The sequence below is a fragment of the Campylobacter sp. RM12654 genome (assembly GCF_020137585.1).
Classification (GTDB): Bacteria; Campylobacterota; Campylobacteria; order Campylobacterales; family Campylobacteraceae; genus Campylobacter_E.
The window spans coordinates 1-56,623 of sequence record NZ_JACGAR010000002.1; the positions used below are offsets into that span (position 1 = coordinate 1).

Here is a 56,623-nt window from a genome sequence, read left to right on the forward strand (position 1 = left end):
TAGTTTTAAAGATAGCTTCGGCTATCTTTAAAAACGCATTAAAGATTATTGCGTTAATGAATGGAGTTTTTAAGGTGCTTGTCGCCTTAAAAACGACTAAATTATTACAATAGTTTTAAAGATTATTTGTAATAACAAAAAAGGTGCTATCCTTAGCACCTTTTTTATAAAAATCAAATAAAATCAAAAAACTAGCATAAAAAATATTTATGATTGTTTTAAATTACTACCTTATTAAAAATATTTATCATTTTCTACTTTTTAATTTTGATTTAGATTTAAGATATTGCATAATTTTTATAGTTACTTTAATATTTCGTTTGCGGGGGATAATAACGCTTATGCTTTGCTTTTTGATATGAATAGACTTTTTGAAGATTATGTAGCTTTTATGCTTAAAAAACACAATCCAAATATAAAAATAAGTGCTCAATTATTAAAAAAACACTTAATAAAAGATGGTCAAAATGAGCGTTGTTTAATGCGACCTGATATTTTAATTGAGCTTAAAGATAAAACAATCATCGCTGATACAAAGTATAAAATCATAAATAAGTTAAGTGATATTAGCCAAGCTGATTTATATCAATTATTTGCCTATGCAATAGCTTTTAAAGTTAGTGAAGTTTGGCTTATATATCCACTTTTTGATGGTAGTTTAGGGTATAAAACACTAGAATATAACTTAGATTGCTTTAATACTAAGATAAAATTACAAATTCTTTTTGCTCCTTTAGGTTGATATTTTAGTTGCATTGTGATTTGTTATAATCTAGGTTTTATGAATTTAAAATATGATTAGATATAAATAAAAAGCTTAATTATTAAGATAATAAATTGCAAGTTTAAAGATAGCTTTTACTATCTTTAAACATAGTTTCAAATTAAATTCCTAGATTTTCTAATGTTTTTTGAGCGTTTAGGAGTTGGGTTTTTACTGCGTTTTCTGATGTCCCACCATAAGAATTTCTTAAATCAACGCAAGTTTTTAAATCAATTGCTTTATAAATATCATCTTCAATTAAATCACACTCAAGCCTTAATTCATCTAAGCTTAATTCATCTAATTTAAGTTTTTTTGAGATTGCATAGCTTACTAATTTTCCCGTAATTTCGTGAGCTTTTCTAAATGGCACACCTTTTTTAGCTAAATAATCAGCCAAATCAGTAGCATTTGAATATCCATTAGCAGCTGCTCTTAGCATATTTTCTTTAATTGGTTTCATTTTTGCAATTAGTTTTGTAATTATTATTAGACTATCTTTTATGGTATCTTGAGTATCATAAACACTTGCTTTATCTTCGCTCATATCGGTATTATAAGCTAGTGGCAAACCTTTCATAATAGTTAGCATTGAGATTAGATTGCCATAAATTCTACCTGTTTTGCCACGCATTTTTTCGCATACATCGGGATTTTTTTTCTGTGGCATTATGCTTGAACCCGTGCAAAAATCATCACTTAGCTCAATGAATTTATAATCATTTGAATTAAAAATAATTAGCTCTTCACAAAGGCGTGAAAGATGGCTAAAACAAATTGCACTAACACTACAAAACTCAAGCATATAATCTCTATTGCTAACACTATCAATACTATTTTCACTTGGCTTTGCAAAGCCAAGTTCATTTGCGCTAAAAAATCTATCTATATTAAAAGTAGTCCCTGCAAGTGCAGCCGAGCCTAACGGACATTCATTTAATGAGTTGTATAGATTTAAAAATCTATCATAATCTCTTTTAAACATCCAAAAATACGCCATTATCCAATGCGAATATAAAATCGGTTGAGCGGTTTGAAGATGGGTAAAGCCTGGCATAATTAAGTCTAAATTTATCTTAGCTTGGTTTAAAATCTCTTGCATTAATTCTTTTAAATTAGTTTTAATTCCTAATACAAATTCTTTCATTTGTAATATTCCATCTAGTGCGGTTTGGTCGTTTCTACTTCTTGCAGTGTGAAGTTTGCCAGCACTTGCACCTATTAAAATACTAAGTCTTTTTTCAATAGCCATATGAATATCTTCATCGCTTATATTAAACTCAAATTTATTTTCTATAAATTCGTTTTGAATAATTTCTAAGCCTTTTAAAATCTCTGCTAATTCTTGAGAGTTTATGATTTTTTGACGCTCAAGCATTTTTGCGTGTGCTATGCTTCCTTTTATATCTATTAAAGCAAGTCTGTTTTCAAGTGGCAAAGTCGCTGTGTAATTTTCTACTAATTTATCCGTAGCTTGGCTAAATCTACCGCCCCATAATTTTTTCATACTATTCTCCTAATAAAATTCCTTCTTTAAGCCCATAAGCTGAAATGATAAATTCAAAATCATCAAATAAAGTATCAATAAAATAAGCCCCGCAAAGCACTGCAAAATCTCTATTAACTCCTAGCATTAAATCTCTTTTTTCGGCATTATTTGTATTAATAAAATCAATTAACTTATATAATTCATCTTTATTTACAATGCTATTATGAAACTCTAAATCATCAATATCTTTATAAGCAATATTTTTTGCAATACTTTTTGCAAATATTCCCGTTTTTGATGCTAGAACAATTGGTCTTGGATAGCTTTTAAGCTCGTTTTTATAAGGGTTTAAAAGTGTATATGCGTAGTCTTTAATATCTAAGTTTTTTTCTTTTACGCTTTTATAAAAAGATAAAAGTCCTATATCAAGTAATAATTTTTTATCATTACTTGTAATTTCTGTTGAATACCCACCAACATCTACTAAAGTAAAATCACCTTGAATTGAAATTCCAACCCCTAATCTAGTAAGCCTTGCTTCTTCGTTTTGGCTTAATATTTTTAATTTAAAGCCGTATTTTTGATAAAGCATATTAGCTATTAAATCAGCATTTTTACTTTTTCTAAAAATTGCAGTAGCAACTACTTTTGCCTTGCTTAAATCATAATTTAGCTCATCAAGTGCATTGATTAAGACCTTAATTCCTTCATCATTTATACACTCGTTTTCATAAAATAGTCCTAAGTTTAAGACCTTTTCGTAGTTTTTTAAAACCTTATCAAATACAGCTATTTTAAGAGTATTTGAGCCTATATCAATTGCTAAATTCATTTAAAGTTGCCTTTATTAGCTTTAATAATTTTTCATTATCAATATCTTTTAAAACCTTTACTAGGCTTAACTTGCTTAAATCAATGCCTATATTCATATTAAGATTTTTATCATATCTTAAGCTTTTGCCCCTTGCTTCGCCACAAGTTTCTATATCTACATAATATTCATCGCTTTTACAAATGCTAGAATCTAGCAAGTATGCAATTATTAAAGCATCGTGTATCCAAGTGCCAATGCTATTTCTTGTAAGCTCTGCATAACTTATCCAAGGCTTAATACTTGTATATAAAAAATCACATAATTTATTATTAATTGCTTTTATTTCTTCTAAATCTTTATGGGTTAGGCTAGTTTGCATTGTGATATTGTAAGGTGCTAGAGTGATTTTTGCTCCACTTCTTAGCACAATCCTAGCAGCTTCTGGGTCAAAACCAAAATTAGTATCTTTAGGGTATTTACTCATATCAAATACCCCGCCCATAATTAAAATCTCTTTTACATTTTTTGCAAACTCATTATCTAAAATACAAGCTTGAGCTATGTTTGTAAGTGGTCCAATAGCACAAACAATAAGCTCATTTTTATAAACTCTTGCTAATTCGCATAATTTATAAACAGCGTTTAATTTAGCGTTTTTATAAAGTTTAATAGGTGTAAAATCTTGCCATAAGTGTTCTAATTTAAAATTATAAACACTCTCATCAAGTCTTTTTCTCCACGGCGTTTCATCTTCTAATAAAGCCTTACTTGAGCCTAAAAACACAGGAATTTTAATCCCTAATTTAGAAATTAAATTCCTTGCGACTGCATAAGCTTTGTGATTTATCACATTTCCGCTTAGAGTTGTTATTGCTTTTAAATCAATCTTTTTACTAGCAATTGCAAGTGCTAGGGCTAAGCCATCATCAGTATTAGCCCCACAAATACCATTGCCTATATCAGTGTCAATTACGATTTTCATATAGCATCTTCAATAAGATTTAAATCTCTACCCCTAGTTTCAGGAGCAAAAAATGTAGTAACAAATCCAATTCCTGCCATAAATATAAAATAAGCAGCGATTAAATACCAATTATGAGTTAGATTTATAAAATAAGTCGCTAAAAATGGTGCAGTTCCACCTGATAAAATGCCACCGATTTCTTTAGCTAGTGCCATTTTTGTATAACGATTTTTGCACCCAAACATTTCAACTCCGTAAGCTGCTTGAACTCCAAAAATCCCTAAAGATGCAAGACACATTCCTACGACAATTACACAAATTACTATTATTTCATTTTTGCTATCAAGTAACATAAATGCAGGAACTGCATAAATCATTAATAATAAGCAAAATATCCTATACATAATGCGACGACCAAATTTATCGCTTAGCCATCCAGATAATGGAATAACTAAAAATCCTAAAAATGAAGCTATTAAAACCCCTGTTGTAGCTATTTGTTTGTCTAATAATAAAATAGTATAAACATAACCTACTAAAAAGCTTTGAGCTATATAAGATGGGGCGTTTTCTCCCATTCTAAGACCTAGCATAATAAAAAATGATTTGTTTTTTTGCCAAAAAGTTTTGTTTTCGGTTTTGTGAGTTTTTAAATTTTGTTCTCGTTGTTTTTGCATTTTTTCTTTTTGTTTTGCAAATACAGGTGTTTCTCCTACAAAGCGTCTTAGATACAAGGCAAATGCAGCTATTAAAAAGCTAAATATAAATGGCAATCTCCAGCCCCATTCTAAAAAGTCTTTATCATCTAAAAATCCAAGTAAAAACCAAATTCCACTAGCAATTAAAGTCCCACTATTAGAGCCTAGTGCAATGATTGATGATACTAAACCACGATTTTTGCTAGGTGCATATTCACCCAACATAATAGCTCCACCGCTAAGTTCAGCTCCTGCTCCAAAACCTTGTAAAAATCTTAAAATTACTAATAATAAAGGTGCTAAAATGCCTATGCTATTATAAGATGGGATAAATCCTATTAAAGTAGTCGCTGCACCCATTAAAAATATAGTTATCATCATAACTTCTTTACGACCATATTTATCTCCTAATCTACCAAAAAAGAAAGCTCCAATAGGTCTAGCAATAAAGCCAACTCCATAGGTTGCAAAACTAAGCATTAGAGCGATTATGGGAGTTTGCTCTGGGTAAAAAACTTTACCAAAAACGGTTGCAGCTGCAAGGCCGTATAAAACAAAATCAGCATATTCCATAGCAGTTCCTAGCCAACAGCTAATGATTGCGTTTTTAAAGGATTTTTTGCCTTCTTTTGTCTTTAAAATATCATCTTGAATTTGATTCATTAAATCTCCTAAAATAAATAATAAAGTAAGCTTAAGAAAAATGCCGAAATTAAAGCACTAGCAGGTAAGGTTATCATCCACGCTAAGCCTATTGGCTTCATCATTTTCCAATTTGCGTTTTTGTTAAATACTCCAATTCCTAATACTGCACCTATTAGAATATGAGTTGAGCTGATTGGAATTCCTAGTTGAGTTGCTAGAAGTATTACAATAGCTGAAGCAAACTCGGCACTAAAACCTGTGGTAGGCTTGATTTTTGCTAGACTTTTGCCAACGGTTTTAATAACGCTTTTGCCTAAAAACCAAAGCCCAGCAACTAGTGAAATGCCAAATACTAACATTACAATAGTAGGCACTGCTGAAGTTGGATTTATTGTATTTGTGTGTAAAATATCTAAAATCGCAGCAAATGGTCCAACTGCGTTTGAAATATCGTTTGCTCCGTGAGAAAAGGCAAATGTGCAAGCTGTAAATATTTGAAACCATGAAAAAATACGATTTACTGCTTTTTTTGGCTCGCCTTTTTTCATAATATTAATAATTCCTACACAAATTATATAAGCACTAATACAAATTAATAAGATGATTAATCCTATACTAAAATGACTAAGTCCTGTATCAACATTATTTAAGGCTTTAAAAAATAACATAGATGAAATTACAAAAGCTATTAAAGTAGCTAAAACAGGTATGCGTTTGCTTAAAAATCCTGCTACATCAACTGCTTTTTCTTTTTTTGTAAATTCTTTTAATTTATTTGCGTATTCGCCTTTTTCGTTAAGCAAAATGCCGTAAAGCTCACTATATTGCTTAGATTTTTCGCTTTGCATAAATTCATCTATGTATTGTTTTTTATACTCTGCTTTATCTTTTTTGATTTGCTTTAAAATATTTTCTTTTTCTTTAGTAGGAACTACAATGAATTTATAAACTAATGAATAAACAAAATAACTCAAAACCCCACCTAATACAGGAGATATAAACCAACTAGCAACAATGGTTCCTATCCCACCCCAGCTAACTTGAGTAGCGTTATTTTCGGCTATGAAACCTAAAGCTAGTGCAGCACCTAAAATTCCGCCTACTATTGAATGAGTTGAACTAACTGGTAAAGATTTATAAGTAGCTATAAAAATCCAAACACTAGCAGCACACAAAGCACTCATCATAACATAAGCAAAGTGCATAGGTTCTATGTTTTCTTTAACGCTTACAATACCACTTCTAATAGTAGCAGTTACTTCAGCACCAGCAAAAAATGCTCCGCTAAATTCAAATATAGCAGCTATTATTAAAGCTTGTTTTATGCTAAGAGTTTTTGCTCCAACACTCGTTCCAAAAGCATTTGCAACATCGTTTGCACCTATATTGAATGCTAAAAATATTCCAAAAATTGCAGCAATTGTGAAGAATATATAATAATTTGTGGTGCTATAACCCCAAAACAAAAAGCCAACACAAACGATAGCAAAAAGTATCGTTATAATAATGTTTTCTCTTGCCATTACCTTTCCTTTTTAAAAAATTGGGCTAATTATAGACTAAAAAAAATTGTTAAGATTTCTACAATGTAAAATCTTTGTAAAATATGCTAAGATACGCAAAATTAAAAGGAGTGTTGATGAAAAAGTTTTTAGTATTGGCATTTTGTGTTAGTGCTTGTTTTGCTAATAATCAAGTAATTTGTAACAATGCAAATGATTGTTATAACATAGGAATTGCTAAGGCAAAAGAAATGCAAATAGCAGAATCTATTAAGTATTTAGAAAAGTCTTGTGAGCTTAATTATATGTCAGCTTGTATGGAATTAGGAACTGCTTATATTTATAGTGCTAAAAGTAAGGAAGAATTTACTAAAGGGATTAATTATTATATGTTAGCTTGTAATAATAATGAGCCTATATCGTGCCATAATATAGCGTATATGTTAGAGCAAAGCCAAAATCCTGCATTAATGAATGAAATAAAGAGTTATTATGAAAAATCTTGTAATTTAAGATATTTAAATGCTTGCACTAATTTAGGAAATATTTATTATACGAAAGAAAACAATAAAGAAAGAGCGAAAATGCTTTATGAAAAAGCTTGTAATTTAGGAGAGGCTATAGCTTGCAATAACTTAGGTAACTTTTATTATTATACCAATAAAAGCTTGGCTAAGGAATATGTAAGAAAAGCTTGTGATTTAGGCTATCAAGTAGCGTGTGAATATAAAATAGATTAAATTATAAAAAGTGCAAAATTAATTTTTCTAGCTAATTCCTTTTATTTTTGATAGTATGAAAATAAAAGGAATTTAAATTGGTAAGATTTTTTAATAAAGTTGATTTTTTTATTTTCGTATTGAGTGTAATTTTTTACGCTTATTGTATTTTTGTATTTAAGTATTTAACCACTTTTTCAGCCTTAGATATAACTGCTAATTCTATATTTATTATATTTGCAAATGCTTATTATTTTTATTTGTATTTAAAAGATGAATTGTTGCTTGATTCGTTTTTTGTATTTATTGGCTCTTCTTTTATTTTAGTAATCTTAATATATGGCTGCATTATTTTATGAAGTATTGGAGTTGGAATTTAAATTATCATATTATTTAATATTTATTATGATAATTAATTTAAATATAAGTTTGTTTTAATAATATTTATCATTCTCATAAAAAAGGATAAAAATGAATATTAAAACAACAATTTCTTTAAGTTTAGTTGCTGTTTGTGCCAATGCACTTAGTTTAGAACAATCAATAAAAAATGTAGATTTAGATGGGTTTTTAAGGTATCGCTATGATACTACTAGAGTTAAGGATATTGCTTTAACTCAACCAGCACACAAAATTAGATTAGATTATAAATTAAGCCTAAATTTAGCTGATAATTACAAGGCTAATGCGGTGTTTAGATATGATACAAAATCTTTTAGTTATTCAAATAATGCTTATATTAAAACTAATGATAATTTTCATTTAAAAGAAGCGAATTTAACTTATACTAATTTTAATACAAGCTTTAGTTTTGGTAGATTAAAAGTGCCTAGTATGTTTAATGATGGGGTTTTGGTTACTTCGTTTTTGATTGATAATCATTCTTTAGATAATACAAATATAAATGCGTATTTTGTAGATAATTTTGATTTGAGTGAAAGTAGTTTGATAAACGAAAAAGCAATAAATCAAATATCTTATAAAATACCACTGAAAGCTACAAATCTGCCAAAGAATTTAAAATCACAAATCTATAATCAAAACCTTTATGGGCTAAATATTAATTATCATAATGATTTAATAAATCTTACTTTAGGTGCTGATTATCTTAATGATTTTGCTATTTTCTATGGAGTGGATTTGAAAAGTTATTTAGGAGATAAGAAGAGTTATCATTATTCTTTTAATTCTCAACTAACTAGCACATCATTAAAGCAAAATTACAAAACTTCTCTAAATGCAAGTAATTCTATATTTTATGGCGTTGAAATTCTAGTCGGATTTAAGAATTTTGATTTTGAGTTAGGCTATATAAATTATGGTAAAAAGGATAAAGCAAGTTTTGTAACTTGGCATGATAAAGGATTGCTTTTGCATTCGGGAAAAACGATAATAGATGGATTTTATGGTGGAATAGGTAAAAGAGAATATTTGTATTCAAATATATCTTATAAATATGATAATTTTAATTTTTTATTTAGCATAATTGATGGTGGGGTAAAGCTTGATTTAGCTAAATATAAGCAAATAGAATTAATGCCAAAAATTGTTTATAAATATTCTAAGAAATTAAAATTTAGCGCATTTTATGATTATGCGATTACTAAAACCGATATGAAAAATATTAAAACTTATAAAACTAGATTAGAAGCTAAATACTCGTTTTAACTATATTAAGAATTTAATTTAGGAATTTAAAATAAATATATAGTTTTAAATTCCATTTTTCAATTAGTTTTTATCTAAATTATAATTTAAGATTTAATGTTTTCTTTGATAGCTGCTTTGATAACTTCTACAAATTCTCTACTATCTAAATAATAGTTAGGATAGGCTTTCCTTAGTGTTTTAATTTTGTCTGATGATACAAGCACTACATCAGTATTGTTTGCATTTTTTGATTTTTGTTCTAAAAAATCATAATATTCTTTAGCTTTTTCAAAATCTGATTTTTTATATCCAGTAATCCTTAAACGCTTTGTATTCATATCAAGGTCTATTACAAAATAATAATGTATCTTTTTTTGAAATTCTTCAATGTTTTTGCTAGATACTAAAAGTCCAGAAAGCATTGCTAATATGTTGTATTTTTTATCTAGTTCTAAAATCTTTTGGCATATTTCTTGTTGTGTAAATTTATTATAATTTTCGTGAATTTTTGTTTGTTCTATCATACAAAACAAAGCACTTGATAATCTAAAAAATTCTTTATATTGTTCTTCCCCTTCACCTTGCTTGATTTTTGATTTACTAGTTATTCCTAAAACCTCCACTGCTGTAGCCCAAAAATGCTGCAATTGTGTTCTAAGTTGTAATTCTAAGGCTCTTTTTGTCGTATCTTGATATTCATAAATCTGATGGATTGAGCGGTATCCATCATCTTTTGGTTTATCGATATAATCACTAGTTCGTAAAAGTTTAAATTTTTTTATACCCTTAAGATATGTTTGTTCCATAATTTGCTGAAAAGTTTTAGTATTGTCAAGATTGGTAAATACTATCCTAAGTCCTGCAATATCTTGCATTCTATCAAGCTTCATATCTGGAAATCTTTTTAACTTGTATTCAACAGAATTTAGCCTTTTTAATCTTCTTGCTACTACTATAGGGGTAATTTTATTTGTTTTTAGTTTTCTATTAATTGATGTTGCAAAGCTTGACATTATTTGAGCGTGAACACTTCTCCAAAAAGACACTATCTCATAGTCGTTTTCAGTGGCAATACCTATTCTTATATTATCTCCAGCTTTTCTTACTTGTTGTTTGGTTGCAATTATATCGTTTTCGCCCATTTTTACTCCTATTATTGTAATTTTTAATATCAAAATCAATGCTTTTTCGTAGTGTAGTATATCAAAAAGTAATTTAGTTAATATTAGAATCAAACAACATAACGAAATTTAAGACTATTTTGTGGATTTCATTATAGCTTGATTGTAAAAATTAAATAAGAATAAATAATAAATTGTAGGAATTTAAAATAAGAAATTTATTTTAAAATTCCTAATTTAAATTCTTAATACACCACATTACTTCCACCAACAGGAATGTAAATAATATCACTTTTTGAAATATCTGTAAAATTATTATTTGTTTTTGAAATTCTTCCTGTTAGAATTTGTTTTAAAGATTCTAAGCCTAATAATTTATTGCATAATTCACTTCTAGTTTTTAGTTTTTTTACCACTATAAAATAATCATCAGTAGTAACTTCTAAACAATCAGTATTTTTAATAGTAAAATACTTATCATCTTTTAGACTTTGAGAAGTCATATCCTTTAAATTACTGCTAAAATTTGTTTGGGTTGTATAATAAGAGCCTAAATCACTAATTAAAATAGCAAGGTTTTGAGATGATTTTACTATTTCAGCATCATCTCTTGTAGCATTTAGTTTAGGAATTGCAACTGCTGCTAATACACCTAATATTACAATAACAAATATAAGTTCTATCATTGTGAATGCTGTTTTCATAATGCCCTACTAAAATTACCAATTTACAGAACTAGAACCTACTTTTATATAAATACTACCACCATCAAAAGCAGTTGCTTGATTTTGTAGAGCTTTATCAGAATAAGCATCTCCATATAATCTTAATTCATTAATTTTAGATATTAATTGCTTGCATATTTCTTTAGAATCATCTTGTTTTCTAAGCAGAATATAATTAGTCTTTGTTACACCTGCTTTATTTCTTCCTTCTGCTTCTATATAAAGACAATTTTTAGCATCTTTAATACCAAAATAACCTGCTGGATATGTTTTTAAATCATTACCACTTACCGGATTTAAAGCAACATTTGTCATATTAGCAATACCACCGGTAAAATCTCCTTTAGCGGTATAGTAACTAGTCAAATCTACCACAAGAGTAGAAAAATCATTTAATGCTTTTGATAACTCAGCATCATCTCTCGTAGCATTTAGTTTAGGTATCGCGACTGCTGCTAAGATACCTAGAATAACTATTACGAAGATTAGTTCTATCATTGTAAAAGCTTTTTTCATCTTTGTCCTTTAAAATTTAAAAAAAGCTAAGCTTGGATTTTACCAAACTTAGCTTTGTAATATTCATCAAATAAAGTGAAATTAGAAAGAAATATTTCCGCCACCTAGTCTAATTTCATATGCACTTGTAAAATCTGGAACATCTGTATTTCCTGTAATTGCTTTAACACTTGAAATAGCATAAAAATTTGTACAAATAGTTTGTGCTGAATCAGTACCTTTTCCTATTTTTAGCGTGCTATCTTTTGCTTCAAATTTTATACACTTCTTATCTTTAATTTTAAGTTCACCAGTAGCTCCTGCGCCTGCTGCAGCTGCTGTAGTTCCTCCATCTAAACCTACATTTGTCATATCAGATAATTTTGTTGCAAATGAACCTTTAGCTGTATAATATGATGAAATATCACTAATAACTGTTGAGAAGTTGCTAGCTGCTTTTGCAAGTTCAGCATCATCTCTTGTAGCATTTAGTTTTGGAATTGCAACTGCTGCTAAAATTCCTAAAATTACGATTACGAAAATCAACTCAATCATTGTAAAGCCCTTTTTCATGGCTATCTCCTTAAAAAATAATTTCACTTTATTTACACAAAAGTTGATTTTCTAATTAAAATTTCATATCGAATTTAGCTAGTTAAACTAGCTAATATTTTGACAATTTTTAATATTTTGAAGATTTATAAGCTTATTTGTCTTTATAATGAGAGCCACATTGCGCGATTAGGATTTTCCCATCTGCGATTTTATATACAATCCTATTTTTTTTATCAATTCTTCTACTATAATAACCAGCTAAATCACCGCTTAATCTCTCTGGTTTTCCTATCCCTAAATAGCCGTTTCTATCAATGTCTTTTATTAATTCTATAATCCTTTTTAGCACTTGTTTATCGTTTTCTTGCCAATACAAAAAATCTTCCCAAGCATCATTAGACCAGCATTTAATCATTTAAAACATCTTTTGTAATGTATTCACCTTTTTCCAATTCAGCGATAGATTTTTTTAATCTATCAATATTTTTTTTAGAATAAAATGGATCGACTTTTAGCTCAAATGGTAAGCCATTATTAATAATTACTTGTTTGTAAAATGCAAGTGTAGCACTACTTAAAGTAAGTCCTAATTCATTAAATATATTTTCAACTGCGATTTTGTCTTCTTCACTTATTCTTATTGAAATATTTTTCATTTTCACTCCTTTTTTAAGTAATTATATGTAATAAATATTATATTATCAATACAATATAATACATATTATATAAAAAGGATAAAAAATGTTAAAATTATTAAGATTTCTATGCAAAATTGCTTTTAAGCCATTATTTAAACTATTCAAAAACCAAAAAGAATTAAGCCTAAAATATTTTTGCCTTTATTCATTTGAGTTTAAAAAATCATCTTTAAAGCCAAGCACAATTGAAAACAAAAAATATCTTCATAAAATGCTTTTTGAAATATTAAAAGATATAAAAATCAAAGAATTTACAAAATTAAAAGCTTATGAATTGATAAAAACTTTACAAGAAAAATCATTAAAATATAGCACTATAAAACAACTCATATCATACGCAAATGAAGGTATAAATTTAGCTTTAGAACTAGGAATAATCACTCAAAATCCATTAAAAAATATCAAATTCCTAAAACCTACAAAAGCCATTAAACCAAACAAAACCATCAAACAACTTCACATAAAAAAGCTATTAAATAAAGCCAAAGGAGAGCTTAAAACATTTTTATATTTTGCTTTTTACACAGGAGCAAGAGCTAGTGAAATATTAGCAATCACCAAAAAAGATATAAATTATAAGCAAAACTTAATAAGCATTACCAAAAACGCCACAAGATACGGCATAACCACTCCAAAAAATGGAAAATCAAGGATAATCCCGCTATCAAACGCACTTAAAAAAGAATTAGAAAATATTAATTTTTCTCATTTTAGTTTAGATTATTTTGCTATTTATTATCAGTTTAATAAATTAAAAAAATCTCTGAATTTAAAAATAGGTAGCCTACACTCTACAAGGCACACTTTTGCGTCAAACTGCATACATTTAAAGCTTGATTTACCAATCATCGCAAAGCATTTAGGACACAACGATATAACAATGTTAAGTAGGGTTTATTCACACGAAATTTATTCTAAAAGTGAGTATGCCAAACTTAAAAATTTGTCATATTTTAAGTAAAATTTAAGAATAATATAAATAAAATACACCAACGCTTTTGATTTACATTTGTGTAAATAAAGTGAAATTATTTTTTAAGGAGATAGCCATGAAAAAGGGCTTTACAATGATTGAGTTGATTTTCGTAATCGTAATTTTAGGAATTTTAGCAGCAGTTGCAATTCCAAAACTAAATGCTACAAGAGATGACGCTGAACAAGCAAAACTTGCTACAAATATAACTACAATTATGGGTGATTTTGCGTCTTATTATACAGCTAAAGGAAGTTTTTATACTACTGGAACAACAAAAGTTGCTATGAATGCTTTAACAAATGTTCCTTTAGATTCTAGTGGAAAACTGCAAGTAAAAACTAAAGATTGTTTAACTTTTGCGGTTGAAGATGGAACTAAGATTAAAATTACTCCTGCAGCAGTAGCTTCTATGGATCCTGTATGTAAAAAAGTTTTAGCTCAAGATGGTATAAGAGCAGCTTTAACCAATGCTAGTGGAACACAAGTGGTTACAGCAGTAGCAAGTAAAATGGCTTCTACAGTGGCTACAAGTGGTGTTTCTTTTGATTACGCTTCAAGTGGTGTATCATTCTAATAAAAATATTTAACTATAAGCCTAGTTAGTATTCATTACTAGCTAGGCTTTTTTAAATTCTAAAGGAGAAATAATGCCAGATGAAAAGAAAAGACAATTGAAAAAAGCTTGGCAAAATAATTACCCTATATATAAAACTAATAAAATAGAAGTGATTTGTTCTCCTGATTACGAGAAAAATGATGATATAGGTGTTTTTTGGAAAGACCACAAAGAAACAAAAGCATTTCCATTAACCTTTAATACAATCACCCCTATTCGTTTAAGTAAAGAATTATCTCTTGCTTTATTAGTCGGATTAAAGACATTAAAAAATGATTTAAAGATTGAAATTAGCGATGAAGAGTTAAACACCTTAATTCAAAAATATGAAGAAAAAACACAAATAAAGGTAGAAAAATGAAAAATATTAAAATCAAAACTTTAGCAAAAGCTTGGGGAGATGAGAAAAAAATATCTATCCTTTATGAAGATTGCAGAATGAGAGTAATTTGTTCTAACTATCATAGATATGGCATAGAAAATGCAATAGGAATTCATTGGAAAGAAGTAATAGATGAAAACGGAGATATGATACACAATGCTTATCCTGTTCAAGGAAGTGCTCATTGTCCTTTGCATTTAAATAATAATCTAGCTTTAATTTTGCTTGAAGGCTTAAAATCAAATACAAAAAATAAATTAAAACTTATAGAAGATTTAATAGAATTTTATAAAAACAAACAGAAAGGATAAAGATGAAAAAAGCTTTTACAATGATAGAACTAATCTTCGTAATAGTTATTCTAGGTATCTTAGCAGCAGTCGCGATACCTAAACTAAATGCTACGAGAGATGATGCTGAATTAGCTAAAGCAAATACAAATCTTACAACACTTATGAGTGATATTCACAGCTATTATACTTCTAAAGGCGATATTCCTGCTTCAGGTTTTAATTTACAAAGCTTAACTGGAGTTGAACTATGGAATAATAAAACAACGCCTGCACAGCCAATTAATGCTGCATGGTTTCCTGTTAAAGATGTAAAACTATGTTTATTTGTAGAAGTTAAGAAGAATACAAAACAAGAAAACTATATAGCTTTACATAGGGGAGCTTCTGCTGATGTAACTGGGACAATATGTGAAAAATTTTTAGACCAAGCTGAAGCTTCAGGCATTGTAGGACAAGGTTATAGCGATAGTAATTTTACAACACCAAAAAACACTTTAGATACTTCAAATACATTCCTTAGACTAGGTGGAAGTGGAGTATTATGGTAAAACAAGCCTTCACTATGATAGAGCTTATATTTGTTATTGTAATATTAGGAGCTTTAGCAGCAGTTGCAATTCCTAAACTAAATGCTACAAGAGATGATGCTGAAATAGTTAAAGCTAATCAAAATATTACATTATTAATAGGAGATTTAGCTAGTTATTACACAGCTCATAATGAGTTTGCTAAAGATATTAAAACAATGACAAATGTTGCTTTAGATAGTGGAGTTTATAAAGTTAAAAATAAGCCTTGTTTAGAAATAAGCCTTGATGATTATTATGTAGTAATAAAAAAATCAAAAGGTCAAGATAAGGTATGCGATATAGTATTAAATGACCCTAAAATAATATCAAACCTAACAGGAAGAATTTCAAAAACAAATAATAATTTTACAGATATTTCAAAAAGTGATGTTATTTACATTCCTGTTGGTGGAAGTAATGTGGTATATTAAGAATTTAAAGTGATTTAAATTCTTGGCTTTAATACAAGATAGTTTAAGGATAAATATGTTTTATAAAACTACTTGCGTTTATTTTGTATTTTTAAGTCTTTGCCTTGCTTTTAGGCTTATATTTTTAGCTATTTATAATGAATTTTCTCTAAGTGTATTTTATATAGGACTACGCTTTGATATGGCTTGGTGCAGTGTATTAGCTACTTTATATCTAATAGCTAGTTTTAGTAAAAACTTTTTAATTAGAATTTATTATGATATAGCTTGTTTTTTATTGCTTGTTAGTGAATTAGTATTTATGATATTTTTTAAGATTTATCGTAAAAATATAGATGATGTAATATTGCTTTTATTTGTTGAAGAGCCACTTAAATTGTTTAAAACTGCAATTAAATCAAGTTATGGTATAGTGCCCGCATTTATAATTTTTATAATACTTTTTATTATTCTTATAAAAATCCATGAAAAAATATTAAAGAATAATAAAAAATATTTCGCTATCCCTTTGGGAATAATTTTAATTTTTAGTTTAAATTATCAGCAATTTTATTCTCCAATAGAGCAAGTAAAATTTAAAAACAATATCTTACAAACTAGTGCTTATGGACATATTCAAGGCTTAATGAATTATATAAAAATAAAAACTTATAAAAATACTTTTAAAAGTTTTAATATAGGAGAGCCACGAGACACAGCCTGTGAAGTCTTAAAAGCTTGTGATAAAGAGATTGATTTATATAAGTATTTAGAGCATACTAAAGAAGATGAATTGCAGATAAAACCTAAAAAGATTTATTATATTATTCATGAAAGTTTGTCAGATTGGGTTTTTGAAACAAGATTTGCTGAACTTTTTAGTGATTTGCATGATTTTATCAAAAAAGATAATGTAGCATATATAAAAGCTTTGCATAATGCAGAAAATACAAGAGAAAGCTTTTGGATTCAAATTCTTAACACTTATTATGATAATTATTTGGATTTTGAACCAAATATACAAAGTTATAAAATAAAAACAAATATCGTGGATAATTTTAAAGCTTTAGGGTTTCATACAAACTTTTTTAAAGGCACTGAATATAATTGGTCTGGGAGCGTTTATTTGTTTGATTTATTAGGCGCTAATACTTATGATGAAAATAATATAAAAGCTTCAAAAGATTTTCGTAATGCTTGGGGTTTTGATGATGATGTAGTATTTGATTTTTTAGATACAAAGGCTGATGAAAAATCTTTAAATATTATGATAACAGTTAGCAATCATCCACCATTTGATTTAAATTTTTTAAAACATAGCGATATAAAAATTCCATTTGATAAAATTGAAAAATTAAGCAAAAAATATAAAAGCGAATTAGCAACATTATATTGGAGCCAAAAGATAATGATTGATTGGGTTAAAAATACTGCTAAAAAAGAGCCTAATAGTCTTTTTATTATCACAGGAGATCACTATGGAAGATACAATATAGATGATAGTGATGATTTAGCTACAACTCACACTATACCTGTAATTATGTATTACCCACAAGCTAAGATTTATCCAACTTGCAAGATAACAAATCAATTAGATATTATGCCAAGTATAATAAATCTAATAGCACCTAAAGATTTTAGATACTATAGTTTTGGAAATGCTTGTTTTTCTTTGAAAAAAGAAGAAATAAAAGATGAATTAAAAATAGGTAAAGATATTGCTTATAAAAATAATTCTTTTATGGCTTTAAGTAATTTAGAAACTAAACTTAGGGCTTTATCTTGGTATTTAATCTATAATGGAAACATTATTAAGTAATGTATAAAATAAAATCAAGATTTATAGACAATAAAAGAATTTAAATAGTATTTATTTAAATTCTTTTTAATAATCTTTGGTAAAACTATGTTTTTATCAAAGATTTTATAAAATAAAAAATCTCATTTATAAGCTTTAAGGACTAATATGAAAGATTATTCGCATACTTTATTTGATGTTTTAAGCGAGAGTGATTATGCTAAAAAATTAGCTAAATTTGATGATTTTTACGATGATTTTTTAAGCAATAACCTAGCTTATAATGAATACGAGCCTTTAGTTTTAGAAGAGCCAAGTTATGCAAAAAGCCTTGAGATTATTCACCCAACAAGGATTAAAAGACCAAAAGAACTAAGTTCTGATAATGCTTTAGCAAAGACCTTACACCAAATAGCTCATATTGAATATTCAGCAATTGACCTTGCGTTAGATGCTGCTTATAGATTTTATCATACCGGTGGGCTTTTGTTTGCGAGTGATTTTTTAGAAATAGCTAAAGAAGAATGCTTACACTTTAGTCTATTAAACGACGCTTTAAATGAGCTAGGATATAAATACGGAGATTTTGGGGTGCATACTAATTTATTTGACGCTATGAGAGCTACTAATTCTAGTTTTAAGGTTAGAATGGGGGTCGTGCATAGGCATTTAGAAGCTTGTGGGCTTGATGCTAATCCTTTTGTGGTTAAAAAAATAAGCAGCACAAAACACCAAATAAAATCAAAATTATTAGAAGTTTTAAAAATCATCTTGCACGATGAAATAAGCCATGTAAATAAAGGCGATAGATGGTATAAAAACGCAGGTGGGACAAATGAGAATTTTTGTGATTTACTCTTAGAATACAAACACCTAATAAGACCTATTAAAAATATGAATGAAAACGCTAGAATTATGGCTGGATATACCCAAGATGAATTAGATGAAATAAAAAAGAATTTTAATTAATATGCTAGAGAAAATATCAAATCAAATATCAATTTTAAAAGACTTAGAACTAATTTATAATAATACTAAAATTAATTTTGCAAAAGGCTTTGAATTCGCCTTAGATTACGATGAATTATTAGCAAAATTAAATGATTATAATTTAGAAGAATTAGAGCAAATCTCAATTAATTTAGAATATTTGCAAAAAAATTATATAAATGAAATATTGTTTTTAGAAAATGCACTTAAGGATAAATAATGTTAATTTATGGATTAGATTATATAAAAAATCAATTTACAGCTTTAGAATTTGAATTAGGACTTAGTGTAAATAATGTAAGTTGTGTAAAATTTAGCGAAGAAATATTAGCAAAGCCAAATATTAAAAGAGCTATATTTTGCGATACTTTAAGTGAAGTTTTGCAATCAAATGCAGCACTTTGTGAATACATTATCCCAAATGCTAAAATCTTAAAAGACAGCGTATTTTTAGCAGAAAAATATTTATTTGATAGTAAGATTTTATCTTTTATAAAAGATACTAGCGATATTGAAAAAGCCGCTTTAATAGGCGTTGATGCGGTGCTTTTTTGCGATTTTAAAGACTGCAAGGATTATTATATTTAATCTAGGAATTTCCTAGATTAATTAGCAAAAATTCTAATCCCGACATCAATTACTACAAGTATTATCAATATACTTAATAAAGTAATTAATGCTGCGTTAGACTTGGGTTTTATCTCGCTTTTGGCTTTTTCAATTTTCTTTAATTTATCATTTAATTGATATTCAAATTTATTTTGCTCTTCGCTTAATTTTTTAATTTGTTCTTTTAACTCTTGATTTCTAGTTTTAAGCAAACTTGAAAGCTCGTTTTCTAATTCGTTGATAGTATTTGCATCAACTTTTATTAATTCTTTACTTGTTTTATCCATTTTAATCTCCTTTAATGTTTTTATTAAATTCTAAACAATGAAAATTATCGCTAAAGCCAAAAAATAGATATTTAATGGCATTTGCGTATTTAATATCGCTAAATTCATCTACTCCAAATTCCATCAAAGCTCTTGATTGTTTTTTAAAGCTATGTTTTAGATTAAGTTTATCAAAATAAAAGCACAATTCATCATAATTTACATTCCAAGTAATATCACAATTTGCAAATAATTCTTCTAAATTAGCGTTAAATGGGTCAATTAATTGATGATTTTTAAATATTCTTAAACTAAACTCATCATTTAAATATGTAGAAAAATAATCAAATGTTAAAAAATAAAATTCCTTACACTTCTTATCTAAAGCACTTAAAAAATCATATATCATAGGAGAAAATTCCAAGCGTTTTTCAAGTTTATCTTGTAAATATTCATAACTATTTTTATGCTCTTTAAAGATTATTTTGCCATTTTCAACGAAGCCAAATTTATGATTATCATAAAGCTCACAAGCAAAAGCGTCAAATAATTCATTTGCGATAAAAAAGGCATTATCACTACTAAAATCATCAAAATAATAATGTTTAAATTCCACATTCAAATTCTTTTTTTGTAAAGCCCTTAGATTGTCGTGTGGCTCTATGATTTTCACATTAATTTGCTTATAAATTTCAGGGCGTTTATCTTTTAAATATGTTAAAAAATCTTTTAATAAATACCCTTCATTTGCACCGATTTCTACTATATCAATAGGTAGTTTTAAAATCTTTTCATCAACTAAAAAAATAAATCTTTTAGCACACAAAAAGCCAAAAAGCTCTCCAACACTAACAGCTGTATAAAAATCCCCATCTTTACCAACTTTTACACCTTTTTTATAATACTCTTTACTCCAAGTATCAAAATATTTGCTAAAAATCAATTAAAAGCCTTTGCGTTGAATTTATTTACAAAATCAAGTGGGTCAACACTAACGCCTTTTATAGCAATTCCAAAATGAAGATGAGGTCCACTAACCCTGCCCGTATCTCCACTAAGTCCTATAATATCTGATTGTTTTACAAAATCACCCACTTTTACATTAATCTTGCTTAAATGATAATATTGCGAATAAACGCCGTATCCATGATCAATCACAACGCTACCACCTGAATAGTATCTATCTTTTGCAATAACTACTACTCCATCATTACTAGCTGGAATGCTAACTCCAATTGCTGCTCTAAAATCAGTGCCTGAATGATAACTCTTAAGAGTGTTTTCAAACACCCTAGCACTTCCAAAAGGGCTTGTAATAACACTATCTAAAGGGATTATAAAAGGCTTATTAATATATACTTTTTCGGTGCTTTTTGCATAGATTTTCACTGCTTCATCGTATTCTTTAGCAATTCTTTCTTGTAGCTTTTTGTTTGGCTTAATAATTGATGGCTTTGCAAGTTTAATTTGCTCTTTTTTATATTCTCCTTCAAGCACTTTAAGGCTATATTCTTGATTGTCTAAAGTAATATTTAAAGTTTTACCACTTGAGCGATAATTTGGGGCTAAAATTAATAAGGTTTTATTATTTATCGGATATTTTGTGTAAGTGATTTCACTTTTACTAATTATTGGATTTTGAATGCTAATATCAACTTTACCATTTATTAGATTATTTGATAGCAAAAATGTTGTAAAAAATGAGATAAAAAATAATTTTTTCATAAAATTCCTTAGTAATTTAATATAGAAAAGATTAGCAAAATAGCATAAATATTGAGTTTTTGCCACTTTTTGATTATCATTATCTTATATATTTTATTTTATTTTAAGTTTTAGGGACTACAATCATTTTTGAAAACGAAAGGATTTTTAATGGATAAAGCTAAGGTTTTAAGTGAAGTTTTAGAATACATTACAATCACTCATCACACAAGTGGTAGATTAAGACTTGATATATCTAGCAAGATAAGAGAATTAAAAGACTTAGAAAGCTACGACATTGATGAAGTTTTTAATCTAAAAGGGATTAATGAAGTTAAAGTTAATAAAATCTTAGGCAAGGTTACTATTTTATATGATGATAAAATCATATCAAAACAAAGCCTTGATAATTTAATCAATGCAAAAAACATTGATGAGATTAACCTAGCTTTAAAGGAGCTTAACATTGCTTGAGCTAAGATTTGAAAACCAAGAGTTTTTGCAAGAACTAGAAAACAGCGATATAAGAAGAGCTTTTGAGCTAGATTTAACTAGCATAAAATTATATGAGTATTATGCTAATTGCTTTAATGATGGTATTTTAAAAGATATTTTAAATGCAAAAAAGCAATTAAATCAATTATTAATTAGCGATAATAATGCTTTATTGGTTGAGTGTAGTTTAAATGATGCTTATTTGCTACTTTTAGCAAAAGAATTTGAAATCGTTCAAGCTTATAAAATAGCGGCTAATGTTTGCAAAGATGAAAAGCTAAAAGACCTTATTTTTAGACTTTGGGCTAGTTCGGTTAATGAGTATCAGGTGGCTTTAAGAAAAAGCCTTGCGACTAATGAATTTAATGTAGATTCTTTAGTTAGTAATTTTTTAAAAGATATTTTAAAATAAAGGAAGATTATCATGCCAATTCCATTCATATTAGGTGCAGCATTAGGCGTAGCTGCAGTAACAATTTATAATAAAAAAGATAGTATTAAAAAAAGTATAAGTGAGTTTAATTCTCAAGATTTTGCAAAAAGTGCAGGAAAAATGACAGAAAATGCAATTTTAAAAATCTCAAAACTTAAACCTTGTTGCAAATGCGAGAAAGAAGTAGCTAAAAAAAGCTCTAAGAAGTAAAAATTATGCTTACATCAAATAGAGTTCCGAGTGATCATTTATTAAGCTCTAGTCTTAATAATTTTTTTACAACTCAAGATTTAAAAGCAAGTTTAAAGGTAGGAGTTACTAGCTATTTTGCAATTAAAACAAGCAATGATATAGCTAGGAAAGATTATAAAAACGCAATAGTTTCTGGAATTAGTGGAATTTTAATTAATCAATTTTTAGGAGAAAATAAAATGACAAATAATAATAATCCATATTTAAACAACAATCAAAATTACAATGTTAATCAAGGATATAACAATCAAAATTATTCTTATAATCCATATTTAAATAATGTTTCAAACAATAATTTAAATAATACTGCAAACAACAATCAAAATACAGGCTTTTTAAGTTCGCTAACAACTCAAGGAACAGGGCTTTTTGGTTCTCCTTTAGTAAAAGGAATTTTAATTGGTGCTGCGGTTACTTATTTATTAAGCAATAAAGATGCAAAAGATACTTTAGCAAAAGGTGTTGCAAAAATTCAAAGTTTTGCTAGTGCTGCTATTGAAGAATTTAAAGAGCAAGTAGAAGATGCAAAAGCTTCAATGCAAGAATAATTGTAAGGTTATTCATCACTCTAAAAATCGTCTTAGAATTAGGCTAAATACGCTTAATAATCTAAGCGATAATCATTTATTAGTAAGTGAGTTTAATCTTAATTTTTCTGGTGTTTTTGTAAGTGTTAATAATGCTTCAAAAAGCTTAGTTTTTACAAGTTCAAAAGAAATTGATAATAATTTAGCTCAAAAAATATTAGATTTTTTTAGCACTTATGAAATTAAGCAATTAAAAAAAGCAAAAGAAACTCCAAGTAAGGCTATGATTTATTCATCTATTTTAGCTTTAGCAAATAGCTATAAAACAAGCCCTATTTATGATGGTTTTGTTTCTAGTGCAACTGCATTGCCTTTATTAAAAGAAGGAACTTTAGAACTTATTGAAAATGGCTTAACTTCAAAAGTATTAGAAGCAGCAGCGGTAGGAGTTTCTTTATATAGAAAAGATTATAAAGCAGCAAATAGCACTAATTTAATGCTAAATATTGGCGAATATATTGAAGAAAGCGTAGTGGCAAAAAGTGATGATTTGATAAAAGAACTAGCAAAACCACAAATAACTCACGCTTGGGTAGAGGTTAATCAAGAGCTTGTTAAAAAAAGTGCAAAAGATTTGGTAGTAGGGGATATTGTAGTGGTATCTCAAGGAGATAATATAGCGGTTGATGGTTATATTGTTGATGGGATTGCTAGTATTAATCAAGTTTCTATGACAGGAGAAGCCCAAGCAGTTACTAAAAGTCGTGGAGATAGGGTTTTAAGTGGAACCGTGGTAGTTGAAGGTCGTATTAAAATATGGGCTGAAAGCGTTGGAGAAAATACATCAACGGCTAAGATTTTACATTATATGAAAGATTGCTTAGAAGAAAAATCAAAAATAGGGCAAAAAGCTTATAAATTAGCAGATAGTTTAGTGCCTGTTACTTTAGGACTTGCTGGACTTGCATATTTATATAAAGGAAGTGCAGCGATGGCTAGTGTGCTTCAGGCTGATTATTCTTGTGCTTTAAAACTAGCAACTCCTGTGGCATTTAAAAGTGCTATTTCTTATGCAGGAAGAAGACAGATATTGCTTAAAGGTAGCACTGCTTTAGAGAATTTAAGCTCGGTTGATACTTTTGTATTTGATAAAACAGGCACATTAACTTATGGGGACTTAAAAGTTGAAAGCGTTCATGTATTTAGTCCAAAATATGATGAAAAAACCTTACTAAATCTTAGTGCAAGTGCTGAAGAGCATTATTTTCACCCTGTTGCGGAAGCTATAGTAAAGGCTGCTAAAGAGCGTGGATTTTCTCATATTAATCACGGAGAAGTGGAGTTTATAGTAGCACACGGCGTTAAAACTAGCATTGATAATGAAGAAGTAATAATTGGCTCAAGGCACTTTTTAGAAGATGATGAAGGTGTTGATTTTTCTAGGGCTAATGCAAATATTAAAGAACTTTTAGATAAAGGCTTAACTCTTTTATATGTAGCAAAATCTAAAGAATTATTAGGCGTAATTGCTATGAAAGATGAAATTAGAAGCAATGCTAAAGAAGTCTTAGCAAAGCTTAAGCAAAACGGCGTAAAAGAATTAGTAATGCTAACAGGCGATATTGAAAGTAGGGCTTTAGAAGTTGCAAAAGAACTTGGAATTGATAAGGTTTACGCAGAGCTTTTACCACAAGATAAAGCAAATATTTTAGCTAGTTTAAAAGCTCAAGGCAAAAAAGTAGCCTTTATAGGCGATGGTATAAATGACGCTCCGTCGTTAGTTCAGGCTGATGTTGGAATTTCTATGCAAAAAGGTGCTGATTTAGCAAAAGCTAGTGCTGATATTGGATTACTAAGAGATGATTTTGCTTGTATTTTAGAAGCAAAAGTTATAGCTAATGAAACTATGAAAAAAATTGATAAAAACTTTAGCACAACGGTATGGGTTAATTCATTCATATTAGGTGCTGCAACACTTGGTTTATTAAGCCCAGCAGCTACTGCATTTGCTCATAATGGCACAACTATTGGCTTATTGGCTAATGCTATAAAACATAAGCAATTATTTTAAATTATATTAGGAATTTGATTTTAAATTCCTAATTTTTCTTTTTAATTATTCTTTAAAATTTAAATCTTTTAATTTTTATAAAACATTAAAATAATTATGTGTAAAATTGGCATTTTAAAGGAGTTAAAATGAAAAACAAATATGTTTGGATTGTTGTAGCGATTTGCTTTTTGCTTTTTGCAAATGTTGTTGGATTTTTGGATTTAGCCATAGTTTTAGCAGCTATATTTTTAGGTGTTAGACTTGGTGGAATTGCGATTGGCTATACTGGTGGGATTGGAGTTATTTTATTAGGTATTTTGTGTGGTATAAAACCAGGCGAAATTCCAACTTCGGTAATTTTAATCATTATGTCAGTAATTGCAGCAATTTCGGCTATGCAATTAGCAGGCGGGCTTGATTATTTGGTGCATATTGCTGAAAAAATACTTAGGAAAAATCCTAAAAAAATCAATTATTTAGCTCCTAGTATTACTTATTTTTTAACTATTTTAGCAGGGACAGGGCATACTGCGTTTTCTATGATACCAGTAATTGTTGAGGTTGCAAAAGAGCAAAATATTAAGCCAAAAGCTCCACTTAGCCTTGCAGTTGTATCAAGTCAAATAGCAATTACTGCAAGTCCTGTTAGTGCAGCTGTTGTTTATCTTAGTGGTGTGCTTGAGCCTTTTGGGTATTCTTATTTAACATTATTAAGCATTTGGATAGGTAGCACTTATTTAGCTTGTATGCTTAGTGCGTTTTTGGTAACTAAGTTTTCAAATCTTGATTTAAGTTCTGATGAGTATTATCAAGAATTACTTAAAAAAGGCGAAATAGCAAAAAAACAAAGCACTCAAAAAGAGATTATAAAAGGTGCTAAGACTAGCGTTGCGATTTTTGTTATCGGTGTTTTAGCTGTTGTTTGTTATGCGACTTATATTTCAGGCTTAAAAGCTGATGAGATAATTATTCCAAGAGATAGTGCTATTATGTGTGTAATGCTTAGCATTGCTACTTTTATTGTATTAAGCACTAAAATCAATACTTCAAAAATCATTGAAACAAGTGTATTTAAGAGCGGTATGAATGCTTGTGTTTGTGTTTTAGGTGTTGCGTGGCTAGGAGATACTTATGTAAGCGCTCATAGTAATGAAATAAAAGAATTTGCTAAAGGCTTAGTAGAACAATATCAATTCTTATTAGCTTTTGCCTTTTTCTTTGCTAGTATGCTTTTATATTCTCAAGCAGCAACTGCTAAAGCAATAGTTCCATCAGTAATTGTTGCACTTGCATTAAATGAAAACCCAGAAAACGCAAAAATAATCATCGCTTCTTTTGCAGCAGTTTCAGCACTCTTTGTGTTACCAACTTACCCAACATTACTTGGTGCGGTTGGAATGGATGATACAAAAACTACTAGGATAGGAAAGTATGTATTTAACCATTCTTTCTTTATTCCAGGCGTTTTAATGATTGCTTTAAGCGTTGCTTTAGGATTTTTATTTGTAAAATTTATTTAAAAAAAACTTGAAATTATCATTATTTTTTGTATAAAATGTATCCTTTTTCAAAAAAGGATACATTATGAAACGACTTACTTGGAGTAATAGACTTACATATATTTTGACCGTTGCAGGTGCTACTATTGGATTTGGAGCTACTTGGAGATTTCCTTATATGGTAGGAGAAAATGGTGGTGGTGCTTATGTTTTATTATTTATAATAGCTATGTTTTTAGTCGGTGTTCCTATTATCTTAGTAGAAAATATAATAGGCAGAAGAATGCATAAAAATAGCGTTGATTGTTTTAGTAAAAAATGGCAATTTGTTGGGTATTTAGGGCTATTTGGAAGCTATGCGATTATGGCTTATTATATGGTTTTAGGTGCTTGGGTAATTAGCTATATTGTTAATATTATTATGTCTATGTTTAATTTAGGCGGGCTTGATTTAACTTCAGTAATTACAGCAGAGCAAACTAGTTTACATTATCAAAAAAATATAGAAAATGACCCTTTAATGATAGGAATTTATACATTTATTTTTGTATTTATTAATTGGATTATTTTAAGGCGTGGAGTTATTGATGGAATTGAGCGTTCTGTTAAGTATCTAATGCCGCTTTTGTTTTTATGTCTTATTGCTATGGTTATTAGAAATGTTACTTTAGATGGGGCAATTGAAGGGATTAAGTTTTATTTATATCCTGATTTTAGCAAGATTACACCTAATATATTTTTATATGTTATAGGACAAGTATTTTTTGCTTTATCGCTTGGATTTGGGGTTATGATTACATTATCAAGTTACCTTGATAAAGGCGAGGATTTATTAAAAACAGCAATTATTACAGGTATTGTAAATACTCTTGTAGCGGTTTTAGCAGGATTTATGATATTTCCTTCTTTATTTTCTTTTGGATTAAGTCCTGATGCTGGTCCATCATTAGTATTTAAAACCTTACCAATAGTGTTTTCTCATATGCATTTTGGGGATTTCTTTGCTATAGTGTTTTTTGTTTTATTATTAACAGCTGCACTTACTACGAGTTTGCCTATTTATCAAGTAATTATTTCTGTATTAGAAGAAAAATTTAAAATCTCAAAAAATACAGCGATTAATTTAGTTTTAGGTGGAATTTTTATATTAGGAAATATTCCTGCTTTATTAAGTTATGGAGTGCTTGATAATGTTTTAATTTATGGGAGAAATATTTTTGATACATTTGATTTTATTAGTGGAAATATTTTATTTGTAATTACAGCTTTACTTTGTGTAATTTATGTTGCTTTTGTTTTAGGTAAAGATGAAGCTTTAAGAGAAATTAGCAATAATTATGAACTTAAAAATCCACTTTATAAAGCTTGGTTTTATTATATAAAATATTTTATTCCTATTGTAATTATTGTAATTTTTATAAGTGGTTTTGAGAATTTAAAATCATATATTTTGGGATTTTTTAATTAAGTATTTTACGATTTAGCATTAGCTAAATCGTAAGCATAAATTATTTTTTGTTTTCTACTTTTTCTTTTTTGTTGTGTTTTGATTTTTTAGCTTCTTTACTTTTTTTATTTTTCTTAGCTTCTTTTTTTGCCTTTTTAATTTCTTCTTTTGTTTGTTTTACTTCTTCTTTAACTACTTCTTTTTTTTCTTCTACTTTATCGCTAACTTGTTTTACCACTTCTTCTTTAGCTTTTACTTCTTCTACTACCTTTTGCTCACTTTTTTCTAATATTTTTTCAGCTTTTGCGCCATTGATGCATTCAGCACTTTTGCAATCTAAAACATCAACTGCAGGAATTTCAGCAGCACATAAATTAAGGCCTATAAAGGCAACTAATGACAAACATACTTTTTTCATTTTTATCTCCTTTTAAAAAAGTCGCGAAATTGTAGGAGCGAATTATTAAAAATGGTTAATAAGAATAAATTATTTTTATCAACATTAATTCTAATTGATAATAATGAAAAAAATAATAAGTATCATTTAGATTTTATTTATTTATAACTCATACAATAATGAGTAAAATTATTATAAAGGTTATCTTGTGAAAAAAATATTTTTGCTTATTTTTGCTATTTGTATATCTTTAATAGCTAGAGATGATGTTGATTATTTCAAGGAAAAAGATTTAATTATAGAAAAGCTAAATAAAGGTTTAGAAGCCTATAAAAAAGGTGATGCAAAAACTGCAAGACAACTTGCAAGTGAAGCTTATTTTCAACATTTTGAAAATATGGAAGGTCCTATTGGAAGAAATATTGGTAGAAAAGGCTATTTGATGGAGAGAAAATTTACCAATCTTCGTGGTTATTATGGGCGTGGAGAAAATATAGGCAAAATTGAAGCTTTAATAGATGGTTTGATATTTGATTTAGAAGAAGTAACGCCAGTTATACAAAATGGCTTTAAAATAGTTGCAGTAGCCTCTGATCCAAATTATGATAAAGCAAAAGCTGAAATGAATGCAAGAGAGAATTTGTTAAAAACTTGCATTGAAGGTGAGATGATGTTTGGAGCAGATGAAAATAGTGCAAAAACTAAATGTGAAGAACAAAAAGCAGCAGAATTAGCCCATCTTAGCAAAGAAGCAAGTGGAGAAATCACAAAACCAACTATGCAAAAAGAAGTTTATGATAGTTTAGAAGACCTTCAAGCAGCAGCTGCGATTGACCCGAAATTACAATATGTATATGATTTATTAAGTGAGAAATTTGACGAAGCTATTCAATATAATAAGCAAGGAGAATTTACAAAAGCAGCTGATACAATTGGCGTTGCAAGAGAAGAAATATATATAAATACAAATATTGAAATTCTAATAAATGCAACAAAAAATCTTAATATGAGAAGCAAGTTAAGAAGTTTTGGCAGTGATATTCGCGAAGGAAAAGTAACTGAAAGCGATATGAGAGCTAGAAGTGAAGAGATATTAGATTCTATATTTGATGTAATGACTAAAATAGATGCTAGTAATTTAGATAAATTAAAATTAGTTGGATATGTTGATGAGACTAAGAATGTAGATTATACTCAAGTTGCAACTGATATTAAAATAGCTTTAAATAAAATAGTTCAAGACTATGAAACAATGGGAGAAAAAGCAAGTATTGATGCTCTTCAAAATATATATTTAGACATTTTTGAAGCAAAAGGAATGGAGAGTAAAATTGGTGCTGTTAATTCAAATATAAAGCTTGAAATAGAAGCAAAATTTACTAAAGGAACAGCACTAATTAAAAGTAAGGCTTCTAAAGATGAGTTAATTGCTAATTTTGATGAGTTAAATAAATTAATTGAAAGTCAGTTAGATAAAATCAATGATACAAGTGTTTGGTTTTTATTTATATCATCACTTACTATTATTTTAAGAGAAGGTTTAGAAGCTTTAATAATAGTAGTTGCAATAATTTCATATATTATTCAAAGCGGTAATAAAGACAGATTAAATATAGCTTATTCAGCACTTGGTAGTGGTGTTGTTTTATCGTTTATCACTGCTTTTATAGTTTCATATTTTATTAAAAATTCAGGACAAAGTAGAGAGCTAATAGAAGGTGTAACAATGCTAATTGCTGTTGTTTTATTATTTTATGTTGGCTTTTGGCTACTTAGTAATGCAAGAAATAAAAAATATGCAAGTAATTTAAAAGAGCAAGCAAGATTAGCTATTACAAATGGCAGTGCTAAAACATTATGGTGGACCGTGTTTTTAGCAGTATTTAGAGAAGGTGCTGAAACAATATTGTTTTATCAAGCATTATTGATTGATTCTGGTTCTAGTGCTGGACTTAGTGCTGTTTTAGGTGGTTTAGCTCTTGGTATTGTTATATTAGTAGTTTTATATTTCTTACTTAAAGCTGGTGCAATTAGAATTCCTATAAAACAATTTTTCTTAATAACCTCAATCATTATTTTTTATATGTGTTTTGCTTTTACAGGCAAAGGGATTATGGAACTTGTTGAGGGCAAGGTCTTAACTCCACATCTCATACCAATGCAATTTGAAAGCATTACTTGGTTAGGATTATATCCTTATTATGAGAGCTTAGTTTTACAGGCAATAATCCTCGTCCTATTAATAGGAGGAGTTGTTTATATGCAAATCAAATCAAAGGAGAAACAATGAAAAAATCATTGCTTAGTTTAGTAGCAGGTGCTTTTTTAGCGTCTTCAGTGTTTGCAGGAGAAGTTGAAATTCCTACAATTGATGGTGCAGAAAGCTATAAATTACACGGAATGGAAATAGCAGCTGTGTATCTTCAACCAATTGAAATGGAGCCAAGAGGTATTGATTTAGCAGCGTCTTTAGCTGATATTCACTTAGAAGCTGACATTCACGCTCTTAAAGAAAATCCAAATGGTTTTCCTGAAGGTTTTTGGATGCCATATCTTACAATTGGCTATAAATTAACTAACCTTGATAATGGTAAAACAAAAGTTGGAAAACTTATGCCAATGGTAGCTGATGATGGTCCTCACTATGGTGCAAATATTAAAATGGATACAGGAATTGGTAATTATGAATTAGAATTTGTAATTGATAATCCTGAAAAACAAGGTTTTGGTCGCCACGTAGATAAAGAAACAGGTGTTGGCGAGTGGTTTGATACATTTAATGTTAAATACAAATTCAAATACACAGGAACACCTGATAAATAAAACTTAAAATATAGAAAGCTTAGGCTTTCTATAAAAAATATACAAAAATAAGGACAATAATGAGTATATATTTTGTGCATATATTTTTAGAGTGCTTTTTAGTTAGTTTTTTTACAGCTTTTTATGCTAAAAATTCATCATTAAAATTAAATATTATTTTTACTTTAGTTGGTTTTATTTTTGGATATATTTTATTTTATATATTCCACTATGAAAAAGTAGATAGAATAGGGGTATTAACAGCTAATATAATTTTATTAGTTACTTTATTTTTTAGCTTAATTAAATTAGTAATTTTTAAAAATAATTCTTTATTTGCTTATATATTAAGCTTTTTTATATCTTTAGCAGCTTCTTTAAAATATTTTTTATTATCAGTTGCTTATCCTATATTTTCATCAAGCTTATTAGATACTCAAGGGATTTTAAATTTTGGCTTTATTTTATTAGCTATTTTTATTTGTATTATTTTTTATATTAATTTTCTTTTTGCTAATTCAAATTCATTTTCAAAATCAAGAATTTGTATTTATGTAATTTTTGCAATTATGTTTTTAAATACTGCTTTTGCTGAGATTATGTATTATCTAATTAGAATTGGAGTTAGTGATAGCTCTGTTTTGCTTAGTTATATTACTAAGAGTAGATATTATGCCGAGTTTTATTATTATATTTGCTTGATTTTAGGCATTGTTTATGTTGGCACTTGCTTAAAAAATAGACCAAAATATAGAGAAAAAGCTTGTGATTTTGACATAGAATATAGAAAAAATATCGCAAAAACTTTTAGTATAAATTCTCATTTTACTATTCATTTTATATTAAGTATTAGTGCTGCTTTAGTTATGTTATTTTATGATTTAGTAGATTCTAAACCTATTCAAGTTGATGAGCCAAAAATCATTACTCCTAAAAATAAAGATTATTTTGAATTTGATGCTAAAGATATTCAAGATGGTAAATTATATCGCTATGCTTATATTTCTAGCTCTGGTAAGGAAATTAGATTTTTTATAATTAATCGCCACGCAGGTAAGCAAACTCCTGTAGTAGTATTTGATGCTTGTAGTATTTGTGGGGATAATGGCTATGTTATGAAAAATAATGAATTATTATGTGTAGCTTGTAATGTTAGGATATTTTTACCTAGCGTAGGTAAAGAAGGTGGTTGTAATCCAATTCCTTTAAAATTTGAAGTTATTAACGATAAGATAATTGTGAAAGTAAAAGATGTATTAGGTGGGGAAAACTATTTTAGTAAAGTAGTTGAAATGCAAGTTCAAGACCCAGTAAATAAAGAAAAATTTCTAAACACAAAAGCTAAGAAAACCTATATTTATAATGGTATTAGCTATTATTTTAATTCTGATGAAAGTTATCAAGAATTTAAAAAAGACCCATCAAAATTTGTAAGCTCAAGTGATAAAGCTTTATTTTTGATTGAAAGAAGAAGTTAGGAGTAAAAATGTTTTTAAGAATAGTAAAAAAATCAATTTTAGGCAATCCTATTCAAAAATTATTAAGTTTTGCGACTATTTTTTTAGCTTGTTTGCTCCTTGCTTGTATGCTTAATATAACTCTTGGAGTTGGCAATCAGCTAGGAAAAGAGCTAAGAAATTATGGAGCAAATATTAGTGTTTTACCACAAGGCTCATCTTATAGTATTGAAGTTGGCAATAAAAGCTTTAAATTACAAAGCGAAAGTAAATTCCTAAATCTTGATGATTTGAGAAAAATTAAAGATATTTTCTGGTCAAATAATATAACAGCAATAGCTCCATTTAAACAACGCCAAGTAGAATTTCAAGGCAAAAAAATCAGTATCTTAGGCACATATTTTAATAAAGAATTAGTCATAGAACAAGATAAATTTGGTAATAAAACCGTGGTATTTGATACTGGATTTTTATCTCTTTTACCTTTTTTAAAGACTGATTTAAATTTTGTAAATGATAATAGTTTAGAAAATGAAGTAAATATAAGTGAAAAATTAGCAAATTCTTTAAATCTTAAAGCTAACGATACTTTTAAAGTGCTTATAAATGATAAAGAAGTAGAGTTAAAAGTAGTTGGCATTGTGAGTAATTTGGGTGATTATGAAGATAAAATTTTAATTAATATAGATAGATTAAATGATATTTTAAATGAGCCAAATACTTATGAAAGAGCAGAAGTATCAGCTCTAACAATTCCAGAAAATGACATAGCTCATAGGGCAAGATATGATATAAAGAGTTTAAATCAAGTAGAATTTGATAATTGGTATTGCACGGCTTTTGTAAGCTCTATTGCATATCAAATTGAAGAAAATTATAAAGGAGCAAGTGCAAAAGCTGTTAGTAAAGTAGCAGATGCTGAAAGCTCTATCGTTAAAAAAATTCAAGGTCTAATGGGAATTATTTTTATCATATCTTTAATTGTCGCAAGTATTGCAGAAGCGTCTTTAATAAATAGCGATGTTTATAGAAGAAAAAAAGAAATAGGTTTGTTTAAAGCATTAGGCGCTAGTAATTTACAAGTTTATTTGGTTTTTGCAATTGATTATTTGTTTGTTAGTTTAATTGCTAGTATTTTTGGTGCTGTATTTGGATTTTTTGTAAGTGATATTATATCTTATAGTATTTTTTCTCATAGTATTGAATATAACTTTATAATTATATTTATTTGTATGTTTTTTGCTAGTTTGGTGGCTTTACTTGGCTCATTAATAGCTACTAAGAATTTTGTAAATATTGAAATAGTTGAGGTGTTATATGAGCGTAAATAACTTTTTTTTCACACAAGTTAAAAAGAGTATAGTTTTTTCAAAGCAAAGATTAATAATAGTTTTAATATCAATTTTTATAGGAACTTGCGTTACTAATGCTTTTTTAAATATATATTTTGATATTGACAATAAAATGAGTAAAGAGCTTAAAAGTTACGGGGCAAATATGCTAATTAGTTCTAAAAGTGATGATTATTTAGATATTAAAGAAGCTAATTTAATTAAATCAAAAATTAGTAAAGACAAATTATTAGCTTATTCTCCTTATTTATACTTTAGCCCTGTTTTTTCTACAAGGCAATTAATAGTGGCTGGGGTTGATTTTGATGAATTTAAAAAAATCAATAAGTTTTTATTAGTTAAAAAAGGTAGCCTAAGTCAAAGCGAATATTCAAAAGATAATAGTATTTATTTAGGTATAGACTTAGCAAATACGCTAAAAAAAGACATAAATCAAAAACTACCTTTAACAATAGTAAAAAATGGTATTCCTTATGAGAAAACTTATATTATAAAAGGGATTTTTTCTACTGGAGATGAGATTGACGCTATGGCTTTTATCAATTTAAATTCCGCTAAAGATTTATCAGGTATTAATGATAAATATTCTTATGTATCTTTAATAGTTGATGATGATTTTGAAAATCTATCAGAGCTTAGCAAAATAGCTGTGAGCAATAATGCAGAATTAAAACCAATTTTAAGTGTTAGTTTAAAAGAAGGAGCAATTTTAGAAAAAATAAAGGGTCTTATGTTTTTGATTTCTATTGTTATTTTAATAATTAGCTCAACAAGTGTTAATACAACTCTTAGTTCAATTATTTTTTCAAGAAAAAAAGAAATAGCCTTGCATTTAGCTCTTGGGGCTAGTTTTAAAGATATAGCAAAATTATTTGCTTATGAAGTATTTATTTTAGCTGTTGTTTCATCTTTATTAGGCACTATTGGTGGGTATTTTTTAGCACAGATTTTAGGCAATATTATTTTTAATGCTAGTATAGATTTTAGATTAAGTGCTTTTGTGCTTTCAATTTTTATATCATTATTTTTTGCATCATTTGCTGCGTATTTTCCGATAAAAAAAGCATTGCAAATAGATATAGTAGGTAATTTAAGAGGAGAATAAATGAGTATTATTAAGGTTAGTAATTTACATAAAAGATTTGATAAAGCCCATGTTTTAAAAGGTCTTAATTTTGAATTAAATCAAGGTCGTTGGCTTAGTATTGTAGGTAAGAGTGGTAGTGGAAAAACTACGCTTTTAAATATTTTATCATTGCTTGATAATGCAAGTGAAGGCGAATACTTTTTAGATGGTATTAATGTAACTCATTTAAGTGAAGCTGATAAACAAAGAATAAGAAGAGAAAAAATAGGGCTTATTTTTCAACAATTTCATTTAATACCTTATTTAAGCGTATTAGAAAATGTTATGTTAGCTCAATATTATCATTCAAGTATTGAAGAAAATGATGCTAAGAAAATCTTAGATAAAGTAGGATTGTTAGATAGATTAGAGCATTTACCTAGCGAATTAAGTGGTGGTCAGCAACAACGCCTTTGTATAGCTAGAAGTCTTATTAATAATCCAAATATTTTATTAGCTGATGAGCCTACTGGCAATCTTGATGAAGAAAATGGAGAAATAGTTTTAGATATATTTAAAAAATTAAGAAGCGAAGGCAAGACAATTATATTAATTACTCACAATCCTGACTTGGCTAAAAATGGAGATGAGATAATTACTATTAAAGATGGACTTATAGTGAATGAATAAAATTCTAATAGTTTTAATACTTTTGTTTTTTGTATCTTGCGAAGATAATAAGCTAGTATTAAATAAACAAGCTCCTAATATTCTTGCAAAAACTACAGCTTTAAATAAAATAGAGTTAAAAAGACAAGGTATAGAATTGATAGAATTTTGGCAAAATGGTTGTGCTGCTTGCCTTAAAGTAATGGCTGGATTAAATGAATTTGCGAATGAAAATAATATTAGTATCTATGCAATTAATTCTATTGATGATTTAAAGACTATTAAAAAACACGAATTAGAACACCAATATTCAAATATGATTTTTTTAAAAGATGAAGAAGACATTAGCTGGAGTAGGTATGATATTTTTGCTGTTCCGACTTTATTTATTTTAAAAGATGGAGTTTATGTGGATAAGGTATTAGGCGATAGAAGTTTGGAATTTTTAACTAATAAGATTAAGGAATATTTATGAGATTTTTTCTAGCAATTTTCATATTTTTACTTTGTGCTTGTAAAGATGAAGCAATGTTAGCTTTAAATTCAAAAGAGCCAATACATTTAAGTTATAGTGCGAAAGAACAGGCGTTAAAGGGATTAAATGAGCCTTTTATGTTGTTTTTTTACACAAAGGATTGCGGTGTATGTGCTAAACAAATTCCTATCTTAAATGAGCTTAGTAAGGATTATAAAATTATTGCTGTATTAGGCGGTATGAGAGATTATGATATGGCAAAAGAAAGTTTAAAAGGTGTTACATTTGCTACTATTTATGAGAGTTTAGATGTTGAGTATTTAAGCAATGTAGTAGGTGGTGTTTGGGGTGTGCCTGCTATGTTTATTTACGATAAAGATGGAAAAATGGTTAAAAAATTTATATCGCTTACTCCAAAATCTGTCTTAGAAAATGAATTAAATATGTTGATTTAATATTAAAAACGCATAAGTAAAATCTAAAATATTTTGCATCTCAAAATAATTAAGAATTTCATTTGATACTTTAATATTCAAAAATTAGCAAAACTTTAATTAGTATTACAAAACTAAAAGGTTTAGAGTTTAAGTTACTCTTCCTTTTAGTATAAATTTTATTAATTGTTTTCTAAAATACTTTTAGCTAGGGCTTTTGCTTCTTTATAATCTACTTTTCCACTGCCTAATAATGGAATTTCTTTTATCAAAATATATTTACTAGGTTTATAAATTGCTAGTATTTCGCTTTGTTTTATTAAATCTACAAAATAATCAAATTTTTCTTCACTACATTCAATTAATAAAACTACCATCTCGCCTTTCTTATCATCTTCTAAAGAAGTAGAGCAGATTTTTACTTCATCATTATTAATCACTTTAGCAACTTCGCTTTCAACAAGTCCTAAAGAAATCATCTCTCCACCAATTTTTGCAAACCTTGAATATCTATCTACAATGTATAAAAATCCATCTTCATCTAAATGTCCCTTATCCCCTGTGTTATACCATCTAATGCCGTCTATTTCTTTTATAACTTCGGCAGTTTTTTCAGGATTATTTAAATATCCTTGCATTACTTGGTGTCCGCCTATTAAAATAAGTCCATCTTCGTTTGCTTTTAATTCTTCATAGCTTAGTGGATCAACTATTCTAATAGCAGTGCCAGGTAAAGGCATACCTACGCTTTTATCTTTATTTGCTCTATGTAGTTGCCAATATGTGCTATCAAATTTATTAGGTAGATTCACACTTGCAACAGGTGTTGTCTCGGTAGCTCCGTAACCTTCGTAAATATTTTTTTTGAACTTTAGCTCAAAAGCTGATTTAATCTCGGGCTTTAATTTTTCAGCACCTGCAACTACAATTCTAAGGCTATCAAACATAATTTCATCTATTTTTTTATTTCTTGCATAAATTCCTAAAAATGTAGAAGTTGCACACATAATGCTAACATTATTTTTTACTATAGTTTTTGCAACGCCTAAAGCATCGGTAGGGTCAGCACAAGTTGCACTTTTTATCCCTTCTATTAAAGGCATAAATGTAGTAACGGTTAGTCCAAATGCGTGAAATGGCGGTAAAGATGAGAGTATTACATCATCATCTTTTGCACAAATTATGCTAGAAATTGAAGCAATATTGCTTAAGATATTTTTATGGCTTAGCATAACTCCTTTAGGCATTCCTTCGCTACCACTACTAAATAAAATCGCAGCTGTTTTTTCATTGCTTAAATTCTTAGTAAATAAGGCTTGTAACATAAAGCTAGGTAAGATACTTATTAAAAAGAGTTTAAAGATAATATCTAGCTTTTCTTTTTTTATTGCTTTTATTAAATCTTCTAAATAAATGATATTTACATTTTCTAATTCTAATTTAAAGCCTTTATTTTCTAGCTTTTCTAAGAATTTAGATGATGTATAAATATGCTTTATATTTGCACTTTCTTTTGCTTGATTTATTGCTTTTATTCCTGCGGTGTAATTTAGATTTACTATGGTTTTTCCAGCAAATAAACTAGCTAGATTTACAAGCGTTGAAGCAAATGAAGCAGGTAATAATATGCCTATATTTTCATCGTTAGGGATTTTTTTACTAAGCACTAGGCTTAATGCTAGGAGTTTTTTGTAGCTTATATCTCCTGCTAAAGGGTCGTTTATCGCTATATTTTGTGAGTATTTTTTAGCACTTAGGATAAAGGCTTTTTCTATTGTTTTTAGATTATCGCTTTGAGTTTTTGTAGCTAAGAATGATAGTTCAAACACTTTAGCTTTTACTAATTCTTTACTTGAATGTATGCTAAGGGCTGTTCCGAATGCTATTGCTATTTCTCTTTTACCGATTTTTTTATTTCTTAGATTGTATTCTTCATCACTTCTTGAAAACGAACTACCCCAAAGCCCGTGGATATAAAAAGGAATTATAATCCCATCATCTTCGCTTAAATCCTTGCATGCTAATTCAAAACCACTTTTAAATTCATTTAAATGTCCGTGTCTTGAGAGAGTTCCTTCAGGGAAAATACAAACAATTTCGCCTTTTTTGATATAAGTTGCAATTAATTCTAAGGCTTCTTTACTTGCAGCAGAGCTTACAGGGATTACTCCAAAATGCTTTATAAACATTCTAATATACCATTTTTGATAGTATTTTCTCTCCATTACAAAATGCACTTTTTTAGGGATTGCCATTTGTATGATAGCCCAGTCAATAAAGGAAATATGATTGCCTAATAATAGCACTCCTTTATTTTGTGGAATATTTTCAAATCCTGCTACTAATAATCTATATTTTTGATAAAAAGCAAGGCTTACTATTATTCTTACTAAAGAAAAAGGCAGTTTTATTAATACATAAAAAGAGCCTAAAAAACTCACAACTACAATGAAATAAAACAAATATAAAACATCAATTTCTAAATAAGCAAAAAAAGTAGCAAGTATTACAAAACTTAGCATAAAAATATTTTGAATAAAATTATTTCCTGCTAAGACTATACCTAATTCATTTTCTTTAGCATTAAATTGTATTAAAGAATTAAGAGCGATTGTGAATATTGCCCCAGATATGCCAAATATAAAAAATACAAGTGCAAAGGCAAATAAATTATTAAGAAAGCTTATTAATAATGAGCTTAAAAATAATCCTAAAGCACCAAGCGGGATAAGCCCTAATTCAATGTAGTTTTTAGAAAATCTACCTGCAATTATTGAGCCTATAATAACGCCTATTGCACTAGCTGCCATTACGCCTTGCACATAAAAGGTATTTAATTCATTTAGATGAAACTTAGCAAATACAGGAAAAGATACTAAATATAATTGAGAAATAGCCCAAAAGAAGGCAATTCCTATTATACATAGCCAAATTACTTTATTTTGAAATATTAAGCTAAGGTTGTTTTTAAGCAAAACTCCTTTTAAATAATCGTTTTTATTGAATGCTAAATTAGAATTTTCGCTTTTAACCTGCGGTAATTTAGACGCTAAAATAAATTCTAAAACACTAAAAGCTACTAGTAATAAGCCTAGTGGAGCTACTTGAGTTAATATATCCTTACTCGTGCTAAACTCGTTTAATAATAATTCAAAACCTAAAGAAAATACAAGCATTCCGCACAAAATAGCCACAATACTAACAGCATTTATAGCACCATTTCCCATAGCAAGTTGCTTGATACCAACTAACTCTTTAATATAACCATATTTAGCAGGAGAATATAAGGCTGATTGAATACCCATAATAAGTGTCATTATAAAGGCTAGATAAAAATAACCATTGTAATAACTAAAACAAATGATTGATACTAAAAATATATTTGCTAAAGCAGTTATTTTCATAACTTTATTTTTAGGGTATTTATCAGCTAAAAATCCTGATATTGAAAAGCTAAAAATATAAGGTAATAAAATTAAAGCATTAATAATTGCAGTTAAAAATAATTGCGTGCTGCCATCATAAATCTTATAAACCGTGTTTTGAATAATGATTTTATGTCCTAAATCAACAAAAGCATTCAAAAACCCAACTAATAAAAATGCGATTATTCCATTGATTTTTAAAAAATCGTTTCTCATTTATAACTCCTAAGAAATAATTTATTTAATTATTTTTTATTTTATTGTAAATTAGTTATAACGCTTTATAAGGTGGTTATAAATATGGTTGGTTTGATTATTAATTGTTTTGGAATTTGAAAAATAAATGTATTTATGAGTATTTTTAGTTTTATTAAACGCTTATAATATTTATAGGTAATAAAAGCTTATAATACTAAAAGTAATTTAGCTAGAATTGTTTAAAAATCTAAAACTAAACAATAATTAGTGATTTTAAAGTTATTACATTATTGATTTAGCTAAGGTATTAATTTAAGAATTTTAAATGTATGATTTAATTTCTTATTATTTATATTTTAAGTGATTTTTATACATAGTTAAGATAACTTATTTATTTATTGTTTAAAAGGTTGTTTATATCTGATTTTTCAAGTCTATGTAGTAGCCATTCATCTTTTGTATTAGCTCCTATTTTTTTATAAACTTCAAGACTTGGATAGTTGTCTTTAAGACAAACCCAATCAATTCTTTCGTAATCATTTTGATTGGCTATTTTAGCTAGCTCTTTTATAAGTGCTTTTCCTATTCCTTTATTTCTGTATTCAACATCAACGAATAAATCTTCTAAGTAAATTCCACATTTTCCTAAAAATGTAGAGAAATTATTAAAATACAAAGCAAATCCAACAGGCTTTAAATCATAATAAGCTATTAAAACATAAGCTTTTTGTTTTATAAATAAGTTTTCTTTTAAAAGTTCTTTAGTAGCTACAACGCTACTTGATAAGTTTTCATAATCAGCTAATTTTTTAATAAATTCTAAGATTAAATCTAAATCTTTTTCTGAAGCTTTTTGTATTGTAATCATTCTATAAACGAAATTCTACAAACGGAGAAAAATCTCCGTAATATTAGCGTTTAAGTTCTTTAATTCTTGCAGCTTTACCGCGTAATCTGCGTAGATAGAATAGTCTTGAGCGTCTTACTTTACCATGGCGAACTACCGTAATACTTTCTAGACTATCAGAATAAATTGGGAATATTCTTTCTACTCCAACACCATTTGCACCAATTTTGCGAACCATAAAAGTTTCACCTGTGCCTTGACCACGACGAGCTATACAAATACCTTCAAAATTTTGAACCCTTGACTTATCACCTTCTTTAATATGAATAGCAAGTTTTAATGTATCGCCAGCTCTAAAATCAGGAATATTTTTTCCTTCAATTTGTTTAGCTTCAAACTGCTCAATATATTTATTTCTCATAGTTTTTCCTTAAATTATTGTGCTTAGCAAGTAAATCCGGGCGGTGGAATTTGGTCTTGCAAAACGATAGATGATTTTTTAAAAGGCTAATATTAGCGTGATTACCCTTAACAAAACTTGAAATTGAATAAAATTTCTTAAAAATATTATTTTTTTTATATTCAAATATAAAAGGTTTAGTAAAAGATGGAGCTTCTAATAAATAATTTTCAAAACTTTCTTCCACTAAGCTTTCTTGTTTTATTACTCCATTTATATTTCTAGCAATTGCATCGCACATACAAAGAGCTCCTAATTCCCCGCCCGTTAGGACAAAATCACCTATGCTAAAAACTTCATTAGCATAATTTTCATACACTCTTTCATCAATACCTTCATATCTACCACATACAAAAGTAATTTCACTTTTTAAAGCAAGTCTTTTAGCATCAATTTGTTTAAAAGGTTTTCCTGTAGGGCTTAAAAATATAATATGAGAATTTTTATAATTTTCTAAACAATCAAATAAAGGCTGACAAGCCATAAGCATACCTGCTCCACCGCTGATTTTCGTATCATCTACTTTATTATGTTTGTTTGTAGAATAATTTCTAGGATTGTCAAAATGTAGTTTTATAAGCTCTTTTTCTCTTGCAATTTTTAAAATGCTTTCATTAAAATAGTTTGCAATTAGATTTGGAAATAAACTTATAAAATTAAATTTCATTACGAATTTTCTAAAATACTTTTAGAATTATTTACCTTGATAATATCACTTACTGAAATTATAAAATTATTATGAAAAGGTATATAAAAACTCTTAGATAAGCCTAAATTTACTAATTCATCGCTAGTTTTTATCTCTAATAAATCATTAGCTCCTGTTTCTAAAATATCAACAACGCTACCTAAAAACTCATCATCTTGATATACTTTTAACCCAATAATATCAAAATAAAAATATTCATCTTTTTTAAGCTTAATATTTTTTCTAGTATTTTCAATATTAGAGTAAAGCTCCATATTTACAAGTTCTTTAGCCTTATTTACATCTTCATATCCTACAAATTGCACTAAAGAATTTGAAAAATCAAAAGATTTAATTATGAATTTTTTACCATTCTTATCAAAAAATTCAGCTTTAGGTTTAAATTGTTCGTAAAAATCACTTTTATTATGAAATTTTAAAAAACCAAGTAATCCGTGAGTTTTACCAATTTTAGCAACATAAACTAGATTATTCATCAAAAGTTTTTACCGTGATTTTATAATTTAATTTTTGAGTATTTTTGTGATTAACTGCTATTGTTTTAATTGCGGTTATGATTTTTCCTGATTTTCCAATAAGTCTTCCGGCATCTATTTTAGTAGCCATAATAACAATATCTATTAGGTTATTTTCTTTTTCTTCTACAAAAATTTCTAGCCGCTCAGGATTTGCGGCTATTGTTTTTGCATATGTAAAAATAAATTCTTTTACCATTATTTTGTAATTCTTGCTACACGATCGCTTAATTTAGCGCCTACGCTTTTCCAGTAAGCTAGTCTTTCAGCATCAAATTTGATTGTTTCAGGCTCGCTCATAGGATTGTAATATCCTATACTTTCAATCCAACCGCCATCTCTTCTTTTTCTGCTATCTGTTACTACGATACGATAAAAAGGACGCTTTTTTCTACCCATTCTTGTTAGTCTTACAACTGTCATTATTTTCTCCTTGATTGATTTAAAGATTTTTTATAAACAAAAATTGTCTATAAAAAAGCTTTAAATAAGTTTAAAGCTTTAAAAATTTTTAATTATTTTGGAAAATTTCCTTGATTTAGCATAGAACCTAACCCTTTCATACCACCTTTTGAAAGTTTTTTAGCGATTTTTGACGCATTTTCAAATTGTTTTAAAAATCTATTAACTTCCATTTGAGATAGACCTGCACCTTTTGCAATTCTTGCTTTTCTAGCATTGTTTAATAGGCTTGGAGTTTCTCTTTCTTTTGGTGTCATTGAGCTAATCATTGCCTTTATATGTATCATTTCTTTAGAACTTTCCAAATCTATATCTTTTACTTTATTAGCAATGCCACCAAGACCTGGTATCATTCCAACTAATGAACCTAAATTCCCTAATTTTTTTACACTTTCAAGTTGGTTTATAAAATCATTGAAATTAAATTCACCTTTTTTGATTTTTTTGCTTAAGATTTTTGCTTCTTTTTCATCAAAAACTGCTGAAGTTTTTTCCATTAAAGTTGCTAAATCGCCTTCTCCCATAATACGACCAACAATTCTTTCTGGAACAAAACTCTCAAAATCTCCTACCTTCTCGCCAATACCTACGAATTTTAAAGGTAGATTTAATAATTTTGCTATACCTAAAGCAACCCCGCCTTTAGTATCTGCATCAAATTTACTTAAAATAACACCACTAATGCCTATTTTTTCATTAAATGTTTCTGCAGTTTTTACACCTTCTTGACCGCTCATAGCATCAGCTACATAAAAACTCTCATAAGGATTTATTATATCTTTTACACGAGCTAATTCATTCATTAAAGGCTCATCAATTGCTAAACGACCTGCAGTATCCACTAATAATACATCATATAAGCCATCTTTAGCTTTATTAAGAGCATTTTTCGCTACTTCGCAAGGGTCTTTGCTATCCATTGAAAATAAATCAATTTCATTAGCTTCACATAATTGTCTTAATTGCTCTACCGCAGCAAGTCTTTGTAAATCACACGCTGCTACTAGAACTTTTTTCTTTCTAAGTTTTAAATAATTTGCTAATTTTATCGTGCTAGTTGTCTTTCCACCACCTTGTAAGCCTATCATCATTACAGATGTTAAACCACTTGGAGAAAATCTAAATTCGCTTATTTTATTTTCTGGTGTTAGTATGTTTGTAAGGTTATTTTTAATTGCATCTAAAAAATGCTTTTGACCGATTCCTTTTGCTTTTACTTCATTTTCTACATTAACTAATAATTCTTTCGTTACCTTAAAATGAACATCAGCCTTTAATAAAGACTTTTTAAGAGTTTCCATAGCGTTTTTTAACGCTTTTTCATCATCTATTGTTTTTAATTTATTTACCGCTTGCTTAAAAGAATCACTAATCAACTCAAACATTAAAAATATCCTTTAATTTAAATTTTAAAAAAGGGGTAATTATAACCCCAAATGCTTTATATTTGTTTAATAAATTATATATCTATATCACAAATAGTAGCAATCATAACAGCTTTTATAGTGTGCATTCTATTTTCTGCTTGATTAAAAATTATATCAGCATTATTTTCAAATACATTTTCTGTAATTTCATTACCTTTTACTGCAGGTAAGCAGTGCATTATTATTGTATTTTTTCCAGTTTTTAAAAGCAATTCATCATTTACTTGATAAGGTTTTAAAATATTTATTCTATCTTTTGCTTTTTCTTCTTCTCCCATAGAGCACCAAACATCAGTATATATAATATCAACACCCTTAATATCTTCAATATTATCGCTGATTTTTATACTTGAGTTATTCGCAAAACTTTTGCAAAGATTTATTAATTCATTATCAGGATGAAGTTCTTTAGGGCTAATATTTATGTAATTTAATCCTAATTTAGCACAGCCTATCATAAGAGAATTTGCCATATTGTTTCTACCATCTCCAATATATGCAAAATTAAGCCCTTCTAGTTTGTTAAAATGCTCGTAAATAGTTAGCATATCGGCTAGAATTTGAGTTGGATGAAATTCGTTTGTCAAACCATTCCAAACAGGAACATCACTATATTTTGCTAAGGTTTCTAAATCACTTTGATTAAAGCCGCGAAACTCAATTCCATCAAACATTCTACTTAATACCCTAGCGGTATCTTGTATGCTTTCTTTTTTGCCTAATTGTATATCGTTAGCACCTAAATATTCAGGATAAGCTTTTTCATCGTTACAAGCTACTACAAATGCACATCTTGTTCTAGTTGATGGTTTTTCAAATATTAAAGCTATGTTTTTTCCTTGCAAATGATTGCCTGTTATACCTTGCTTTTTCTTTTCTTTTAGCTCTTTTGCAAATTTAATAAGTGCTAGGATTTCATCTTTACTAAAATCTTTTAAAGTTATAAAATCTCTGTTTGTTAGTTTCATTTTTTCTCCTTTTGTTACTAATTTATACAATTTTAAAATATTTTTGAAGAATTTATTTTAATTTATTGTAAAAAAAGTTATTATAAGTCATATTTTTAAGGAGGACAAATGGAAAAATTACAAATAAATAAATCAAATCTGCGTTAAAACTTATCACTTCTTTTATTCTATTTTTTTATTTTTTACATTTTTTATTTTTATTAATTTTTAGGAGATTATTATGAAACAAATTTTTATAGCTACATTGCTAGCTTTAGGGCTTTTCGCACAAGAGATTTATAAAGTTGGTTTATCGCCTGATTTCCCACCATTTGAGTATATGGAAAATGATGAAATTGTGGGGTTTGAGATTGATTTAGTAAGAGAAATTGCTAAGGAGTTAAATATAAAAATTGAGATTATTCCAATGTCTTTTGATGGTTTAATACTAGCTTTAAAATCAAAAAAGATTGATATTATTGCATCAGGTATGAGTTACACACCTAAAAGAGCTAAAAATGTTGAGTTTTCAAATCCAATAATAGAAAGTGAAAACCACTATATCAAATTAAAAAGTAATAAAAAGCTAAATTCTTTAAAAGACCTTGAAAAAGGAGCTATTTTAGGAGCTCAAATTGGCACTTTACAAGCTGATGAAATATCTAATATTAAAGGCGTAGTTCCATTTTTAAATTCTGAATACATTCCACTTGTATTATCTACTTTAAATGGCAAAATTGATGGTTTTGTATTAGAAGCTGCTGTTGCTAAGAGCTATACTAAAAATTATGATGATTTTGAAGTATTCGCAAAAACTCCAATAGCTGGAACTTGCATAGCTTTTCAAAAAGGCAATACTAAATTAAGAGATGATTTTAATAATGTAATTAGCAAGTTTAAAAATGATGGAGCTTATTTAAAATTGTTACAAAAATATAATTTAGATTAAAATTTATGCCTAATATTTAGGCATAAATTTAAGTTTTTAGGTAATATTTTGGCTTTAAAGGAAAAAAATGAAAAAGAATTATTTTTTAATAAGTATTTTGTGTGTGGTTTTTATATCTTTAAACCTTAGAGCACCAATTACTGCAATAGGTCCTATAGTTGATAATATTATGAGTTATTATGATTTAAATTCTACGCAAATTGGGATTTTAAGTGCTTTGCCGCTTTTTTGTTTTTTTATTTTTTCTTTAATAGCTCCGATTTTACCAAATACAAAAGCTATGCTTTATGCGATTATTTTAATAATGTTTGGACTATTTGCTAGAGCGTTTTTTAATACCTTTTTCTTATTTTTTGGGACGATTTTAATAGGTTTAGGTATTGCGATTTTGAATGTTTTAATGCCTAGTTTTGTTAAAAATCACTTTAAAAATATTGGAAAAATTATGGCACTTTATGGAATGTTTTTAAGCATTTCTAGCTTAATAGGAGTTTTTGGGCATTATTTGATTGATTATATTGGACTTAGTGGAGCTTTATTTTGTTGGATTATATTTGCTATTATTGCGTTTTTTTGCTATCTGCCATTTATTAAAAATCATAGGCTTAATAGATATTCTAAAACTCAAAATTTCAGTGATTTTTTAAGTATTTTTAAAAACAAAAACGCTTGGATAATCACTGCTTTTATGGGGCTTCAAAGTTGTGTTTTTTATACGATAATTACTTGGTATCCTAGCATATTAGCTATTAGTATGAATAAAGATTATGCGACTAATATTGTTATATTATTTCAATTTTGTTCTATGTTTTCAGCTTATTTTATACCTAATAAAATGGCTCAGATTGAAAATAAAGCAATGCTTTTAACTTTAGTTTGTATTAGCAATATTCTTGCTTTTTTTATATGTTTATTAAGTTCAAATATTTATATTTTAATAATTTCAGCTTTATTATTTTCTATTCCTGTTGGTGGAATTTTTGGCGTTGCATTGATAATGATTGCTATTAAATCAAAAGATACAAAAACTACAATATATTTAAGTTCAATGTCTCAAAGTGTAGGGTATTTAATAGCTACTATTGGGCCAATAATTTTTGGATATTTTAAAGATATTACAAATAGTTTTAATACTTCAATTATTTTTATGATAATTATTAGTTTTTTGTTGCTAATTTTTTCTTTACTTTCAAATAAAATAAGCTATATATAAACTTTATTGTGATAAAATTGGCTCTTCTTTTTTAGAAAATTCAACAAAAAGGAAAGCTTATGCCAAAAATGAAGAGCGTAAAAAGTGCTTCTAAGCGCTTTAGAGTAGGCAAAAATAAAATTAAGCGTGGTTCAGCTTATAGAAGCCACATTTTAACTAAAAAGCCTGCAAAAAGAATGCGTGATTTAAGAACAGCAAAATTTGTTCATGCTACAAATGAAAGCCGTGTTCTTAAAATGCTTTGTATGAAATAAGAGTTTTTGATTTTTAATCATTCGTTACCCCCGTTTAGGGAAAGATTTGCTTTAAGCAAACGCCATTAAAAGGAGAAATTATGGCAAGAGTAAAAACAGGCGTAGTAAGACGCAGAAGACATAAAAGATTATTAAAGTTAGCTAAAGGTTTTTATAGCGGTCGTAGAAAACACTTTAGAAAAGCTAAAGAACAATTAGAAAGAAGCTTGGTATATGCTTACCGCGATAGACGCCGCAAAAAAAGAGATTTCCGTCGTTTATGGATTATTAGAATTAATGCAGCTTGCCGCTTAAATGATTTAAGCTATTCAAGATTTATGAATGGTCTTAAAAAAGCTGGTATTGAACTAGATAGAAAAGTTCTAGCTGATATGGCTATGAATGACGCAGCAGCTTTTGCTAAAGTTGCAGCAGCAGCTAAAAAAGCATTATAATTTCTTTCCTAGCTAAGATTAGCTAGGAATTTCTTTCTTTAACATTTAAATATTTTCCCTAGTAATTTTTATTTTTTTAATATTATTTTAAGAATGGTGGGGGGGGGTATAATCTTTTTTCTTAATTCTCCTGAAGTTAATATTCTAGGAATAGGAGCTTCTAAAAAACTCAAAATTACATCTAAAATAGATGAATTAGAAATATATGAGATTAAACTAAATAAAGGAAATTGCAAACTTCATTATGTTTTATCAAAATCAAATCCTAAAAAATTAAAATACGGACAATCATTTTCACCTATACATTTTTGTGAGAATTTAAAACAAGCAGAAATTAAAACCAATGAAGGTGATTTTACTTATTCTTTTTAAGCTATAGATTTTCTATAGCTTAAAAATAAATATTACTATTTAAAAATATTTCGCTAAAATTACTACCTTAAAAAAGGAGTTAGTATGAAAAAATTATTAATTTTATTATTTAGTGTTTGTATTTATGCCGTTGAGTGTGTGAGTTTAGAAGAATGCTTAAAAAATGCTAATTATTATCAGTTTGATAAAAATGATGAAGCAAACGCAGCTTTATATTATAAAGTTTCTTGCGAAGAATATGAAGATTATTTATCTTGCAAGGCTTTAAGTGATATTTATAAATATTCTGATAAATTGGAAAATAAAAAATTAAATAAAAAATACAAAAATTTAGCAATAAAATTGGTTAAACAATCTTGCAAAGATGATGATAATGCAAATGCTTGCTATGATTTTGCAAATTTTTGTGAAGTAAAATATACTCAATGTGATGATTTTGAAAAATTATATGAAAGAGCATTTAATTTATACGAAAAACAATGTAATAATAATGATTATTCATCTTGCTATTTTTTAGCAAATATGTATTTAAATGGAGTTAGCACTGATATTGATGAAGAAAAAGCTTTAGAATTATACAAATACGCTTGCAATAATAATGATAACAAAAGCTGCTATGAAGTATCTCAACTTTATGAAAATAAATCTCTTGAGTATTTAAGAAAATCTTGCGAATTAGAATTTAAATACGCTTGTGAAAAGTTAGATAATATAAAATAATTTTAAAAAGTTCTTATTTTTTAAGAACTTTTTATTATTTGATATATTTTTAAAAACGAGTAGTTATAAAAGTATATAAATTACAACTATTTAAAATAATTTAAGATTTTTATTATTGTTTTGTCATAATAATCACATTTACTTCAAAGGAATTTTATGAATATAGAAAAACACCAAAATATGGTTAATTTTATTTGGAATATCGCAGATTGTCTAAGATATTTTAAGTTAAAATTAGTTTTGTTTTTAATGTGAGAAAGTTTATGGAAATAAAAATCACTAAAAAGCGGGTGAAAAATATTATTATAAAAGTTCGTGAGATTGGGCTTGTTGAAGTAGTATCGCCTTATTTTATAAGTAGAGCAAAAATTGATGAGATTTTAAGACTTAAAAAAGATTGGATAGAACAAAGATTAAACGAGCTTAAAACTACTAAAAAAGCAGAGCTTTTGAGTGGTAATTTTGTATTGTTTTTAGGACGAAAATATATTTTAGAATTTGATTTAAGAATTTCAAAAAATGTAGAAATTCACAATGATAAAATTATTTTAAAATGTCTTGAAACTGATGAAAATAAAGAAAAATTACTTAATGATTTTTATAAAATTCAATCAAAAGAAATCTTTAGTGAGATTTTAAAAAGATTTTGTGTGATTGTTGGTAAAGATATAAAAGCTTTAAAGGTGCGAAAAATGAAAACTCGTTGGGGTTCTTGCAATACGAAAAAATCTTATATAAATCTAAATACCGAATTAATTAAAAAAGATATATTAGCAATAGAAGCGGTAATTATGCACGAATTAACACACCTTTATCACGCTAATCACTCAAAGGCTTTTTATACCACGCTTTTAGGATTTATGCCTGATTATAAAGAAAGAATTAATTTATTAAAAGACAAATAATTTATATTTATCCCCCATATTTTATACAGCTAATGCCAAATTTATCTCTTATAGCACTTAGGGTTTCGTTTAATTTTTGATTTTTTGTGGTGTTTTGAAAAATATTTTCACAATATGTTTTATCAAGATTATTAGCAGCAATTCCTATATAATAAACACTTATATTTTTCGTATTTTTCATAAGAATTTCAAATCCTTTTACGGCATTATCAATTAGATTTTTTTCATCAAATGGTTGCATAATTTCAATTCCAATATGCTCTAATTTATTGCCGTATTTAATACTTATTTCTATTTTTTTAGGATGATATTTGTGCTTTGAAATCCAAACACATAAATATCTAGCAAGTATTTTAACCCTTCGCCTTAACTCATCATAATCACTAATTGGCTTAAAGCTTTTTGATATTGCGTGGCTTTTAATATCTTTTGTTTCTTCTACTTTTTCATTATCAACGCCTTTAATTCTTGCTATGATTTTTTTGCCATTTTTACCATATTTATCTAGCAAATATTCTTTTTGCAATAATTCATCTAAAGTATTTACCCCATAAGCTCTTAAATATTTTTGTATTTCTCTTCCTATGCCTGCGAAATTTTTTATATCTATTCCTTTAATGGCATTGCTTAAATCATATTCCATTCTAATGCCAAAAGGTTTTGCTAAATCGGTTAAAAATTTAGCTCCCCATTTGCTATTATTAATGCCTATACTAGCTGGTAAGCCAAATTTATCTAATAGTTCTTTTTGAAGATATTTTGCATAATCTAGCACTTCTGTGTCTTTTTTAAACCCTTCTAAATCTCCAAAAAACTCATCTATGCTAAATTGTTCAATCACGGGTATTTTGCTTTCTAAAAATTGCCTTACTTTAAAGCTTAGTTCTTTATAAAATCTAATATTACTTCTAGCTATTTTTAAATTCGGACATTTTTGATAAGCTATATTTAATTTATCTCCTACTTTTATGCCATATTTTTTAGCTTCATAAGATACGGCAATTGCAGTAAAATGCCTATAATCAATTACTTTATTTTCACTTCTTGCAACTTCAATTGAGCTCATAAAGGCGATTTTATTATCTATATATTTTGCATCTTGATTGAAAAAATCTTCATCGCTTCCAGCATAAATCACGCAAGGTGTATTGCAGAGTTCTTTATTTAATAGTCGTTGTGCATTTACAAAATAGCTATCAAAATCTATATGAAGTTTCATTAGAATTTGTTTTTATAAATATTTATAAATTCATTAATAGGTGTAGCACCTTTATGATAATAAAATCCTTGTAATTCATCACAACCTAATTGTTTTAAAATATTTACTTGCTCTAGTGTTTCAACACCTTCTGCTACTACTCTTTTATTCATAGTTTTTGCTATTTTTATAATACCAATTATAATTGCTTTTGAGTTTTCATTAATTAAATCACAATCTTTACTATTTAATCCATCTATAAAGCTTTTATCAATTTTAATTGTATCAATAGGTAAATGATTTATATAAGAAAGAGAACTATAATCTTTCCCAAAATCATCAATACTTATTAAAAATCCAATAGCTTTTAATTTTTCTAATATAGTTTCACTACTGCTATTAAGTCTATATCTTTCTGTTATTTCTATATCTATTAAATTTGGATTTATATCGTATTTTTTAACATTTGCTAGCAAATAATTTATCATATCTTTATGGTGCAAGTGTTTTGCTGATATATTAATACTTATTGGAATATTTATTCCTTTATTTTTTAAAACTTGTATTTCTTGAAATACTTTTGCAATTACAAATTTTTCAAGTTTTATTATTAAATCAGTTTTTTCTGCAATTCTTATAAATTTTTCTGTATTTTCAAATTTATCATTTCGTTTCCAGCGAATTAATGCTTCTGCACCTTTTACTAAATTATCATTTGCTCCGATTTTTGCTTGATAATATACATCAAGTTCACCTTTTTCTAAAGCCCTTTTTAAATCATTTTCTAATTTTGCTTCATTATCTATTTGTGTTTTAACTTCATCAGAATAATCGCAATACAATGTATCTTTTTGAACGCTTGAAAGTAGAGCAGCTTTATAAGTATCGTTTATTATTTGATTGTAATTTTCATTTGTTAATACACTAAAGCCAACCCCTATACTCTGCTCATAAATTCCATCACTTCCAAAATTAATACTTTCACTAAAGCATTCGTGCAACTTAATAGCCATATTATTAAAAGTTGTTTGTATTTCATCAATACAAGGAAATGCTAATAAAAAATCTCCATTGCCACTTATTTTAGCTATTTTAGAATTTAAAATAGTTGTAGAAAAACTTGAAAATCTACTTGCTAATTCTAATATTATTTTATCAGCTAAATCAAAACTTCTACTTTTTAATAGATTTTGATAGTCTTTAAGATATATATAGCTAACTATTATAGGACAATCGCTTTTTTCATAGAGTTCTTGTATGTCTAATAAGAATTTTTGTTTTTTAGGTAATTTGGTTAAAGAATTATAGTTTTCTTGATAGTATATATCATTTAAGACTTCATTTAAAGAATTTGCTATTTTTTGAAATTCGCTGTAATTTAGCGTATCGTTTAGCATCAAAGGCTTATGTTTTTTGACTGAATTTGCGAGAAGTTCTGCAAAATCATTAAAATTTGATTTTACTCTTTTTAATCTTTTTATATAAATTGCATTACTAATAACTGCAGCTACTAATACAGCGAAAGAAAATACTAAAAATTGAAAAATAGTATGGTCTTTATTTTGTTGTAGCCTAATTACTAAGCTATCATTTCCTATATTGTGAATTCTATGATGCTCTTCAATTCTTTTTGCCTCGCTAATATATCTATAAGTTCCAAAAATTCCACCAGCAATTTCAATTAGTAAAAAAGTTGTAATAATAAAATTCTTAAACGAGTTAGATAGAATTGATTTTGTTTTCATAGTACTCACCTAAACATTTTAATTGATGCCTTTGCTTCTTCTTTTTCCATATAATTACGAACTGATTCTTGAGCATTTTTATTCATTAAATAGCTTTTAATTTGTTCTTTTGCTACTTCATAACTTGCCCCATTCATTTTATCTTTATTTAAATTATAAAATCTAATTACTTCATCATCGCTTACATCTTTCATATAATTTTGAGCGATTAAATCAAATAATTTCTTTTTTAGAATTTCATCTTTTATATTTTCTGTTAGCATTTTGATTTTATCTTGGTTATGTTCTATGAAAGTAGATAAGCTAATATTATTAGCAGCAGCTATTTTTGATAATTCTTGATTGATTTCTAGTTCATTTGCAGTTAATTTGAATTTTTTAGCTAAAGATGTGCATATTTTATTTTGAATTAGCAATCTTAATGCGTCGTTTTGGCTTATATTCATATATTGTGAAATTTCTATAATATCAATATTTGTAATAGGTTCGTTATTAACACTAGCTATGATTGAAGTTATAGGACTTGCGTTCATAAATGCACCAAATACAAGTGCAAGCAAAATTTTTCTCATTATTTACCTTTAAGTGATTTTAAATGATTATAACTATAAAAAATTCACAAAAGGCTAATAATAATGATAGTTACAAGATTTGCACCCTCTCCGACAGGGTTTTTACATATTGGTGGATTAAGAACAGCACTTTTTTCTTATCTTTACGCTAAAAGAAATAATGGTAAATTTATTCTTCGTATTGAAGATACAGATATGGCAAGAAATAGCGAAGAAGCAACCAAAGCTATTTTAGAAGCTTTTAAATGGGTTGATTTAGAAGTAGATGGGGAAATTACTTACCAAAGTAAAAGATTAGATATTTATAAAGAATATATTCAAAAATTACTTGATAGTGGCAATGCTTATTATTGTTATATGAGCGAAGATGAGTTAAACTCATTAAGAGCAGAGCAAGAAGCTAGAAAAGAACGCCCTAAATATGATGGAAGATACAGAGATTTTAAAGGCACTCCACCAGAAGGAATTAAGCCTGTTGTAAGGATTAAAGCACCGCTTGATGGAGAAATAATCGTAAATGATGGAGTAAAGGGCGAAATTAGATTTAACGCTGCTGATATTTTAGATGATTTTGTAATAGCTCGTGCTGATGGCACTCCTACTTATAATTTCGTAGTGGTTGTTGATGATGCTTTAATGGGCGTAACTGATGTTGTTCGTGGAGATGACCATCTTTCAAATACTCCAAAACAAATAATAATTTACGAAGCTTTAGGCTTTAAGGTTCCTAATTTTTATCATCTAGCTATGATAAATGGAGAAGATGGCAAAAAACTTAGCAAAAGACACGGAGCAACCGATGTTATGGAATATAAGGCTTTAGGATATTTGCCTGAAGCTTTACTAAATTTCTTATTAAGATTAGGATTTTCAAACAAAGACCAAGAAATATTTTCAATGCAAGAAATGAAAGAATGCTTTACATTTGATAATGTTAGCAAAGGTGCGAGCACATATAACGCACAAAAATTAGAATGGATTAATGCTCATTATATAAAAAGCGTTAGCGATGAAAGATTAGTAAATGCTTGTAAGGATTTAGGATTTGATTTTTCAAGTGTTAATAATTATTCATTCTTATTAACAATGTTAAGAGAAAGAGCTAAGACTTTAATAGATTTGATAAATAGTGCAAAAATTATTATAAACGAGCCAAATTCTTATGAAGAAAGTGGAGTTGCTAAGTTTGTAAATGATAATAGTAAAGCTTTATTTTCTAAGTTTGTAAATGATTTTAAAGGTGCAAATACTGAAGCAGAATTTGAATTAGCCGTTAAACAATTTTTAGATAGCAATAATGCTAAGCTAAAAGACATAGCGCAATTAATTAGATTAAGCCTAACAGGAACAACAATTAGTCCTAGTATTTATGCTATTATGGAGTTTTTAGGCAATGATGAGATTAAAAAAAGATTTAATAATTTTTTAAAGGAGATTTTATGAATAATTTAAAAGAAAGAGCATTAGAGTATCATTTAGGCGGTAAATTAGGCACTTTTATTAAAACGCCTATGAAAGAATATGAGAGTTTAAGTTTAGCATATTCTCCTGGAGTTGCATATCCTTGCGAAGAGATTGCTCGTGATAGTGATTTAGCTTATAAATACACAAGTAAAGGTAATTTAGTAGCAGTTATTAGTGATGGTTCAGCTGTTTTAGGTCTTGGCAATATCGGTGGAATTGCAGGAAAACCTGTTATGGAAGGTAAGGCTTGCTTATTTAAAAAATTTGCAAATGTTGATTCTTATGATATTGAATTAAGCACTCAAGATACCGAAGAAATAATAGCAGCAGTAAAAGCTATTGCTCCTAGTTTTGGCGGTATTAATCTTGAAGATATAGCAGCTCCAAAATGTTTTGAGATTGAAGCAAGACTTCAAGACTTAGGTATTCCTGTAATGCATGATGACCAACACGGAACAGCTATTATTAGTGCGGCTGGGTTAATTAATGCTTGCGAAATAATTGGCAAAAAATTAGAAGATTTAAAAGTAGTTGTTTGTGGAGCAGGAGCAGCAGGGATTGCAAGTGCTAAGATATATAAGACTTTAGGGGTTAAAAAGATTTATTTAGTAGATTCTAAAGGTGTTTGCAATACTAAAAGAACAGATTTAAATGAGCATAAATTAGAATTTGTAAGAGAATGTGATGAGGATACTTTAGCTGATGTTTTAAAAGGAGCTGATGTTTTCTTAGGGCTTAGCAAAGCTGGAGCTTTAAGCGAAGAAATGTTAAAAACTATGGCAGAAAATCCAATAGTATTTGCTTTAGCTAATCCTGACCCAGAGATTTTACCTGAACTTGCGAAAAAAGTTCGCCCTGATGTAATTATTGCAACAGGAAGAAGCGATTATGACAATCAAATCAACAATGTTTTAGGCTTTCCATATATTTTCCGTGGGGCTTTAGATGTTAGAGCTAGAAAGATTTCTATGGGTATGAAAATAGCAGCTGTTAAGGCT

Annotated in this window: 65 protein-coding genes (1 of these 65 cut by a window edge); 38 read left to right on the forward strand and 27 right to left on the reverse strand. The window is 27.8% G+C overall.

What is annotated here, in order from left to right; all coding sequences use genetic code 11:
• Positions 1-286 precede the first annotated feature (286 nt).
• Positions 287-742, forward strand: coding sequence for a 5-methylcytosine restriction system specificity protein McrC (locus AVBRAN12654_RS00670; RefSeq protein WP_336613748.1), 456 nt, complete (start codon positions 287-289; stop codon positions 740-742).
• 142 nt (positions 743-884) lie between these two features.
• Here AVBRAN12654_RS00670 and argH read toward each other — a convergent pair whose 3' ends face one another.
• The 5 genes from argH to AVBRAN12654_RS00695 are packed head-to-tail and all read right to left on the reverse strand — an operon-like array spanning position 885 to position 6,896.
• Positions 885-2,270 carry an argininosuccinate lyase gene (argH, locus tag AVBRAN12654_RS00675; RefSeq protein WP_336613749.1) on the reverse strand — a complete coding sequence of 462 codons (1,386 nt, stop codon included), beginning with the start codon at positions 2,268-2,270 and terminating at the stop codon, positions 885-887.
• A 1-nt stretch (position 2,271) separates the two neighbouring features.
• On the reverse strand, positions 2,272-3,084 hold the full coding sequence (locus tag AVBRAN12654_RS00680) for a Ppx/GppA phosphatase family protein (protein ID WP_336606769.1): 813 nt from the start codon (positions 3,082-3,084) through the stop codon (positions 2,272-2,274).
• Positions 3,068-4,048, reverse strand: coding sequence for a nucleoside hydrolase (locus AVBRAN12654_RS00685; RefSeq protein WP_336613750.1), 981 nt, complete (start codon positions 4,046-4,048; stop codon positions 3,068-3,070). The genes AVBRAN12654_RS00680 and AVBRAN12654_RS00685 overlap by 17 nt, the downstream gene beginning before the upstream one ends.
• Positions 4,045-5,406 (reverse strand): MFS transporter, encoded by a 1,362-nt coding sequence (locus AVBRAN12654_RS00690; protein ID WP_442862310.1) that lies wholly within the window; start codon positions 5,404-5,406, stop codon positions 4,045-4,047. Before AVBRAN12654_RS00690 ends, AVBRAN12654_RS00685 begins: the two co-directional genes overlap by 4 nt.
• Entirely contained in the window at positions 5,400-6,896 is a 1,497-nt protein-coding gene (locus tag AVBRAN12654_RS00695; protein ID WP_336609560.1) for an inorganic phosphate transporter, read from the reverse strand. The genes AVBRAN12654_RS00690 and AVBRAN12654_RS00695 overlap by 7 nt, the downstream gene beginning before the upstream one ends.
• Before the next feature lie 116 nt (positions 6,897-7,012).
• Between AVBRAN12654_RS00695 and AVBRAN12654_RS00700 the strand changes: the two genes are divergently transcribed.
• The 3 genes from AVBRAN12654_RS00700 to AVBRAN12654_RS00710 all read left to right on the forward strand — a co-directional run bounded on the left by AVBRAN12654_RS00700 (position 7,013) and on the right by AVBRAN12654_RS00710 (position 9,262).
• The gene (locus AVBRAN12654_RS00700) at positions 7,013-7,615 is read left to right on the forward strand and encodes a tetratricopeptide repeat protein (protein ID WP_214150015.1); all 603 of its coding nucleotides are present in this window, start codon (positions 7,013-7,015) and stop codon (positions 7,613-7,615) included.
• A 77-nt stretch (positions 7,616-7,692) separates the two neighbouring features.
• Positions 7,693-7,953, forward strand: coding sequence for a hypothetical protein (locus AVBRAN12654_RS00705; protein WP_336608257.1), 261 nt, complete (start codon positions 7,693-7,695; stop codon positions 7,951-7,953).
• Between the two features lie 112 nt (positions 7,954-8,065).
• On the forward strand, positions 8,066-9,262 hold the full coding sequence (locus AVBRAN12654_RS00710) for a major outer membrane protein (protein ID WP_336613752.1): 1,197 nt from the start codon (positions 8,066-8,068) through the stop codon (positions 9,260-9,262).
• 86 nt (positions 9,263-9,348) lie between these two features.
• Here the strand turns inward: AVBRAN12654_RS00710 and AVBRAN12654_RS00715 are convergent, their stop codons facing one another.
• The 6 genes from AVBRAN12654_RS00715 to AVBRAN12654_RS00740 all read right to left on the reverse strand — a co-directional run bounded on the left by AVBRAN12654_RS00715 (position 9,349) and on the right by AVBRAN12654_RS00740 (position 12,796).
• Positions 9,349-10,386, reverse strand: coding sequence for a hypothetical protein (locus AVBRAN12654_RS00715; RefSeq protein ID WP_336613753.1), 1,038 nt, complete (start codon positions 10,384-10,386; stop codon positions 9,349-9,351).
• Between the two features lie 224 nt (positions 10,387-10,610).
• Complete coding sequence (locus tag AVBRAN12654_RS00720; protein WP_214119487.1) at positions 10,611-11,069, reverse strand: type II secretion system protein; 459 nt, start codon at positions 11,067-11,069, stop codon at positions 10,611-10,613.
• A gap of 15 nt (positions 11,070-11,084) precedes the next feature.
• Positions 11,085-11,606, reverse strand: a complete 522-nt coding sequence (locus tag AVBRAN12654_RS00725; protein WP_336613754.1) for a type II secretion system protein — start codon at positions 11,604-11,606, stop codon at positions 11,085-11,087.
• 81 nt (positions 11,607-11,687) lie between these two features.
• On the reverse strand, positions 11,688-12,158 hold the full coding sequence (locus tag AVBRAN12654_RS00730) for a type II secretion system protein (RefSeq protein ID WP_336613755.1): 471 nt from the start codon (positions 12,156-12,158) through the stop codon (positions 11,688-11,690).
• 133 nt (positions 12,159-12,291) lie between these two features.
• Entirely contained in the window at positions 12,292-12,555 is a 264-nt protein-coding gene (locus AVBRAN12654_RS00735) for a Txe/YoeB family addiction module toxin (RefSeq protein WP_214119495.1), read from the reverse strand.
• On the reverse strand, positions 12,548-12,796 hold the full coding sequence (locus tag AVBRAN12654_RS00740) for a type II toxin-antitoxin system RelB/DinJ family antitoxin (protein WP_214119493.1): 249 nt from the start codon (positions 12,794-12,796) through the stop codon (positions 12,548-12,550). Before AVBRAN12654_RS00740 ends, AVBRAN12654_RS00735 begins: the two co-directional genes overlap by 8 nt.
• 85 nt (positions 12,797-12,881) lie before the next feature.
• On the opposite strand from AVBRAN12654_RS00740, the gene AVBRAN12654_RS00745 reads away from it, so the two are divergent.
• The 10 genes from AVBRAN12654_RS00745 (at position 12,882) to AVBRAN12654_RS00790 (ending at position 19,460) form a co-directional block, all read left to right on the forward strand.
• Complete coding sequence (locus tag AVBRAN12654_RS00745) at positions 12,882-13,799, forward strand: tyrosine-type recombinase/integrase (RefSeq protein ID WP_214119491.1); 918 nt, start codon at positions 12,882-12,884, stop codon at positions 13,797-13,799.
• 88 nt (positions 13,800-13,887) lie between these two features.
• Positions 13,888-14,388 (forward strand): type II secretion system protein, encoded by a 501-nt coding sequence (locus AVBRAN12654_RS00750; protein ID WP_336613756.1) that lies wholly within the window; start codon positions 13,888-13,890, stop codon positions 14,386-14,388.
• Between the two features lie 73 nt (positions 14,389-14,461).
• Positions 14,462-14,791 carry a hypothetical protein gene (locus tag AVBRAN12654_RS00755; protein WP_214119499.1) on the forward strand — a complete coding sequence of 110 codons (330 nt, stop codon included), beginning with the start codon at positions 14,462-14,464 and terminating at the stop codon, positions 14,789-14,791.
• A complete protein-coding gene (locus AVBRAN12654_RS00760; protein ID WP_214119501.1) occupies positions 14,788-15,123 on the forward strand; it encodes a hypothetical protein in 336 nt (111 codons plus the stop codon). Before AVBRAN12654_RS00755 ends, AVBRAN12654_RS00760 begins: the two co-directional genes overlap by 4 nt.
• Positions 15,124-15,125: 2 nt before the next feature.
• On the forward strand, positions 15,126-15,653 hold the full coding sequence (locus AVBRAN12654_RS00765; RefSeq protein WP_336613757.1) for a type II secretion system protein: 528 nt from the start codon (positions 15,126-15,128) through the stop codon (positions 15,651-15,653).
• Positions 15,647-16,105 carry a type II secretion system protein gene (locus tag AVBRAN12654_RS00770; RefSeq protein ID WP_214119502.1) on the forward strand — a complete coding sequence of 153 codons (459 nt, stop codon included), beginning with the start codon at positions 15,647-15,649 and terminating at the stop codon, positions 16,103-16,105. The genes AVBRAN12654_RS00765 and AVBRAN12654_RS00770 overlap by 7 nt, the downstream gene beginning before the upstream one ends.
• A 55-nt stretch (positions 16,106-16,160) precedes the next feature.
• Entirely contained in the window at positions 16,161-17,903 is a 1,743-nt protein-coding gene (locus AVBRAN12654_RS00775; RefSeq protein ID WP_336613758.1) for a sulfatase-like hydrolase/transferase, read from the forward strand.
• A 147-nt stretch (positions 17,904-18,050) separates the two neighbouring features.
• Positions 18,051-18,851, forward strand: coding sequence for a ferritin-like domain-containing protein (locus AVBRAN12654_RS00780; RefSeq protein WP_214117820.1), 801 nt, complete (start codon positions 18,051-18,053; stop codon positions 18,849-18,851).
• A gap of 1 nt (position 18,852) precedes the next feature.
• Positions 18,853-19,092, forward strand: a complete 240-nt coding sequence (locus tag AVBRAN12654_RS00785) for a hypothetical protein (protein ID WP_214117819.1) — start codon at positions 18,853-18,855, stop codon at positions 19,090-19,092.
• Positions 19,092-19,460 carry a hypothetical protein gene (locus AVBRAN12654_RS00790; RefSeq protein ID WP_214142722.1) on the forward strand — a complete coding sequence of 123 codons (369 nt, stop codon included), beginning with the start codon at positions 19,092-19,094 and terminating at the stop codon, positions 19,458-19,460. Before AVBRAN12654_RS00785 ends, AVBRAN12654_RS00790 begins: the two co-directional genes overlap by 1 nt.
• A 17-nt stretch (positions 19,461-19,477) precedes the next feature.
• Here the strand turns inward: AVBRAN12654_RS00790 and AVBRAN12654_RS00795 are convergent, their stop codons facing one another.
• The 3 genes from AVBRAN12654_RS00795 to AVBRAN12654_RS00805 are packed head-to-tail and all read right to left on the reverse strand — an operon-like array spanning position 19,478 to position 21,472.
• Positions 19,478-19,768 (reverse strand): hypothetical protein, encoded by a 291-nt coding sequence (locus AVBRAN12654_RS00795; RefSeq protein ID WP_214117817.1) that lies wholly within the window; start codon positions 19,766-19,768, stop codon positions 19,478-19,480.
• A 1-nt stretch (position 19,769) separates the two neighbouring features.
• Positions 19,770-20,690: an SAM-dependent methyltransferase gene (locus AVBRAN12654_RS00800; RefSeq protein ID WP_214117816.1), complete on the reverse strand. Its 921-nt coding sequence runs from the start codon at positions 20,688-20,690 to the stop codon at positions 19,770-19,772.
• Positions 20,687-21,472 (reverse strand): M23 family metallopeptidase, encoded by a 786-nt coding sequence (locus AVBRAN12654_RS00805; RefSeq protein ID WP_214119508.1) that lies wholly within the window; start codon positions 21,470-21,472, stop codon positions 20,687-20,689. The genes AVBRAN12654_RS00800 and AVBRAN12654_RS00805 overlap by 4 nt, the downstream gene beginning before the upstream one ends.
• 150 nt (positions 21,473-21,622) lie before the next feature.
• Between AVBRAN12654_RS00805 and AVBRAN12654_RS00810 the strand changes: the two genes are divergently transcribed.
• The 7 genes from AVBRAN12654_RS00810 (at position 21,623) to AVBRAN12654_RS00840 (ending at position 28,178) form a co-directional block, all read left to right on the forward strand.
• Complete coding sequence (locus AVBRAN12654_RS00810; protein ID WP_336613759.1) at positions 21,623-21,925, forward strand: HMA2 domain-containing protein; 303 nt, start codon at positions 21,623-21,625, stop codon at positions 21,923-21,925.
• Positions 21,918-22,358, forward strand: coding sequence for a hypothetical protein (locus AVBRAN12654_RS00815; RefSeq protein WP_214117813.1), 441 nt, complete (start codon positions 21,918-21,920; stop codon positions 22,356-22,358). Before AVBRAN12654_RS00810 ends, AVBRAN12654_RS00815 begins: the two co-directional genes overlap by 8 nt.
• Positions 22,359-22,370: 12 nt before the next feature.
• Positions 22,371-22,589 carry a hypothetical protein gene (locus AVBRAN12654_RS00820; protein ID WP_214117812.1) on the forward strand — a complete coding sequence of 73 codons (219 nt, stop codon included), beginning with the start codon at positions 22,371-22,373 and terminating at the stop codon, positions 22,587-22,589.
• Between the two features lie 5 nt (positions 22,590-22,594).
• Positions 22,595-23,179 (forward strand): YtxH domain-containing protein, encoded by a 585-nt coding sequence (locus tag AVBRAN12654_RS00825; RefSeq protein WP_214117811.1) that lies wholly within the window; start codon positions 22,595-22,597, stop codon positions 23,177-23,179.
• Positions 23,154-25,229 carry a heavy metal translocating P-type ATPase gene (locus tag AVBRAN12654_RS00830; RefSeq protein WP_214117810.1) on the forward strand — a complete coding sequence of 692 codons (2,076 nt, stop codon included), beginning with the start codon at positions 23,154-23,156 and terminating at the stop codon, positions 25,227-25,229. The genes AVBRAN12654_RS00825 and AVBRAN12654_RS00830 overlap by 26 nt, the downstream gene beginning before the upstream one ends.
• Positions 25,230-25,357: 128 nt before the next feature.
• On the forward strand, positions 25,358-26,731 hold the full coding sequence (locus AVBRAN12654_RS00835; RefSeq protein ID WP_214117809.1) for an anaerobic C4-dicarboxylate transporter: 1,374 nt from the start codon (positions 25,358-25,360) through the stop codon (positions 26,729-26,731).
• A gap of 64 nt (positions 26,732-26,795) precedes the next feature.
• Positions 26,796-28,178 carry a sodium-dependent transporter gene (locus AVBRAN12654_RS00840; RefSeq protein ID WP_214117808.1) on the forward strand — a complete coding sequence of 461 codons (1,383 nt, stop codon included), beginning with the start codon at positions 26,796-26,798 and terminating at the stop codon, positions 28,176-28,178.
• A gap of 40 nt (positions 28,179-28,218) precedes the next feature.
• On the opposite strand, the gene AVBRAN12654_RS00845 is transcribed toward AVBRAN12654_RS00840, so the two are convergent.
• Complete coding sequence (locus AVBRAN12654_RS00845) at positions 28,219-28,575, reverse strand: hypothetical protein (RefSeq protein ID WP_214117807.1); 357 nt, start codon at positions 28,573-28,575, stop codon at positions 28,219-28,221.
• A 187-nt stretch (positions 28,576-28,762) separates the two neighbouring features.
• On the opposite strand from AVBRAN12654_RS00845, the gene AVBRAN12654_RS00850 reads away from it, so the two are divergent.
• From AVBRAN12654_RS00850 to AVBRAN12654_RS00885, 8 genes are read left to right on the forward strand one after another with little or no spacing between them, the layout of a single operon-like run.
• Complete coding sequence (locus AVBRAN12654_RS00850) at positions 28,763-30,844, forward strand: FTR1 family iron permease (protein ID WP_336613760.1); 2,082 nt, start codon at positions 28,763-28,765, stop codon at positions 30,842-30,844.
• The gene (locus AVBRAN12654_RS00855) at positions 30,841-31,377 is read left to right on the forward strand and encodes an iron transporter (protein WP_214117805.1); all 537 of its coding nucleotides are present in this window, start codon (positions 30,841-30,843) and stop codon (positions 31,375-31,377) included. The genes AVBRAN12654_RS00850 and AVBRAN12654_RS00855 overlap by 4 nt, the downstream gene beginning before the upstream one ends.
• A 59-nt stretch (positions 31,378-31,436) precedes the next feature.
• Entirely contained in the window at positions 31,437-32,834 is a 1,398-nt protein-coding gene (locus tag AVBRAN12654_RS00860) for a Fe-S-containing protein (protein WP_336613761.1), read from the forward strand.
• Between the two features lie 8 nt (positions 32,835-32,842).
• Positions 32,843-34,144: an ABC transporter permease gene (locus AVBRAN12654_RS00865; RefSeq protein ID WP_336613762.1), complete on the forward strand. Its 1,302-nt coding sequence runs from the start codon at positions 32,843-32,845 to the stop codon at positions 34,142-34,144.
• A complete protein-coding gene (locus AVBRAN12654_RS00870) occupies positions 34,131-35,270 on the forward strand; it encodes an ABC transporter permease (RefSeq protein ID WP_214117802.1) in 1,140 nt (379 codons plus the stop codon). Before AVBRAN12654_RS00865 ends, AVBRAN12654_RS00870 begins: the two co-directional genes overlap by 14 nt.
• Positions 35,271-35,921, forward strand: coding sequence for an ABC transporter ATP-binding protein (locus AVBRAN12654_RS00875; RefSeq protein ID WP_214117801.1), 651 nt, complete (start codon positions 35,271-35,273; stop codon positions 35,919-35,921).
• Entirely contained in the window at positions 35,914-36,375 is a 462-nt protein-coding gene (locus AVBRAN12654_RS00880) for a TlpA family protein disulfide reductase (RefSeq protein WP_336613763.1), read from the forward strand. Before AVBRAN12654_RS00875 ends, AVBRAN12654_RS00880 begins: the two co-directional genes overlap by 8 nt.
• Entirely contained in the window at positions 36,372-36,830 is a 459-nt protein-coding gene (locus tag AVBRAN12654_RS00885; protein WP_214119525.1) for a TlpA family protein disulfide reductase, read from the forward strand. Before AVBRAN12654_RS00880 ends, AVBRAN12654_RS00885 begins: the two co-directional genes overlap by 4 nt.
• Before the next feature lie 161 nt (positions 36,831-36,991).
• Here AVBRAN12654_RS00885 and AVBRAN12654_RS00890 read toward each other — a convergent pair whose 3' ends face one another.
• From AVBRAN12654_RS00890 to argF, 9 genes are all read right to left on the reverse strand, one after another.
• The gene (locus tag AVBRAN12654_RS00890; protein WP_336613764.1) at positions 36,992-40,450 is read right to left on the reverse strand and encodes an acyl-[ACP]--phospholipid O-acyltransferase; all 3,459 of its coding nucleotides are present in this window, start codon (positions 40,448-40,450) and stop codon (positions 36,992-36,994) included.
• 373 nt (positions 40,451-40,823) lie between these two features.
• Positions 40,824-41,300 (reverse strand): GNAT family N-acetyltransferase, encoded by a 477-nt coding sequence (locus AVBRAN12654_RS00895; RefSeq protein WP_214117797.1) that lies wholly within the window; start codon positions 41,298-41,300, stop codon positions 40,824-40,826.
• Between the two features lie 43 nt (positions 41,301-41,343).
• Positions 41,344-41,700, reverse strand: coding sequence for a 50S ribosomal protein L19 (gene rplS / locus AVBRAN12654_RS00900; RefSeq protein WP_214117796.1), 357 nt, complete (start codon positions 41,698-41,700; stop codon positions 41,344-41,346).
• Entirely contained in the window at positions 41,690-42,406 is a 717-nt protein-coding gene (gene trmD / locus AVBRAN12654_RS00905; RefSeq protein ID WP_336613765.1) for a tRNA (guanosine(37)-N1)-methyltransferase TrmD, read from the reverse strand. Before trmD ends, rplS begins: the two co-directional genes overlap by 11 nt.
• A complete protein-coding gene (gene rimM / locus AVBRAN12654_RS00910; protein WP_267523288.1) occupies positions 42,406-42,924 on the reverse strand; it encodes a ribosome maturation factor RimM in 519 nt (172 codons plus the stop codon). Before rimM ends, trmD begins: the two co-directional genes overlap by 1 nt.
• Positions 42,917-43,162 (reverse strand): KH domain-containing protein, encoded by a 246-nt coding sequence (locus AVBRAN12654_RS00915; protein ID WP_214117793.1) that lies wholly within the window; start codon positions 43,160-43,162, stop codon positions 42,917-42,919. Before AVBRAN12654_RS00915 ends, rimM begins: the two co-directional genes overlap by 8 nt.
• Complete coding sequence (gene rpsP, locus AVBRAN12654_RS00920; RefSeq protein ID WP_214117792.1) at positions 43,162-43,386, reverse strand: 30S ribosomal protein S16; 225 nt, start codon at positions 43,384-43,386, stop codon at positions 43,162-43,164. Before rpsP ends, AVBRAN12654_RS00915 begins: the two co-directional genes overlap by 1 nt.
• A 92-nt stretch (positions 43,387-43,478) precedes the next feature.
• On the reverse strand, positions 43,479-44,810 hold the full coding sequence (locus AVBRAN12654_RS00925; RefSeq protein WP_214117791.1) for a signal recognition particle protein: 1,332 nt from the start codon (positions 44,808-44,810) through the stop codon (positions 43,479-43,481).
• A 74-nt stretch (positions 44,811-44,884) separates the two neighbouring features.
• The gene (gene argF / locus AVBRAN12654_RS00930) at positions 44,885-45,820 is read right to left on the reverse strand and encodes an ornithine carbamoyltransferase (RefSeq protein WP_336613766.1); all 936 of its coding nucleotides are present in this window, start codon (positions 45,818-45,820) and stop codon (positions 44,885-44,887) included.
• 220 nt (positions 45,821-46,040) lie between these two features.
• Between argF and AVBRAN12654_RS00935 the strand changes: the two genes are divergently transcribed.
• The 7 genes from AVBRAN12654_RS00935 to AVBRAN12654_RS00965 all read left to right on the forward strand — a co-directional run bounded on the left by AVBRAN12654_RS00935 (position 46,041) and on the right by AVBRAN12654_RS00965 (position 50,646).
• Positions 46,041-46,748, forward strand: a complete 708-nt coding sequence (locus tag AVBRAN12654_RS00935; protein WP_214150077.1) for a transporter substrate-binding domain-containing protein — start codon at positions 46,041-46,043, stop codon at positions 46,746-46,748.
• Positions 46,749-46,815: 67 nt separating this feature from the next.
• Entirely contained in the window at positions 46,816-47,961 is a 1,146-nt protein-coding gene (locus tag AVBRAN12654_RS00940; protein ID WP_214117786.1) for an MFS transporter, read from the forward strand.
• A gap of 59 nt (positions 47,962-48,020) precedes the next feature.
• Positions 48,021-48,215 carry a 50S ribosomal protein L35 gene (gene rpmI, locus AVBRAN12654_RS00945; RefSeq protein ID WP_214117785.1) on the forward strand — a complete coding sequence of 65 codons (195 nt, stop codon included), beginning with the start codon at positions 48,021-48,023 and terminating at the stop codon, positions 48,213-48,215.
• 80 nt (positions 48,216-48,295) lie between these two features.
• Positions 48,296-48,649, forward strand: coding sequence for a 50S ribosomal protein L20 (gene rplT / locus AVBRAN12654_RS00950; RefSeq protein WP_214117784.1), 354 nt, complete (start codon positions 48,296-48,298; stop codon positions 48,647-48,649).
• Between the two features lie 96 nt (positions 48,650-48,745).
• Positions 48,746-49,021 (forward strand): hypothetical protein, encoded by a 276-nt coding sequence (locus AVBRAN12654_RS00955; protein WP_214119542.1) that lies wholly within the window; start codon positions 48,746-48,748, stop codon positions 49,019-49,021.
• Positions 49,022-49,105: 84 nt separating this feature from the next.
• Complete coding sequence (locus AVBRAN12654_RS00960; protein ID WP_214117783.1) at positions 49,106-49,741, forward strand: tetratricopeptide repeat protein; 636 nt, start codon at positions 49,106-49,108, stop codon at positions 49,739-49,741.
• A gap of 290 nt (positions 49,742-50,031) precedes the next feature.
• Positions 50,032-50,646: a M48 family metallopeptidase gene (locus AVBRAN12654_RS00965; protein WP_336613767.1), complete on the forward strand. Its 615-nt coding sequence runs from the start codon at positions 50,032-50,034 to the stop codon at positions 50,644-50,646.
• Between the two features lie 7 nt (positions 50,647-50,653).
• Here AVBRAN12654_RS00965 and AVBRAN12654_RS00970 read toward each other — a convergent pair whose 3' ends face one another.
• Genes AVBRAN12654_RS00970 through AVBRAN12654_RS00980 form a run of 3 tightly spaced genes read right to left on the reverse strand, consistent with a single transcriptional unit; the run spans position 50,654 to position 54,161 of the window.
• On the reverse strand, positions 50,654-51,865 hold the full coding sequence (locus AVBRAN12654_RS00970) for a Y-family DNA polymerase (protein ID WP_336613768.1): 1,212 nt from the start codon (positions 51,863-51,865) through the stop codon (positions 50,654-50,656).
• On the reverse strand, positions 51,865-53,589 hold the full coding sequence (locus AVBRAN12654_RS00975) for an EAL domain-containing protein (RefSeq protein WP_214119547.1): 1,725 nt from the start codon (positions 53,587-53,589) through the stop codon (positions 51,865-51,867). The genes AVBRAN12654_RS00970 and AVBRAN12654_RS00975 overlap by 1 nt, the downstream gene beginning before the upstream one ends.
• A 5-nt stretch (positions 53,590-53,594) precedes the next feature.
• Positions 53,595-54,161, reverse strand: a complete 567-nt coding sequence (locus tag AVBRAN12654_RS00980; protein WP_214150132.1) for a hypothetical protein — start codon at positions 54,159-54,161, stop codon at positions 53,595-53,597.
• Between the two features lie 42 nt (positions 54,162-54,203).
• Here AVBRAN12654_RS00980 and gltX point away from each other — a divergent pair, with 42 nt between their 5' ends.
• A complete protein-coding gene (gltX, locus tag AVBRAN12654_RS00985) occupies positions 54,204-55,604 on the forward strand; it encodes a glutamate--tRNA ligase (RefSeq protein WP_336609370.1) in 1,401 nt (466 codons plus the stop codon).
• A protein-coding gene (locus AVBRAN12654_RS00990; protein ID WP_214119549.1) for a malic enzyme-like NAD(P)-binding protein crosses the window boundary here: on the forward strand, positions 55,601-56,623 show its 5' portion. Its footprint extends 225 nt past the window's final position; 1,023 of the gene's 1,248 nt are visible here — the first part of the coding sequence; its start codon is at positions 55,601-55,603; its stop codon lies off the right edge, out of view. Before gltX ends, AVBRAN12654_RS00990 begins: the two co-directional genes overlap by 4 nt.

Bases quoted from the DNA above. Each gene is read 5' to 3' on its own strand.
- argH (WP_336613749.1), bottom strand. From the start codon at position 2,270: ATGAAAAAATTATGGGGCGGTAGATTTAGCCAAGCTACGGATAAATTA.
- AVBRAN12654_RS00680 (WP_336606769.1), bottom strand. From the start codon at position 3,084: ATGAATTTAGCAATTGATATAGGCTCAAATACTCTTAAAATAGCTGTA.
- AVBRAN12654_RS00685 (WP_336613750.1), bottom strand. From the start codon at position 4,048: ATGAAAATCGTAATTGACACTGATATAGGCAATGGTATTTGTGGGGCT.
- AVBRAN12654_RS00695 (WP_336609560.1), bottom strand. From the start codon at position 6,896: ATGGCAAGAGAAAACATTATTATAACGATACTTTTTGCTATCGTTTGT.
- AVBRAN12654_RS00700 (WP_214150015.1), top strand. From the start codon at position 7,013: ATGAAAAAGTTTTTAGTATTGGCATTTTGTGTTAGTGCTTGTTTTGCT.
- AVBRAN12654_RS00710 (WP_336613752.1), top strand. From the start codon at position 8,066: ATGAATATTAAAACAACAATTTCTTTAAGTTTAGTTGCTGTTTGTGCC.
- AVBRAN12654_RS00715 (WP_336613753.1), bottom strand. From the start codon at position 10,386: ATGGGCGAAAACGATATAATTGCAACCAAACAACAAGTAAGAAAAGCT.
- AVBRAN12654_RS00720 (WP_214119487.1), bottom strand. From the start codon at position 11,069: ATGAAAACAGCATTCACAATGATAGAACTTATATTTGTTATTGTAATA.
- AVBRAN12654_RS00725 (WP_336613754.1), bottom strand. From the start codon at position 11,606: ATGAAAAAAGCTTTTACAATGATAGAACTAATCTTCGTAATAGTTATT.
- AVBRAN12654_RS00730 (WP_336613755.1), bottom strand. From the start codon at position 12,158: ATGAAAAAGGGCTTTACAATGATTGAGTTGATTTTCGTAATCGTAATT.
- AVBRAN12654_RS00735 (WP_214119495.1), bottom strand. From the start codon at position 12,555: ATGATTAAATGCTGGTCTAATGATGCTTGGGAAGATTTTTTGTATTGG.
- AVBRAN12654_RS00740 (WP_214119493.1), bottom strand. From the start codon at position 12,796: ATGAAAAATATTTCAATAAGAATAAGTGAAGAAGACAAAATCGCAGTT.
- AVBRAN12654_RS00745 (WP_214119491.1), top strand. From the start codon at position 12,882: ATGTTAAAATTATTAAGATTTCTATGCAAAATTGCTTTTAAGCCATTA.
- AVBRAN12654_RS00750 (WP_336613756.1), top strand. From the start codon at position 13,888: ATGAAAAAGGGCTTTACAATGATTGAGTTGATTTTCGTAATCGTAATT.
- AVBRAN12654_RS00755 (WP_214119499.1), top strand. From the start codon at position 14,462: ATGCCAGATGAAAAGAAAAGACAATTGAAAAAAGCTTGGCAAAATAAT.
- AVBRAN12654_RS00760 (WP_214119501.1), top strand. From the start codon at position 14,788: ATGAAAAATATTAAAATCAAAACTTTAGCAAAAGCTTGGGGAGATGAG.
- AVBRAN12654_RS00765 (WP_336613757.1), top strand. From the start codon at position 15,126: ATGAAAAAAGCTTTTACAATGATAGAACTAATCTTCGTAATAGTTATT.
- AVBRAN12654_RS00770 (WP_214119502.1), top strand. From the start codon at position 15,647: ATGGTAAAACAAGCCTTCACTATGATAGAGCTTATATTTGTTATTGTA.
- AVBRAN12654_RS00775 (WP_336613758.1), top strand. From the start codon at position 16,161: ATGTTTTATAAAACTACTTGCGTTTATTTTGTATTTTTAAGTCTTTGC.
- AVBRAN12654_RS00780 (WP_214117820.1), top strand. From the start codon at position 18,051: ATGAAAGATTATTCGCATACTTTATTTGATGTTTTAAGCGAGAGTGAT.
- AVBRAN12654_RS00785 (WP_214117819.1), top strand. From the start codon at position 18,853: ATGCTAGAGAAAATATCAAATCAAATATCAATTTTAAAAGACTTAGAA.
- AVBRAN12654_RS00790 (WP_214142722.1), top strand. From the start codon at position 19,092: ATGTTAATTTATGGATTAGATTATATAAAAAATCAATTTACAGCTTTA.
- AVBRAN12654_RS00795 (WP_214117817.1), bottom strand. From the start codon at position 19,768: ATGGATAAAACAAGTAAAGAATTAATAAAAGTTGATGCAAATACTATC.
- AVBRAN12654_RS00805 (WP_214119508.1), bottom strand. From the start codon at position 21,472: ATGAAAAAATTATTTTTTATCTCATTTTTTACAACATTTTTGCTATCA.
- AVBRAN12654_RS00810 (WP_336613759.1), top strand. From the start codon at position 21,623: ATGGATAAAGCTAAGGTTTTAAGTGAAGTTTTAGAATACATTACAATC.
- AVBRAN12654_RS00820 (WP_214117812.1), top strand. From the start codon at position 22,371: ATGCCAATTCCATTCATATTAGGTGCAGCATTAGGCGTAGCTGCAGTA.
- AVBRAN12654_RS00825 (WP_214117811.1), top strand. From the start codon at position 22,595: ATGCTTACATCAAATAGAGTTCCGAGTGATCATTTATTAAGCTCTAGT.
- AVBRAN12654_RS00830 (WP_214117810.1), top strand. From the start codon at position 23,154: ATGCAAAAGCTTCAATGCAAGAATAATTGTAAGGTTATTCATCACTCT.
- AVBRAN12654_RS00835 (WP_214117809.1), top strand. From the start codon at position 25,358: ATGAAAAACAAATATGTTTGGATTGTTGTAGCGATTTGCTTTTTGCTT.
- AVBRAN12654_RS00840 (WP_214117808.1), top strand. From the start codon at position 26,796: ATGAAACGACTTACTTGGAGTAATAGACTTACATATATTTTGACCGTT.
- AVBRAN12654_RS00845 (WP_214117807.1), bottom strand. From the start codon at position 28,575: ATGAAAAAAGTATGTTTGTCATTAGTTGCCTTTATAGGCCTTAATTTA.
- AVBRAN12654_RS00855 (WP_214117805.1), top strand. From the start codon at position 30,841: ATGAAAAAATCATTGCTTAGTTTAGTAGCAGGTGCTTTTTTAGCGTCT.
- AVBRAN12654_RS00860 (WP_336613761.1), top strand. From the start codon at position 31,437: ATGAGTATATATTTTGTGCATATATTTTTAGAGTGCTTTTTAGTTAGT.
- AVBRAN12654_RS00865 (WP_336613762.1), top strand. From the start codon at position 32,843: ATGTTTTTAAGAATAGTAAAAAAATCAATTTTAGGCAATCCTATTCAA.
- AVBRAN12654_RS00870 (WP_214117802.1), top strand. From the start codon at position 34,131: ATGAGCGTAAATAACTTTTTTTTCACACAAGTTAAAAAGAGTATAGTT.
- AVBRAN12654_RS00875 (WP_214117801.1), top strand. From the start codon at position 35,271: ATGAGTATTATTAAGGTTAGTAATTTACATAAAAGATTTGATAAAGCC.
- AVBRAN12654_RS00880 (WP_336613763.1), top strand. From the start codon at position 35,914: ATGAATAAAATTCTAATAGTTTTAATACTTTTGTTTTTTGTATCTTGC.
- AVBRAN12654_RS00885 (WP_214119525.1), top strand. From the start codon at position 36,372: ATGAGATTTTTTCTAGCAATTTTCATATTTTTACTTTGTGCTTGTAAA.
- AVBRAN12654_RS00890 (WP_336613764.1), bottom strand. From the start codon at position 40,450: ATGAGAAACGATTTTTTAAAAATCAATGGAATAATCGCATTTTTATTA.
- AVBRAN12654_RS00895 (WP_214117797.1), bottom strand. From the start codon at position 41,300: ATGATTACAATACAAAAAGCTTCAGAAAAAGATTTAGATTTAATCTTA.
- rplS (WP_214117796.1), bottom strand. From the start codon at position 41,700: ATGAGAAATAAATATATTGAGCAGTTTGAAGCTAAACAAATTGAAGGA.
- trmD (WP_336613765.1), bottom strand. From the start codon at position 42,406: ATGAAATTTAATTTTATAAGTTTATTTCCAAATCTAATTGCAAACTAT.
- rimM (WP_267523288.1), bottom strand. From the start codon at position 42,924: ATGAATAATCTAGTTTATGTTGCTAAAATTGGTAAAACTCACGGATTA.
- AVBRAN12654_RS00915 (WP_214117793.1), bottom strand. From the start codon at position 43,162: ATGGTAAAAGAATTTATTTTTACATATGCAAAAACAATAGCCGCAAAT.
- rpsP (WP_214117792.1), bottom strand. From the start codon at position 43,386: ATGACAGTTGTAAGACTAACAAGAATGGGTAGAAAAAAGCGTCCTTTT.
- AVBRAN12654_RS00925 (WP_214117791.1), bottom strand. From the start codon at position 44,810: ATGTTTGAGTTGATTAGTGATTCTTTTAAGCAAGCGGTAAATAAATTA.
- argF (WP_336613766.1), bottom strand. From the start codon at position 45,820: ATGAAACTAACAAACAGAGATTTTATAACTTTAAAAGATTTTAGTAAA.
- AVBRAN12654_RS00935 (WP_214150077.1), top strand. From the start codon at position 46,041: ATGAAACAAATTTTTATAGCTACATTGCTAGCTTTAGGGCTTTTCGCA.
- AVBRAN12654_RS00940 (WP_214117786.1), top strand. From the start codon at position 46,816: ATGAAAAAGAATTATTTTTTAATAAGTATTTTGTGTGTGGTTTTTATA.
- rpmI (WP_214117785.1), top strand. From the start codon at position 48,021: ATGCCAAAAATGAAGAGCGTAAAAAGTGCTTCTAAGCGCTTTAGAGTA.
- rplT (WP_214117784.1), top strand. From the start codon at position 48,296: ATGGCAAGAGTAAAAACAGGCGTAGTAAGACGCAGAAGACATAAAAGA.
- AVBRAN12654_RS00960 (WP_214117783.1), top strand. From the start codon at position 49,106: ATGAAAAAATTATTAATTTTATTATTTAGTGTTTGTATTTATGCCGTT.
- AVBRAN12654_RS00970 (WP_336613768.1), bottom strand. From the start codon at position 51,865: ATGAAACTTCATATAGATTTTGATAGCTATTTTGTAAATGCACAACGA.
- AVBRAN12654_RS00975 (WP_214119547.1), bottom strand. From the start codon at position 53,589: ATGAAAACAAAATCAATTCTATCTAACTCGTTTAAGAATTTTATTATT.
- AVBRAN12654_RS00980 (WP_214150132.1), bottom strand. From the start codon at position 54,161: ATGAGAAAAATTTTGCTTGCACTTGTATTTGGTGCATTTATGAACGCA.